We start from the raw sequence: 56669 nt of genomic DNA on the forward strand, positions 1-56669 counted from the left end.
TTCGGCTTCGGCTTCGGCTTCGGCTTCGGCTTCGGCTTCGGCTTCGGCTTCGGCTTCGGCTTCGGCTTCGGCTTCGGAAGGCGTTTCTTCTACGGGGTCAGCATCGTCAACAGGTGCCTCATCCGGGATCTGGACAATGTCCTCGACTGCGTCAGCCTTGGGGTCATCTTCCGGCTTTTGATCGGTTTTCTTCTTACCAGCCACCGCAATGTTCCCCTTTTCGAATCCAAAACAACCTGAACAACTAACCAGACTAAGTTAATCTGTGGCCTCGCCGCCCTCAACCCGCATCGCATGTTTCACAAGCTTTTTAACGGCTTTCCGCATTTTCTTCGGTGTCGGCTCTTTGGCAATCTTCAGGCGGGCATAATCCAAGGAATAAAGGGGTTCAGCCGTGGCCTCGCTGATTGCAGCCAGCCAAAGTGGAGCCGAACCCACCCAGATGTCGGCAAATTGTCGCGCTGTTCTGGGTGAAAATATGGGGGCAATCACCGGTTCATTGCCCTCAGCAACGGCGCCTGCCCGATCTGTGAGCGGTAACAGGTGCTGTTTATAGACAGGCTGTTCACGCACAGCCAGACCGGATTCGGTCAACCGTTCAGCAATGTTACCACGGCTGTGTTCCCCCCGAAGATGAAGCAGCGGGCTTTGGGGCCGGTGCTTTAGCAGGTTTGCAATCAGCTCTTCGGCGGTAGCACCCACCATCTGGGCATCCCAGCCAGCGCCTTTGGCCGTTCCGGTGGTAACAGGACCCACACAAAAGGCCGGCATCTTTCGAGATACATCTAAAGACATCGCCGCATTTACGGCGTTGGCCGAAGTAAAGATCAGCCCCTTTGCTTCATCCGCATGCACTTGCACCGCCAAAGGTTTTATTTCCAGGATCGGCGAATGGATAACCTCTACCCGGCTTCTGATGCGGGTTGGCAACTGCGCGACGAACCTTTCAGACGCAGCGCGCGGGCGGGTCATCAACAAATACAACAGTTGGCGCCTTCGGCCTTGGGATTGTTTGCATCCGCGCAGGGTGATACCCCGCTTGGCAACCAAGGTGTAACGGATCAGGCCAATGGTGCAAACACTTACTGTCCTCGGGTTGGAAAGCAGCTGTGATGACACGGCCGCCGCAGTCGTGCGCCAATCCGATGATACAGCCGCCAAGGTGCTGTCCTCGGTTGTCTATGGCCAGACCGAATTGCACAGCGCATTTGGTGGCGTGGTCCCTGAAATTGCCGCCCGCGCGCATGCGGAAAAGCTGGATATCTGTGTGATGCAGGCGTTAGAGGCCGCGGGTCTGGGCCTTGCCGACATGGACGCTATTGCCGTAACCGCCGGTCCCGGCCTGATTGGGGGGGTTATGTCAGGCGTCATGTGCGCCAAAGGGATCAGTGCCGCCACGGGCCTGCCATTGATCGGAGTCAACCATCTGGCCGGTCACGCGCTGACGCCACGCCTGACGGACGGGATCGCGTTTCCCTACCTGATGCTGCTGGTCTCGGGCGGGCACTGCCAATATCTGATTGCCCATGGGCCCGAGCAATTCACCCGTCTCGGCGGCACCATCGACGATGCCCCGGGAGAGGCCTTTGACAAGACAGCCCGCCTGCTGGGCCTACCGCAACCCGGTGGCCCCTCGGTCGAGGTCGAAGCCCGCACGGGCGATCCCAAGCGGTTCCGGTTTCCGCGGCCACTGCTGGACCGTCCGGGCTGCGATTTGTCCTTTTCCGGGCTCAAGACCGCGCTGATGCGAATGCGCGACCAGATCGTGGCTGAAAAAGGTGGCCTGACGCGACAGGACCGCGCGGATCTTTGCGCCGGGTTCCAACAGGCCATCGTGGACACTTTGGCCGAGAAAACCCGCCGCGCGATTGACCTGTACCTATCGGAAGCGCCTGCAGAGGCCGTGGTGTCTGTTGCGGGTGGCGTTGCCGCAAATACGGCCATTCGCACTGCGTTAGAGACTGTTTGTGCCGAAAAGGGCGCCAGATTTACCGCCCCTCCCTTAGCCTTATGCACCGACAATGCCGCCATGATCGCCTATGCCGGGATCGAGCGGTTTCGCACCGGTGCCCGCGATGATCTGACCCTGACCGCGCGTCCGCGTTGGCCTCTGGATCAAACCAGCCCGGCCATGTTGGGCAGCGGCAAAAAAGGAGCCAAAGCATGAGCGTGTCGGTTCTGGGATCCGGAGCGTTTGGAACAGCTCTGGCGATTTCGCTGGCCGGGAAAGGCCCCGTCACGCTATGGGCTCGGGATCCGGATCAGGCCCAGATGATGCAGAACCAGCGCGTAAACAGCGCGCGCCTGCCGAATGCACCTTTGCCCAAGGCGATTACGGTTACTTCGGACGCTGATCTGGCGTCAGAAAGCGAAATCATCCTCCTGTCCGTGCCGATGCAGAAATTGCGGAGCGCGTTGTGTACGCATTCCGCTACCCTCAGAGATAAAACGCTGGTCGCCTGCTGTAAGGGGATAGAGCTGACCTCGGGCCTTGGGCCGGTTTCCGTTATCCGTGAAACCATCCCAGAGGCGCGCGCTGCGTTGTTGACCGGGCCAAGCTTTGCGGACGACATCGCGCGCGGCCTTCCCACCGCATTGACCCTCGCTTGTGCGGATGATGCGATTGGCCGTGACCTGCAGCATGAATTGAGCACCACAAATCTGCGCCTCTATCGCACTGCGGATACTGTCGGTGCCGAGCTCGGCGGGGCCCTGAAAAACGTCATGGCCATCGGGTGCGGGGCCTGCATTGGCGAAGGCATGGGCGAAAGCGCCCGTGCCGCCCTTATGACGCGGGGCTTTGCCGAGATGCAGCGCTTTGCGCTGATGCGCGGGGCCCGCCCTGAAACATTGATGGGCCTGTCGGGTATGGGTGATCTGGTACTGACCTGCTGTTCCGAACTGTCCCGGAACTATCGATTTGGCCTGTCGCTTGGGCGTCAGGATGCTTTTGACACAAACACAACCGTCGAAGGTGTTGCCACGGCCAAGGCTTTGGCCAAAATTGCCAAAGCAGAAGATTTGGACATGCCCATTAGCACCATCGTGTCAGAAATAAGCACCGGAGAATGCAGCGTTGGTGAAGCCATGCGCTGGCTGCTGAACCGACCCCTGAAGGAGGAATAACATGCTGATCGCCCTTATCGCCAAGGATAAACCCGACGCGCTGCAAACCCGGCTGGATAACCGTTCCGCCCATCTTGCCTATATCGAGGAAACCGGTGTTGTTGCCCAGGCCGGGCCCCTTCTGGAAGGCGATGCGATGATCGGATCACTGATCATCCTCGAGGTCGAGGATATGACGGCGGCGCAAAACTGGGCCGACAATGATCCCTATGCCAAGGCAGGTCTGTTCCAGTCAGTTGATCTGATCGTCTGGAAAAAGGTGGTCGGCTGATGGCGTATTGGCTGTTCAAATCCGAACCCTCGACCTGGAGTTGGGACCAGCAAGTCGCCAAGGGCGCAGAGGGCGAAGAATGGGATGGGGTGCGCAACTATCAGGCACGCAATTTCATGCGGCAGATGGCCGTGGGCGACCGTGGTTTTTTCTATCATTCGCAAAAAGACAAGGCGATTGTCGGCATTGTTGAGGTTTGCGCCGAAGCCCATCCAGACAGCACCACCGAGGATGAGCGTTGGGAATGTGTGGATATCAAAGCCGTGCGCCCGTTCACCATCCCGGTCACGCTGGATCAGATCAAAGTGGATGAACGTCTGGATGAGATGGTTCTGGTCAAGAATTCCCGCCTGTCCGTACAACCGGTCAGCGATGCCGAGTGGCAGGTGATCTGCGATCTGGGGCAGACGAAGTCGGATTGATTAAAGGGAAGGTCCTGACAGATGCAGAACCTTCCCTACCCCGCGTGCTCCCGACTCACCACACGCGTATAGAATTTCGGTTCTGACCGTCCTGGTCACAAACTGACACTAGCCCATTTGGCCGGTTTGGCACAAACAACAAGTACCTAAAATTGGAAACGCCCGCCACAGATCGGGCGGGCGCTGATTGGTCGAAACCCGGATTTAGCTATAGACCGACTCTTTGCCGAAATGCTTGGTCAGCATATAGTAAACGACAGCACGATACTTGTTACGCTCGGACATGCCATAGGTTTCCAGCGCCTTGTTGATCGCTTCCATCAACTCGGGGCCGTCGGAAAGGCCCAGTTTCTTGACCAGGAAGTTGTTTTTGACGGTCTCAAGCTCACCTGACTGAGTGGCTGCCACGGTCGACGCGTCGGCGTCATAAATCGCCGGACCACATCCGATTGTGACCTTGGTCAAGAGGTCCATGTCGGGGTCCATCCCGCATTTGTTTTTCAGATCATCTGCGTATTTGGCGATCAGTTCGTCGCGTTTTCCCATGAATATTTCTCCCGTTGAGCAGCTTTGGCTGCGATTTTCAATGCGCCTATGAACAGGTGTCGGAAGGTTAGTCAGTTGTTCTGTTTACACAAAGGGAAAATTTCAGGTCATTCCCCGTAAGCGAAATTATGGCAGCACAGATAGACTCTGCGTACCACAATGCCTGATTCTGGCCTTCTGCAAGGGTCAGGTGGTTTGGATTTAGGGCGCAGCGGGAAAATGTTGAAACCAGCGCAGCGTGCCGACATGGCACCTACTAACCGACCGGTGGTTATCTGCAATATCCCCAACCCGGTCCCTGAAGATGGAAGTGGTCCGCATGCAGCCGGTTGTAGTTTGGCCCAAGTACCACCTGAAACCATTCGCATGCACCCCGGCCAATCCGGTGTAGAAAATCTGCTTCGGGTCCGGGTGTTGTCCAGTCCGACAGCAGGCTCAGGCTTCGCCCATCTGCCAACTCGACCCCGACAATATCGATGGCATCAGCGGTGGCATGACTGCTCCAACCGCTGTCCTTTCCCTGCGCGGTGCGCATTCGCCGGCAGTTATAGCTGCCCAGGTGGCGCAAGCTGCGCACCCTGCTGCCAAACATCTCGCGCGCGGCGGGTTGGACCACATGGTGTTCCCACATGGCCAATCGCAGAGCCGTGGCACAACGGGTCTCGACGCCATTGACGCTGGCCGTGGTTAAGCCCGAGAGAACCCCGCGCCCGGCTATTCCGCATTTCTCGTCGACAATCAGATCCTCGACCAGGGAAAAGCTTACCCCCGCCCCGGCCAATGCGGCCCTGCACTGCGTTTCATCGGCCAAAGCTCGTCGCATTTGCACAGGTGTGACCGGCGTGACCCGAGCCGTAATGGTCAGATCTCGCAAAGGGTTCCAGTGGTCCGGAACCGGTGATTGCGGGTGGGACAAAAGCCAGTAGCCACCCCCACCCATCAAAACCACCAAGGCGAGTGCTGAGAAAACGAAAGACGCCGCCAGATGCAATATCCGACGGCGTCCAGGAGGTTTGGTCATGCCTGACCCGCAATCAATAGCGGTAATGTTCAGGCTTATAGGGGCCTTCCGGATTCACACCGATATACGATGCCTGTTCGCTGTCCATCTGCGTCAGCTTCACGCCGATACGGTCCAGATGCAGGCGTGCAACCTTCTCGTCCAGATGTTTAGGCAGGATGTAGACCTTGTTTTCGTACTGATCGCCTTTGGTGAACAGCTCAATCTGGGCCAACACCTGATTGGTGAACGAAGCCGACATCACAAAAGACGGATGACCGGTGGCGTTGCCCAGATTCAGCAGGCGGCCTTCGGACAGCAGGATCAGACGATTGCCCGAGGGCATCTCGATCATGTCCACCTGTTCCTTGATGTTGGTCCACTTGTGGTTCTTCAGGCTAGCCACCTGAATTTCGTTGTCAAAGTGACCAATGTTGCCGACGATGGCCATGTCCTTCATCGCGCGCATATGCTCGATGCGGATCACATCCTTGTTGCCGGTCGTGGTGATGAAGATATCCGCGCTGTCAACTTCGTCTTCCAGCAGCGTAACCTCGAACCCGTCCATCGCGGCCTGCAGGGCGCAGATCGGATCAACTTCGGTCACTTTCACACGGGCACCGGCACCGCGCAGCGACGCGGCCGAGCCTTTGCCCACGTCACCATAGCCACAGACCACGGCAACTTTACCAGCCATCATAGTGTCGGTGGCGCGGCGGATACCGTCGACCAGCGATTCCTTACAGCCATATTTGTTGTCGAACTTCGACTTGGTGACACTGTCGTTGACGTTGATCGCAGGGAAAGGCAGTTGGCCTTCCCTGACCAGCTGGTACAGACGGTTCACGCCGGTCGTGGTTTCTTCGGACACGCCTTGGATCTGGTCGCGCATTTTGGTGAACCAACCGGGGGACGCGGCCATACGTTTGGCGATCTGCGCCTTGATGGCCTCTTCCTCTTCCGAGCCCGGTACGGGGATAATGTCTTCGCCCGCTTCGGCGCGGGCGCCCAGCAGGATATACAGCGTCGCATCGCCGCCATCGTCCAGGATCATGTTGGGGCCGTCGGTGAACAGGAAGGATTTGTCCAGATAATCCCAATGCTCTTCCAGCGTCTGGCCCTTGATGGCGAACACCGGAATTCCGGCTTCGGCAATCGCCGCCGCCGCGTGGTCCTGGGTTGAGAAGATGTTGCACGACGCCCAACGCACATCCGCGCCCAGCGCCACAAGTGTTTCGATCAGAACGGCTGTCTGGATGGTCATGTGCAGCGACCCGACAATACGCGCGCCCTTCAGGGGCTTTGCGTTACCGTATTCCGCGCGCAGGGCCATCAGGCCCGGCATCTCGGTCTCTGCAATATCCAGTTCTTTGCGGCCAAACCCGGCCAGCGAAATGTCTTTGACGATATAGTCCCCGGCCATCAGGTGCTCCATTCCGGTATAATTCAATCCGGGTTGCCCTAGCATCCCTTTCGGGACGTGGCAACGCAGATGGCCGGAAACGGGGTTTTAAGCCGCCAAAATCAACTTGGTATGCCCTCTACCTTGATTTTGGGGATCGCTTGGAAAAAGTCGGTCCCAACGGCGACAATGCAGCTGATGCCGTTCGGACGTGTCACCAAAACGGTATAGCTACCCGTTTCCTCTGAGGTCCAGACCTCCATCACCGATTGCGAGCCACGGGATTTTTGCAATCCGCCAAAGGCCAGTTCCTCGGAATAATTGTCCTGTAGCGTTGAAATCAGTTGATCACGCAACGCACAGCTTTGCTGGGCAAAGGCAGGCGGTGCAGTGGCGGCCATACCAAAGGCCAGAGCAATTCCTAACAAACGCTTGAACATAGCAAGCTCCTTTCGATACGAGTTACGTCCGAGAGGGGCACACCGGGAGGAGCATGCGCCCCCCTCGGTACAAATGTCGGTATCACCGCGCGCTTGTTCAAAGCACGATTGCTCAAGAAAAAGTTGGCAGCTGGTGATCTTGACAGGTACAGCTTACCACAAAAATGCGAATTTAATGTGTCCCACTTCACAAGGCATGGCAGAATGGCAACACAACCCCGCGCATGGCAAAGAATGCTGTCCGGGCGCAGGCTGGACCTGCTGGACCCAACACCGGTGGATATCGAGATTGAGGATATCGCGCATGGGCTGGCCTTTGTGGCCCGCTGGAACGGGCAGACACATGGCGATTTCGCCTATTCGGTGGCCGAGCATTCGCTGTTGGTCGAAGAGCTTTTTGGTCGTATTGCCCCCAAGGCACCGGTCAAATGGCGGCTGGCGGCCCTGCTACACGATGCGCCGGAATACGTGATCGGAGATATGATCTCTCCGGTCAAATCCGCTGTCGGTCCCGACTATGGCGCACTGGATGACCGGCTGGCTGCGGCGATCCACATCCGGTTTGGCCTGCCCGCTGCGGTGCCTAAAACGGTTAAACGGCAAATCAAAAAGGCCGACAAGATCAGCGCCTGGATGGAAGCCACCCAGATCGCGGGCTTTTCCGAGGCCGAGGCGACAAAATTCTTCGGCCGCCCGGACAGGGTTATTATGGAAGGGCTGCAGATCAAATTGCGGCCACCCGTTGAAGTAAGATGTGCCTATACGCATAGACATTCGGCATTGATGGCCGAGATTGGGCCCTGACCACTATCAGCCTTCTGATCGCGCCACCTTCTGAAAGACGTTACCGTCAATCTCATGGGCATGCCAACGCACTGGCGTCGCCTTCAGATTTGTTATTTCGGCCTTGCCCTCAGTCTTTTGTACTTCAATCTGCATAATCGTGCTGCTGGCAATGTCTCTATCGGCGAAACCCCACAGCAGACTTCCTAGGGAATAGGCGATTGGCACCGTCCGATCTCCGGTCTGCGTGCGATACAGCTGAATCGGCTGAGGGACATGGGGGTGGTGGCAGACGATAAGATCAGCTCCGAATTCGGCCAAGTCCTGTGCGGCCTCTTGCTGCGCTCGGCGCGGGAACAGCTCGAACTCATGACCCCAATGAATAATCGCAATAACCAGATCACAGCCAGCCGCTTTTGCGTTCGAAATCTGTGACTTTAGAAGGGTGGTGTCCGGCGCTTGATGCTTTGAAGTCAGCTTGGCGATATTGATGCTCTGCTTTTGACCTTCAGGAAGCGCGTGGCCGTTGGTACCAAAAGCGCAGGACGCAAATCCGAACTTTATCCCTTTTCGTTCGATCGTTTTGACGGCTGTGGCTTCTGTCAAACTCTCATTCACGCCGATTTGCATGATATTTCTGTCACTTAAGACGTTTAGAGTCGTCTCAAGCCCCTCAACACCCATGTCGAGAATGTGGTTGTTTGCAAGGTTCAAAACATCAATGAACCTCTCGTTATGGCTGGTCAAAGCATCGAACTGTTCTTCCGACGCACATTCGGTCGGCGGGCCGGCGTCCCCGATCACTTCGTCAATCAAAGGCTGTGTCGTTACAGGTGACTCGTAGTTGGCGACCAAAATATCATCCTGAAACAAAAGATCTTCGATCTCAGCATATACCTGGTCTTTTGCGACACTGGCCCTGTGGGTTCTTAGAATGTCCCCGGCAAAGCTCAGAGTGACCGAATTTGATGTGTCACTGATGCCAGCGGTTGAAAGTTGTACCGTCGTTTTAGTCATAAAGCCGGACTGATCCAGCTCCGCTTCAGGCTGCTGAATGGGGTTCTTACTTTTATAGACCCAGTACAGGTTGTCCAAAATGTTCATTTCGGAAAGCTCACCCGCAGCGCCCTTTCGTGGTCGCGCCCAAAACCCAAATCTCTCTGCTGCCCAGGTGACAACAGAGACAATGACTTTAAGGGCAGGGTTGGAAATACGGAGGCTTTCGTATGGCGTATTAGGGAGCGGCGACACTTCGATACATCTCAACTATTTGTTCGGAAAATATAATTATTGAACTTAACGACAACACAAACTGGTTAACAGACACTAAATTAAAGTCTTCAGGGGTGGCGGTCCATCAGCCGCGACAAAGCATATGTTTGGTGGCCGCATGTCGAGACTCAATTCGGTTTTTCGGCTTCATGAGTTCTGGTCTGTTATGCGCAAGCTAAACCCACGACCTCATCGCGGGCTACGCTTCGCCAAGATCCGTTGCAATGTCCGGCGGTGCATGTTCAGGCGTCGCGCGGTTTCACTGACGTTGCGATCACACAACTCATAGACCCGCTGGATATGCTCCCAGCGCACGCGATCCGCGCTCATTGGGTTTTCCGGCGGCGGGGGCAGCTCGTCGCCCTTTGCCAGCAATGCGTTGGTGATGTCGGTGGCGTCGGCGGGCTTCGACAAATAGTCGGTGGCACCGATCTTGACGGCAGCCACAGCGGTGGCAATCGCGCCGTACCCTGTCAGAACCACAACCCGGCTGTCGGGGCGCTTTTCGCGCAGCACTTCGACCACATCCAGGCCGTTGCCATCCTCCAACCGCAGGTCAACAACCGCATATGCAGGTGGACGTGCTGTGGAAATTGCGCGGCCAGCGGCGACAGAGCCCGCGGTTTCAACCTCGAACCCGCGTTTTTCCATGGCCTTGGCCAGACGTCTCAGAAACGGTTCGTCATCATCCACCAATAACAGCGATTTATCCGGGCCGATGTCGAGGTCAGAGCTGTCCGCCATATTCTATTCTTTCCGCTAATTCACGCCGTTGGCTTAAACATGAGTAATAGCAGCGCCATTGCAAAGGTCAAACAGACCGTTGCGTTCTAGATCTTGTCCAGAAAGCAGCCCACCTTGTCAGCCATCTGCTCGGCTGTGTCATTGCGATCGAAAAATTCGATAAACCCGTCCTGGGGTGTGACCAGATAAGTAAAGGTCGAGTGATCAACCAGATAGTACTCATCACTTTTGTCATGGGCCTTATAATAGGTCTTATAGGCCTTGCTGGCGGCCTTGACCTGATCGGGCGTGCCGGTCAGGGCGATGGTCTTACCACCAAGGTTAAAGGCGTAATCGGCCATAACTTCGGGTGTGTCGCGATCCGGGTCGATCGAGATAAACAGCGGCGTCACCGATTGCCCGCGTTCGGCCAGAATATCCACCGCTTCGGCATTGCGGGACATGTCAAAGGGGCAAACATCCGGACAGAAGGTATAGCCGAAGTAGACAAGCGTAGGTTCGGTTATCACCTGTTTGTCGGTCACAGTCTCGCCCTTGCCGTTGATCAGTTCGAAGGGCCCGCCAATGGTGGCCGTGCCCCCTGCGATCTGGCTGGACCGGCACTGCGCGAATTTGTCGTCCGAGCCTGCGCCGCGCGTCAGCAGCCACATGGCCCCCAGACCTACGGCCAAAACAACTGTTGCAAGGATAGCGTATAGACGGACCATGGCATCTTACCTGACGATAGAGGAGTTGTTGATCGTTCCGGCCGGGACACCTATCAAGATGAACAGCCGATGCAACAGGACATAATGGACCAATGGCAGATTCCAACATCACTTTTTGGCCTGGTCAGGAACGCAGCTGGATTCGCCTGCGGACGCTGATCCTGCTGCGCTGGGTGGCCATTTTTGGCCAGATCACCGCAATCACCGTGGCGCAACAGACCTATGATGTGCAGTTGGATGTGACGCTGTGCTATCTGGCCATCGGCATTTCGGTCATGGGCAACTTGACGGCTATTCTTGTCTTTCCACGCAACAAACGCCTGTCCGAGTTCGAAAACTTTCTGATGGTGTTGTTCGATTTGTTGCAGCTGACCATCCTGCTGTATCTTACCGGAGGTCTCAATAATCCGTTCGCCTTACTGTTGGTGGGCCCTGTGACGATCTCGGCCAATGTCATGAGCACCCGGTCAACGCTGATCATCGGTACGGTGGCCATCATTCTGACCACGCTGCTAGCCGAATTTCACCTTCCCCTGCACACGGATGGCGGTGTGGATCTTGAGATCCCCGATATCCTTCTGTTCGGAAACTGGGCTGCCATCGTTATCGCGATCGTTTTCCTGGGGGCCTATTCCCACCGCGTAAGCTCTGAGGTGCAGTCGATGTCTCAGGCGCTGTCGGCCACGCATATGGCCCTCGCACGTGAACAGAAACTGACCGATCTTGGTGGAGTTGTCGCCGCCGCCGCGCACGAACTTGGAACACCTCTGGCAACAATCAAACTGACCAGTGCCGAACTGATTGAAGAGCTGGACGACCGCCCGGATCTGAAAGAAGACGCCGCCTTGATCCGCGAACAGGCCAATCGTTGCCGCGACATTCTGCGCGACATGGGGCGGGCTGGTAAAGACGACCTCCACCTGAGACAGGCCCCCCTGTCCACTGTCATCCATGAGGCCGCCGAGCCACATATCAACCGCGGCAAGCAGGTTCACTTTGCCGAAGGCCCGGTGGGGGATGGCGATGTTCAACAGCCTTCGATCCTGCGTAAACCTGAGATCATCCACGGAATGCGCAACCTCATCCAGAATGCTGTGGATTTCGCGCGCAGCAACGTCTGGGTCGAAGCGGAATGGACAGCCGAAAGGATTACGATCAACATCATGGATGACGGCCGCGGGTATCCTTCGCAAATGATTGGCCGGATCGGGGATCCGTTCATGCGCCGACGGCGGGCAGAATCGGAAAAGCGGGCCCGGCCGGAATATGAAGGTATGGGCCTGGGCCTGTTCATCGCAAAAACCCTACTGGAACGCAGCGGTGCGCATTTGGATTTCGCCAATGGCTCTGATCCATATCAGACCTTGTCGGACAATCCCGAACGTATAGGGGCCATCGTCCGGGTATCCTGGCCGCGAAAACTTGTGGATGCACAGACCGGCGACACCCCCGTTCCTTCAGGTGTAAATCAGCATATCCAAGTCTGAGTTAAGACCCCGTTAACCATTTCCACCCATAGCTATACCCGTGAATTCACCGCGGGAGAGCACATGGTCGACTGGATCATATTGGCCGTCATCAGTGTGGTGTCTGCCAGTCTGGCGGTTCAATGGCTTTTGCCCCGTCGTCAGCAGACAAGTGACAATTTCGGCCTGTCCGAGCCGGCCTCGTTGTTCAATGTCGTGTTTCTGTTCGACGGTGACCGCCTGATCAGCCACACAGACATCGCTCTGGATGGGTTTGAGGCTGTGCGCGACTGGTCAGATCTGCGTCGGCTGCTGCAGCGGGATTTTCCGGGCTTTCCTGAAACCCCTGAACGCGTCAGGCACGAAGGGAATCTTGTCATCCCCGCCATTGATTGCTCGGTCGAGCGGGACGTTTTGTGCGAATGGATCGACGGGGTCGTGCGCGTACAGCTGCGGGAAAGCTCTGATTACCCCAGAACCGTATTGCGCGAGAATAGCGATCCGATCCGCCTGGCGATGGAGCTGGCGCCCTACCCGGTCTGGCATCTGGATTATCAAAACAAGATCCGCTGGTGCAACGCCGCCTATGTCTCGCTTGTCCGCAAAGTGCGCGGTGGCGATACCGACCTGACTGCACCTCTTTTTCCCGGGCCCGAAAATGGCGCGCGTATCAGCGCCAAGACCCGTGTATTCATTTCGTCCGAAGACAGTGCAAACAAGCTTTGGTTTGACCTGACGATGGTGGACCATCCGGAAGGCAGCCTTTGCTACGCTGTGGACATCAACGCCATCGTCGCCGCCGAGACAGCGCAGCGAAAATTCGTACAGACGATGACCAAAACCTTTGCACAGCTGTCCATCGGCTTGGCCATTTTTGACAGAAATCGCCAACTTGCACTGTTCAACCCCGCCTTGATTGACCTGACCACCCTGCCCCCGGATTTCCTGAGCTGCCGCCCCAACCTGTCCAGTTTCTTTGACCGCCTGCGCGATCAGCACATGATGCCGGAACCCAAGAACTATCGCAGCTGGCGTAATCAGATGAACGATCTGCTGGAGGCCGCAGAAGACGGAAATTACCAGGAAACATGGTCGCTGCCATCCGGCTCGGTCTATTCCGTCAGCGGCCGCCCGCACCCGGATGGTGCGGTGGCCTTTCTGTTCGAAGATATCACGGCCGAGATCACGTTGACCCGCCGCTTTCGGGCGGAAATGGATTTGATGCAATCCATCCTGGATAAGCTGGCCGACGCGGTTGCCGTTTTCGGTGATGACGGTACCTTGGCCTTCACCAATTATGCCTATCAGAAATTATGGGGTGAAGCCGATGGTGCCGGATTTGAACCCGACACGGTTCTGGACGTGACCCGCAACTGGCAGAAACATTGCACGGCCACTCCGATTTTGGGTGAAATCCGGGATTTCGTCGAAATGCGGGACAGCCGGGCTGAGTGGTCAGCCAGAATCCAAATGCGTAATGGAACCGATCTGAACTGCACCATCTGCCCATTGCAAAACGGGGCCACCATCATTCGCTTTGCCACGCACAATGCGTTGCCACAGCACGAGATACAGCAAATCAGCGCCTGAACCGGGTTGCAGCCAATCCAGCGTGGGGCCATTGTGGCGCCATGACGTTACCACCCCTCAGGATCACCCTGAATTCGCCCGAAGATACGACCAAATTTGCCAGTCGGCTGGGCGCAATTCTGCATCCGGGCGACATCCTGCTGCTGCAGGGTGAGATCGGAACCGGTAAGACCCATTTTGCGCGTAGTCTGATCCAGTCACTGATGACCCGATCCGAGGATGTGCCCTCGCCCACATTCACGCTGGTTCAGGTCTATGACACCCGTAAAGGTGAGATCTGGCACTGCGATCTATACCGGCTGAGCGCGGTGGAGGAAGTCGAAGAGCTTGGGCTGGCCGAGGCGATGGAACAAGCGATCTGCCTGATTGAGTGGCCCGAGAAACTGGGCCCGCTGACACCCGGTTCTGCCCTGACCATGACATTTGAAACAGACCCGGACATGCTGGATATGCGCCACATCACCCTCACATGGACCTACGAAAAATGGGCTCAAAAACTGGAGGTCAGCGAATGACAAACCGCGCCGTCCTTGCCGAAGCCCTGATTTCACACACGCCGTGGTCCAAGGCCCACCGAGAGCCTTTGGCGGGGGATGCCTCGAACCGCCGGTACGAGCGCCTGACCGACCCGGTCACGGGCAAGTCCGCTGTTCTGATGGATTCGCCCCCGGGCCAGGCGGAACCGGTCGAAGCCTTCGTACGGATGGCCCGGCATTTACAATCTATCGGGCTAAGCGCCCCACAGATCTACGCCGAAGACACGCAATATGGGTTTCTTCTTCTGGAAGACCTTGGCGATGACCTGTTCGCGCGGGTTCTGGTCAAACATCCCGATATGGAGCGGGAATTATACGAGGCGGCGACAGATGTTCTGATCACGTTGCACGAGGCCCCGACCCTGTCGCTGCAATCTTACGGCCCGGCACTGATGACCGAGCTGGCGGCCTTATCCTTCACCAAATACGCCCAAGGGGTTCTTGGCAATTATGACCAGGATGCGCAGGATCGGTTCGAACACCGATTTGCTGATATCCTGCATCAAGAAACATCCGGCACCAAAGTTGTTGTCCAAAGGGATTACCACGCAGAAAACCTGATCTGGCTCCCTGACCGCCAAGGGGTTGAGCGCGTTGGATTACTGGATTTTCAGACCGCCATGCTGGGCCATCCTGCCTATGATCTGGTGTCTTTGCTCCAGGATGTGCGCCGCAAAGTGACGCCGGGTACGGAAATGCGGATGGTCAGCCACTATATCTCGGCTACGGGCATCAACGATCATGATTTCCGCAGTGCCTATGCCGTGCTGGGGGCTCAGCGAAATCTGCGGATTCTTGGTGTGTTTACCCGGCTTGCGACCGAGTATGGCAAACCCCATTATGTCGATTTGATCCCGGCTGCGTGGGGCCATCTGATGCGGGATCTGGATCACCCGGCGCTAGTGAATGTTGCCGACCTGCTGCGCGCGGCTCTGCCCGCGCCAACACCCGAAAACCTGAACAGGCTCAGACAGAGATGACCCAGCCCCCCAATGCCGTCATGCTGTTCGCAGCCGGGTTCGGCACCCGCATGGGCACCCTGACCCTGAACCGCCCCAAGCCGCTGATCGAGGTAGCCGGGCGCCCGCTGATCGACCACGCGCTTGATTTGGTTGACGCGCTTGGACCGGTTCGCAAAGTGGCCAACCTGCACTATCTGCCGGGTCAGCTTGAGACGCATTTGGCACCGAAAGACGTACTTGTTTCACACGAACAGCCCGACATTCTGGATACTGGGGGCGGATTACGGGCAGCTTTGCCCTTATTAGGGTCTGATTCAGTGTTCACGTTGAATTCAGATGCCATATGGTCCGGCCCGAACCCGCTGACAATGCTGCGGGCCGCCTGGAATCCTGATTTGATGGACGCGTTGCTCATGTGCATCCCAACCGCGCAGGCGATCGGCCATGCCGGGGCCGGGGATTTTACCGCAGATGAGTCGGGCCGGATCACGCGTGGCCCCGGTTTGATCTATGGCGGCGCGCAGATCACGAAAACGGGCGGATTGGCCGAGATCCCAGACAAAGCGTTTTCGCTAAACCTGCTTTGGGATCGGATGCAGAAGAATGATGGGTTGTTTGCCTTGACCTATCCCGGCCGCTGGTGCGATGTTGGCCATCCCGAAGGGATCGCCCTGGCCGAAGGTCTGTTGGCGGATGTTTGACCCCTCAACCCTGCCCCGCGTCTTTGCCGTACCTCCGGGCGCGGATTTTCCACAGGCGCTGGTTCAAGGACTCAGAAATCGCTGTTCTGCCCTCCCACCCGAGGCTTTGGCCCGCGCAGAGCTGGTTGTGAACACGCGGCGCATGGCCCGCAGGGTGCGCGACCTGTTCGACCAAGGCCCGGCCTGTTTGTTGCCGCGTCTGTCACTGGTGACCGATCTGGGTGAAAGCGTGAATCTGGCGCAGATTCCGCCCGCCATTCCGCCTCTGCGACGGCGGCTGGAATTGACGCAGCTGGTCTCGAAGCTGCTGGATCAACAACCGGATCTGGCGGCGCGCTCGTCTTTGTTTGACCTATCAGACAGTCTGGCCGCATTGATAGATGAGATGCAGGGCGAAGGCGTTTCACCCGAAGCGATCCGGCGGCTGGATGTCGGCGACATGTCTGGGCATTGGGCCCGCGCGCAGGCGTTTATCGGGATTGCGGATCAGTTCATCGACACAGAAGACGACATCCTGGACACGCAGGCCCGGCAGCGCCGCGTGGTCGAGAACCTAATCGAACATTGGCGAGCGGATCCACCTCAGCACCCGGTCATTCTTGCCGGCTCGACGGGGTCACGGGGAACGACACTGATGCTGATGCAAGCCGTTGCCTGCCTGCCGCAGGGCGCATTGATCCTGCCGGGTTTTGACTTTGACCAGCCCGATCAGGTTTGGGCTCAGCTGGATGCGGCGTTAACCTCTGAGGATCACCCGCAATACCGGTTCCGGAAGCTGATGAACCAGCTTGGGCAGAACCCGGATCAAATCACAGCCTGGACCCAGGACAATCCACCCTCACCCGCCCGTAACAAACTGATATCGCTTGCGTTACGCCCTGCCCCGATCACGGATGCATGGATGTCCGAAGGTCCACAACTGACCGATCTGCATGGTGCAACCAAGGACCTGACCCTGGTCGAGGCGCAGTCCCCCCGGGCCGAGGCCCTGGCCATAGCACTCCGCATGCGAGAGGCGGCTGAAACCGGCCAGACCGCCGCTCTGATCACCCCCGACCGCATGCTGACTCGTCAGGTCAGCGCTGCGCTGGACCGGTGGAGCATCCTGCCCGATGACAGTGCTGGCCTGCCGCTGCAGCTGTCCCCACCCGGACGGTTCCTGCGCCATGTCGCGGCCCTGTTCGCGCGTCGATTGGACGGCGAAGCGCTGTTGACCCTGCTGAAACATCCGCTCTGCCATGACGGGGGCGAGCGTGGTTCTCATCTGTTGCACACGCGCGATCTGGAACTGGACCTGCGCCGCCACGGGCCGCCTTTCCCGGATGCCGCCAGCCTGACGGCATTTGCCATCCGCAAAGAGGTGCCCGAAGGCTGGGTCCAGTGGTTGGTGCAGCATTTCTGCGAACAGCAAATCGATGATGAGCTGCCGCTGGCGGATTGGGTCGATCGCCTCTGCGGGTTGGCTCAGGCCATTTCCGCCGGTCACACTGACGATCCCGGCACTTTGTGGGACAAGAACGCCGGTCAAAAGGCCCTGGCGGTTGTGACCGAGCTGCGAAATGAGGCTCAGCATGGCGGCACCATGACCGCCCATGACTTTGCCGATCTGCTGGGTGCTTTGCTGGCCGGAGAAGAAGTCCGCGACCGCGACGCGCCACACCCCCGGATCATGATCTGGGGCACACTCGAGGCCCGGGTGCAGGGCGCGGATTTGCTAATCCTTGGCGGTTTGAACGAGGGCAGCTGGCCCGAGGCGCCCGCGCCTGATCCCTGGCTGAACCGGCAGATGCGCGATAAGGCCGGGCTGTTGCTGCCAGAGCGGCGCATTGGCCTGTCGGCACATGACTTTCAGCAGGCTATCGGCGCGCCCGAGGTCTGGCTGACCCGGTCGACCCGGTCCGACGATGCCGAAACCGTTCCTTCCCGCTGGTTGAATCGGTTAACCAACCTCTTGAGTGGCCTGGCAGAACAGGGTGGCCAAGCCGCCCTTGCAGAAATGCGCGGCCGAGGGCGGCAATATCTGGGATGGTCCGAACAACTTGAATACGCTCCAGAAATCAAGGCGGCACCGCGCCCATCTCCGCGCCCTCCGGTCGGGTCGCGCCCGCGCCGCCTGAGCGTCACCGAGATCAAGCGCCTGATCCGTGATCCTTATGCGATCTACGCCAAACATGTGCTGCGGTTGAAACCTCTGGACCCTTTGGTTCAGGCCCCGGATGCGCTGCTGCGCGGGATTGTAATCCATGAGATTTTGGAGCAGTTCGTGAAGGACAGCGTGTTGGACACGGCCTTGCTGACACGCGAAAGCTTCCTGAAACGCGCCGAAAGCCTGCTGGTCCAGCATGTCCCATGGCCCACAGCGCGCAAATTATGGCTCGCGCGGCTGGAACGGATTGCGGATGATTTCCTGCGGGCCGAGAACACCCGGCGCAGCGATGGTGGGCCTGTGGCTTTTGAGGCCGCGATGAAACTGGCGCTCAGTCCGCTGGATTTCACCATAGTCGGGCGCGCCGACCGCATTGACCTGAACAGCCGCGGGGCGCTGCGGCTGGTCGACTATAAAACCGGTGCGCCTCCGACCGAAAGCCAGCAGGCCAAGTTTGACAAACAGTTGCTGATCGAAGCCGCAATGGCCGAGCAGGGCGGGATCGAAGGGTTTGACCCGCTGCCTGTGGCCGAAGCAATTTTTGTCGGCATGGGCGGCACCTATAAAGAGATACCCGCGCCTCTGACCAAAGAGCCGGTCGACAAGGTCCTGGCTGAGCTGAAACAGCTGATTTCCTCTTATTTAGAGCCTGATCAAGGCTTCACCTCGCGCCGCATGCTGCACAAGGATACCGATATCGGGGACTATGATCATCTGGCACGTTTCGGTGAGTGGGACCGAACCAGCAACAGCGCCCCCGAGGACCTGAAATGAGCGCCCGCAACGACGCCACCGAACGGCAGGTGCAGGCCGCACGACCCGATGCCTCGACCTGGCTGGCGGCAAATGCGGGATCTGGCAAAACGCGGGTTCTGACCGATCGGGTGGCGCGGCTGTTGCTGGACGGGGTGCAGCCGCAACACATCCTCTGCCTGACTTACACCAAGGCTGCAGCCAGCGAGATGCAAAACCGGTTGTTCAAACGCCTCGGTGAGTGGGCCATGCTGGGGGATGCACCGCTATTGGCGCAGTTGACCGATCTGGGCGTTCAGGGCGCGATTGACCCGGACCGCCTGGCGCAGGCCCGCACATTGTTTGCCCGTGCGATCGAAACGCCCGGCGGGCTGAAAATTCAGACCATCCACTCTTTCTGCGCCTCGCTACTGCGCCGTTTCCCACTTGAGGCCGGAGTGAGCCCTCAATTCACCGAGATGGAGGATCGGGCCGCCGCCTTGCTGCGCGAAGAAATCGTCGAGGATTTTGCCCAAGGGCCGATGGCCAATCTGATCGGCGATGTCGCCCGTTTTGTGACTGACACAGGGTTCGACAAGCTGACCGCCGCCATCACGCAAAAGCGCAATCTGTTTGCGCAGACCGTCGATTGGTCGCAGGTTTTGCAGCAATTCAATCTGCCCGCCGGTTTTGACGAACAGCTCTTGCTGGGTCAGGTGTTTTTGGGGGGCGAGGCCGAACTTGTCCGCAGCGTCCTGCCCGCACTGACCGAAAGCGGCGGGAACAACGCCAAGGCAGCCACCAGGCTTGCGGCCTTCACCCGCGCCGAAATCGGTGCGCTGCCGGTGCTTGAAGATGTATTTCTGACCGGAAAGGCGGCCAAGGACCCGTTTACCGCCAAGATTAACGCTTTCCCGACCAAACCCCTGCGCGAAGGTGTTCTGGCGGGTCAGATGCCACAGCTAGAGGCGTTGATGTTGCGCATCGAAGCCGCGCGTGAACAGCGGCTTGCACTGGTTGCGGCCCGTAAAACGCTGGTACTTCACCGGTTCGCAATGGCCTTTCTGCCGGAATATGAGCGGCGCAAACAACTGCGTGGCTGGCTGGACTTTGACGACCTGATCTTGCGCGCCCGAAACGTACTGAACGACCCGGCGGTAGCGTCTTGGGTATTGTACCGGCTGGACGGCGGGATTGACCATATCCTTGTCGATGAGGCGCAGGACACCAGCCCGGACCAATGGGACGTCGTCGAAAAACTGGCGCAGGAATTCACCAGCGGGGAGGGGGCCCGGTCCGGGATTGAGCGCACTATTTTCGTGGTGGGTGACAAGAAACAGTCGATCTATTCCTTTCAAGGCGCCGACCCTCAGGCCTTTGACCGGATGCAGGCCGAGTTTGGGCGGAAACTGGCAGAATCAGGCTCTAAACTGTGGGATTCCACGCTGGAGTACTCGTTCCGATCCTCCAGCGCCATTCTGACTCTGGTCGATATCCTGTTCGAAAACCATGCCGAGGCCGGGTTTCACAAAGAAAGCCAGCACCGCGCCTTCAAGTCCGATCTGCCAGGGCGCGTCGACCTATGGCCGGTGGTCGAAAAAGTCAAAGACGAGGAAGATACCGAATGGACCGACCCGGTGGACCGCCCTGGAGCGCGCCACCATACCGTTGTTCTGGCCGAGCAGGTTGCACAGTCGATCAGGGATATGATCGAACAGGGGGAAACCATCCCCGAAGATGGCGAGGTACCGGGCAGTTTCGTCCGGCGAAAGGTACAGCCGGGGGATTTTCTGATCCTCGTCCAGCGCCGCTCGGACCTGTTTGCTGAGATCATCCGCGCCTGCAAGGCTGCCGAACTGCCGATTGCAGGGGCTGACCGGTTGAAGGTCGGAGCCGAGCTTGCGGTCAAGGACCTGGCCGCTCTGCTGAGCTTTTTGGCCACGCCCGAGGACAGCCTGTCGCTGGCCACGGTACTGAAATCTCCTCTGTTTGGATGGTCAGAACAGCAGCTTTTTGATCTGGCGCATCGGCGGCAAGAACAATTCCTGTGGGCGGCGCTGCGCAATCGGGCCGATGAGTTTCCCGATACGCTGACAATTCTGAACGACCTACGCGGTCAGATCGACTTTCTGCGCCCCTATGACCTGATCGAGCGGATTCTGACCCGTCATCACGGGCGGCGCCTGCTGTTGGGGCGGCTGGGCCCCGAGGCCGAAGACGGTATCAACGCGCTGTTGTCCCAGGCGCTGGCCTATGAACGTACCGACATTCCCAGCCTGACCGGCTTTCTGGTCTGGATGCAGACCGACGATCTGGAAATCAAACGGCAGATGAGCGGTGTCGGCAACATGATCCGCGTGATGACCGTGCACGGATCGAAAGGGTTGGAAGCCCCCATCGTGATCCTGCCGGATACCGGCAGACGGCAAGCCCCGCGCGATGCCGAGATCATGGTGACGGATGCTAAGCCACTATGGAAAGTACCGGCAGACGCGTCCCCGGCGCTGATCGCGCAGGCGCGAGCCGAGGCGCGCGAACGGGAAGAGAATGAACGGTTGCGCCTATTATACGTGGCGCTGACCCGTGCAGAGAAGTGGCTAATCGTAGGTGCGGCAGGGGATGTCGGCAAGGACGGAACCAGTTGGTATCAACTGGTGCAGGCGGCTATGGCGCGGGCAGGGGCAACAGCTCTGCCCAACAGTGAGATCCTGCGCTTGTCGCACGGAGATTGGCATGATCCGGAATTTATCGAACACACAGGCGCCGTTCATGCCCACAGCGAATTGCCGCCGACCTTCCTGAATTCCGCCCCCGCGGTTGATGCGGCGCCGGAAACCCTCAGCCCGTCTGATCTGGGCGGGGCCAAAGCCTTGCCCGGGGACATGGGCCAGGATGAAGAGGCCGCCAAGCTGCGCGGCACCCGCCTGCACCTGCTGCTGGAGCATTTGCCGCGGGTCCTTCCTGAGAACTGGCCGCAGCTTTGCGCACGGGTTCTTCCCGATATGCGTGAGGCCGAGCGGCAAGGATTGCTGGCCGAGGCGCAAAATGTGTTAACGGCGGATCACCTGAAGGCAGTGTTCGCCCCCGATACCTTGGCCGAAGTCCCGGTAACGGCCGATCTGGGCGGGCGGCGTATCCATGGTGTCATTGACCGGCTGATCGTCACTGAAACGGACGTCCAAGTAATTGATTTTAAATCTAATATGACAGTTCCAGACAATGCAGCAACCTGCCCCGAAGGACTGCTGCGACAGATGGGTGCCTATGCTGATTCATTGTCGCAGATCTATCCAGACCGCGAAGTCAGAACTGCAATTCTGTGGACCCGAACAGCCCAGCTGATGTGGCTGTCACACGATCTGGTGAAAGCTGCGCTGACCCGTGCGCTGACGCCTTGACCTTGGCATACCCGACACCTAGTTTCAGTGACCAAGCATTCCCCATTCAGGAGACAGAATATGTCGACCGTAGCTGTTACCGACGATACTTTTGACGCCGAAGTCAAGAATTCCGACATCCCCGTAGTTGTCGATTTCTGGGCCGAATGGTGTGGCCCCTGTAAACAGATCGGACCCGCTCTGGAAGAGTTGGCGGCTGAATATGGCGACAAGGTCAAGATCGCCAAAGTCGATGTAGACAGCAACCCGAACTCTGCCGCCGCCATGGGCGTACGTGGCATCCCGGCGCTGTTCATCTTCAAGGATGGTCAGGTCGTTTCGAACCGCGCAGGCGCCGCACCGAAAGCCGCGCTGCAAAGCTGGATCGAAGAAGCGCTCTGATCCGGTTCGGGAAACAACGTTTGAAGGCGCCTTATTCGGGGCGCCTTTTTTCGTATCTGGGGCAAAGCGCTTCCGGCTGAATTGTCTGACTGGAAAAAGCTGCGCAGAAAAAGCCGCCCAGACCCGGGCGGCTTATCTTGAATTCACGAATTCTCGTGGATCAGAGGGTGGTGATATCCGCGCGGCACAGGCCGATATCGTCCAGCTGTTCATCACTGAGAGCCGACAGGGCATTGCGAGTTTTGCGGGATTCATTCCAATCGGCGGCTTTTTCAAAAGCGCCAAAAAACGCGTCCACTACATGCAGAATGGTAGCTGCTCCGAGCGGCGCATGGATATTTGCGGTAGTTGCCATTTGCGCATTCCTTATAAACAGAAACAGCCGACCCGTTGTCGGTTGTGAGCCTCATGTAGGATTTTCAACTGAGTCCCACAATTGCTGGTTTTACAGCCCCGATTTGCGTTTTTTGCATATCTTATAAGCAAGTTGTGAACTGTTGCGCTGCGGATGAGACCGGCCCATATAGAACAGCAGGCGAAAACGGAGGCCCCCATGGCAGACAGCGACTTTCCCGGTTGGCACGGCACAACCATTATTGGCGTCAAAAAAGGCGGGCAGGTGGTCATTGCCGGAGACGGGCAAGTCAGCTTGGGCCAGACCGTGATCAAAGGGACCGCGCGCAAGGTACGCCGCCTATCACCCGGCGGGTTCGAAGTTGTCGCTGGTTTCGCCGGATCAACCGCCGATGCCTTTACCCTGTTGGAGCGGCTGGAAACCAAGCTTGAGGCCACGCCCGGTCAACTGGCCCGCGCCTCGGTAGAGCTGGCCAAGGACTGGCGCACCGACAAATACCTGCAAAAGCTTGAGGCGATGTTGATCGTCACCGATGGCACCGATCTGCTGGTGATCACCGGGGCAGGGGATGTGCTGGAGCCGGAACACAACGTGGCTGCCATCGGATCGGGTGGCAATTTTGCCCTGGCGGCGGCGCGCGCGATGATGGATGGCGACAAACCGGCGGAACAAGTCGCCCGCGAAGCCATGGCCATCGCCGCCGATATCTGCGTCTATACCAATGGCAATCTCACGGTTGAGAAGATCGGCGGCTAATCCGGCTGCTTACCTTTTCGACGGCAGTTTTGGCCCCAGAATCGTTCCCGACCGGGCGCCAATATTCGGACCCGGCAGGTTTATCTGCCGAGAAGACCCTAGCCGACCCATGAATTGCCCAGACCGCGCGCCGAGATTTGGACCAACAGACTCAAGTGGGTAAAAACTGCGACCCATGAATTGCCCAGATCGCGCTCCAAGATTTGGGCCAACAGACTCAAGTGGATCAAACTTGCGCCCCATAAATTGGCCGGATTGGGAACCAGGCGGTTTCCTCGGCCCCAAAACTGTACTCGAACTTTCGTGTGCTGCCCGCTTGTTGACAACGTGACCGCCTAGATCAGAGGAATCTGCCAGAAACGGCGGCGGCGGCGCCACCTGCTGCGAAGGCAATGGGCCCGTGGCCAACAGCCCAATCAATAGTGCCGCGCCCGTAATCCTGAGGGATTGGATTACCTTCATCTTCCCTGCTCTCAATCGTGGACAATATCCGTCTAAGCCAATAGAGCCGAGATTTCCTTGGATTTCCAGCGCCGATGCATGCCGATCAGCCCCAGTATCGCCGCGACGATCACGATGTAATAGGGCAGGCGGATGTCGATACTCATCAACCCGCCGCCGATCAGGGACATGACGCCCCCGGCCAAACAGAAGACAGCCGTCGTCACCCCCATGACCCAGCCTTGATCGGTGTCGCTGACACTGGAGGAAAACAGGCCCAGCAGTGTCGGGTATGAGACGCCAAAGAAGAAATAGAAGAAAAAGACCGGGACATAGCTCAGCACACCGCTGGGGCTGAAGGCGAAACCTAGGCCGCTGATCACCATCACAACCAGTGAGACATAGATGATCTGGTGTTTGCTGAACCGTTCCTGCGCAGGTTTGACCAGGAAGGTGCTGGAAAAGGCCAGCGCAACCCCAATGACGACCATGGCCATGCTGCCGCCGATGACCCCGTATCCAAATGCGCTGGTCAGGAAGTTGTCGACAAACACATAGAAGGTCACATTGGCGATCATGAACAGGCCATAGACCGGCATGATTTTCAGAACCATCGGATGTTCGCGCACCGCTATCAGGCTGTCGGTGATATCGCGGGGGCGAAAGACAAAGGGCTCACGCTCGGTCCGGGTATCCTTGAAATACGCGGCGACAAGGAAAATGGCGATCAACACCAGAACAAAGGCGCCGTAGAATGGCGTTTTCAGCGTCGCCGCGCTGCCCAGCAGGGCCGAGTCCGACAGGACCGCGCCAATAATGGGACCGCCAACCAGGCCAAAGCTGACACCTGTCACGATATAGCCCATGTTGCGGTCGCGGTCAGCGGCATCGGTGCTGCCGTCAATCATTGCCGCCTGCGCGATAGGCTGGTTGCCAGCTGTGAACCCGGTGATCGACCGGCCGACAATCAACAGCAAAAGGCTGTTGAGATACAGCGCAGTGATGGTCAGCGCATAACCTATCAATGCCCCTCCCAGACACACTAACAGCGCGTTCTTGCGACCAATGGAATCTGAAACCTTAGAGACATAGACCACGCCCAGAAACCAGGACAGAAAGAAACAGCCAATCACCAAGCCGTAGTAGAAATGCCGGGTGCCCATGGCCGTGTTTTCAGGCAGGAACCCCGATTTCGTCTCCATGATCAATGAGTTGATGATCGGAAAGACCAACCCTTGCCCGATCAGGTCGACAAACACGACAAACAGCAGGGTGATCTTGGCAATCTTGGTCATTTCCGCGCTCCAGGCCCTCAACGCTTTGAAATCACTGTACCAGAGGCCGGGCGCTTTACCTATGGAAAGCATTTGCAAACCGGGTGGGGCGTTGCTAACCAACGCTGCCGCTGTTGTTTTCGCCGTTGCGGTGATTACCTAGACCGCAGCCAACTTATGCCGACCGAAAGGACTGCCCCCGTGACCGACCTGACCCCGCGCGAGATTGTCTCGGAACTGGATCGCTTTATCATCGGGCAGAAGGATGCCAAGCGCGCGGTCGCCGTGGCGCTGCGTAATCGCTGGCGGCGCAAGCAACTGGCTGATGACATCCGGGATGAGGTTTATCCCAAGAATATCCTGATGATCGGCCCCACCGGCGTTGGCAAGACTGAGATCAGCCGGCGTTTGGCCAAGTTGGCCCGCGCACCCTTCATCAAGGTCGAGGCCACCAAATTCACCGAGGTTGGATATGTTGGCCGCGATGTGGAACAGATCGTGCGTGATCTGGCCGATGCCGCGATCCTGCAGACCCGTGAATTCATGCGTGAGGACGTCAAAGCCAAGGCCCATCAGGCCGCCGAAGACCGGGTGATTACTGCCATTGCCGGGGAAGACGCACGTGAGGGCACCCGCGAGATGTTCCGCAAAAAGCTCAAATCCGGAGAGCTGGACGACACAGTGATCGAGCTGGAACTGACGGATACCTCAAGCCAGATGCCGATGTTCGATATCCCTGGCCAACCCGGCAGTCAGATGGGGATGATGAATTTGGGCGATATTTTCGGCAAGGCCTTTGGCGGGCGCACCGTCAAGAAACGCCTGACCGTCGCCGAAAGCTATGACATGCTGATCGGAGAAGAGGCCGACAAACTGTTGGATGACGAAACCGTAAACCGCGCGGCGCTGGAATCGGTTGAACAGAACGGCATCGTGTTTCTGGACGAGATCGACAAGGTTTGCGCCCGTTCGGACGCACGCGGCGGTGATGTCAGCCGAGAGGGGGTGCAGCGTGACCTGTTGCCTCTGATCGAAGGCACAACCGTCTCCACCAAGCATGGGCCGGTCAAAACCGACCACATTCTTTTCATTGCCTCAGGCGCGTTTCATATTGCCAAACCATCCGACCTGTTGCCGGAACTGCAGGGGCGCCTGCCGATCCGTGTCGAGCTGCGCGCACTGACCGAAGAGGATTTCGTCCGCATCCTGACCGAGACAGACAACGCGCTGACCCGCCAGTACACTGCCTTGATGGGCACCGAGGATGTCACGGTCAGCTTTACCGAGGACGGCATCGCAGCCCTGGCGAAAATCGCAGCGGATGTGAACCAAAGCGTCGAGAATATCGGTGCACGTCGGCTTTACACCGTGATGGAGCGCGTATTCGAGGAATTGTCTTTCACAGCCCCCGATCAGGCCGGTTTGGAAATCACCGTGAATGCACAGTTCGTTGACGACAATCTGGGTGAGCTGACAAAGTCTACGGACCTCAGCCGTTACGTTCTGTAATATCTCCAGCCGGTTTTTGCCGGTCCGTGTCATTGACCCCGCTGGACCTGGGATCAGAATAGAGTAGCGTGTGCGCAAATTCCTTAGGGGGCGACAGGTGCTGCGCTATATTATTTTTGTCCTGACTGCGGCAACGCTAGCCGCATGTGTCGACCGGACCGTATCTCAAACCGTGCCCTCGGCACTGGAGATTGGCACGCCCAAAACCATTTACGCAGCAACCACCCGCGCGCGCGAAGCGGACGGATCCTATGGGTACCGCCGCAGCGATCAGCTGCAGTTTCTCGAGATGACGGTCTCGATTCCACCCAATCACACACCCGGGACATTGGATTTTTCCTATGCCGACCCGGACCCGGAAAATCAGTTCGTGATGGCTGATGAAGACGAGCTTGCTGGACCCCAGGGCCTTGCCTCGCGACTAAGAGGTGTGGACGAGGTTTCGATCTTTATCCACGGCTATAACACGACCCAGTCGGAAACAGTGTTCCGCGCCGCGCAGTTGGAACATGATCTGGAAATACCGGGTGAAACCATGGTCTATTCCTGGCCAAGCCAGGCAACGGGTTATGGCTATGCCTATGACATCGACAGCATGCTGTTCGCCCGTGATGGTCTGGAACAAACTGTTCGCCAGCTGAAATCAATGGGGGTCGATCGGGTTATCCTTGTGGCGCATTCCATGGGCACCGCCCTGACGATGGAGATGATGCGGCAGGCCGAGCTGCGCGAACCGGGCTGGTCGCATCGGAATATCGAAGGGGTTGTTCTGATCGCACCGGATCTGGATGTCGATCTGTTCCGGTCGCAGATGGACAGCATCAAAACGCTGCCTGACCCGTTCATTGTGATGATCTCACGCAAAGACAGGCTGCTGAGTATATCCGCACGCCTGCGCGGTACCGCCAAAAGCGAACGTCTGGGAAATATCAGCTCGGCCGATGCGCTGTCCGAATATAAGATCAGTATTCTGGATACGACCGCCTTCAACAGCGATGCCGGGTCTTCTCATTTTGTGGCCGCAACCTCTCCGGCGCTTCTTGCGATCATCAATTCCGCGCGGCGAGTCAGCAGCACCTTTGGCAGGCAACGCGGAATTGACGTGATCGCCCCCGCCGAGGTCCGCAACCCGACCGGGGCGACCGAGATTGAGCTGACCGAGACCGGGCAGGCCAAGGTCAGCTCTCCGTAATGTCCTTTCACCTGGGGCATTATCTGAAAGCAAATGCCTCATGGCTTGGCGCCGGAGTTCTGCTGACTTTTCTGTCCTGTTTTGGGCAAACGTTCTTCATCTCGATCTTTTCCGGCGAAATTCGTGCGACGTTCGGGTTGAGCCATGGAGCCTGGGGTGGGATCTATTCGCTGGGTACGACCGCATCCGCCATCATCATGATCTGGGCGGGCGGGCTTACGGATATCTTCCGGGTGCGTGTGCTCGGCCCCGCTGTCCTGGCTGGGCTAGCCGTGGCGGCGCTAGCGATGGCGTTGAACCGCTGGCTGATCCTGCTACCGCTGGTGATCTTCCTGTTGCGCCTGTTCGGGCAAGGGATGAGCACCCATCTTGCCTTGGTCGCGATGGCGCGTTGGTTTACCACAACGCGCGGCAAGGCCTTGTCGATCGCCTCGGTCGGATTTGCGGTTGGCGAAGCGCTTTTGCCGGTAATCTTTGTCGCTGCGATGGTGTTTTTGGATTGGCGCCTGCTCTGGATCATCTCGGCAGGTATTTGTGTGGCCGGCATTCCGATTCTGCTGCGCTTGCTTCGGCAAGAGCGCACACCGCAAAGTCTGGCCAGCGAGTACTCAGCAGCAGGTATGCAGGGGCGGCACTGGACACGCACCGACGCTTTGCTGAACCCGTTGTTCTGGTTCATGGCCCCCGCCTTGCTGGGTCCTTCTGCCTTTATCACCGCATTCTTCTTTCATCAGGTCCATCTGGCCGAGGTCAAAGGCTGGCAACATATCGAGTTGGTGGCGCTGTTTCCCGTCTACACAGGTGTTTCCCTGATCTCGATGTTTGTCGCGGGATGGGCACTGGATAAATGGGGAACCGCCCGAATGATGCCCTTCTATCAGGTGCCAATAGCTATCGGCTTCATGTTGGCGGCTGCAAGCACCTCGATTGGGGGTGCGGTTGCTGCATTGGTCTTTCTGGGGCTTACCGTCGGCGCAAACAGCACCTTGCCCAGTGCGTTCTGGGCGGAATTCTATGGAACCCGTCATATTGGCGCGATCAAGGCCATGGCCACTGCGGTCATGGTCCTTGGGTCGGCGATTGGCCCCGGACTGACCGGCGTGTTGATTGATCAGGGGGTTCCGCTGGACACGCAGTTCCTGTGGATCGGCGTCTTCTTCCTGCTGGTTTGTCTGCTGACCTGGATTGGAATCAGCCGCGCCGCACGCACGCTTTAGCGACTGCGACGCAGATAGACGTAATAGGCCCCGTCGCCACCATGGCTGATATGCGCGGGCGTCACCTGCATCACAGCCTGTGCCAAGGGCGGCAGTGACAGCCATTGCGGTACCTGATTACGCAAGACGCCGCGCGGAGTGGGGATGGGGCCGGGCTCATCCCGGTCCTTGCCCTTTCCCGTCACCACCAGAACCAGACGCTTGCCCGAAGCCTGCGCCGTCAGCACAAAGCGCACCAGCGCCGGATAGGCCGTGTCCATCCGCAAGCCATGCAGGTCCAACTTGCCCTCGGGCCGGAGCTTGCCACGTTTCATCCGGGCAAAAGCCTTGCTGTCCATTTGCACCGGGTTGGCGCGTAACCCTTCGGTAACGGATGGTTTCAACACATGCCGCACACCCCTGCCAGCCGCGTTCTGCCCGACTTCAAACGCCTCGATCCGGGGCTTAAATGTCTTTGTCGGTTTCGGCTTGGGCAATGAGGTGGGGTGCACCGACTGCGGGAGTTCGGGATGCAGGCGATCTGCCTGTTTGGTCACCTTGCGCCACAGATCCATTTCGTCAGGGGTCAATTTGCGGCGCGACATCAGAACTCGTCCGGTAAAAGAGCATATGCGCGCTGAATCGGCAGCAGAACCACCATGCGACCCGGATCTTTCAGGCGCCCCGCTGCGGCCCCAGCGGCATCGCCGGTTCCAAAGAAAATATCAGCCCGTTGTGCGCCCTTGATGGCCGACCCGGTATCCTGAGCGATCATCAGCCTGCGCAAAGGGTCCTTGCCATCCTTTTCGACCCAGACTGGAGCACCCAGCGGTGTGTATACCGGATCGGCGGCAATGCTGCGCATGGTGGTGACCGAACGGTTCATCGCACCCAGAGGGCCAAATTCGGGTGCAACACGATTCACCTCGCGGAAGAACACATAAGACGGGTTGTGAAACAGCAATTCGGTACCCGCCTCGGGATTCTTGCGGACCCAGGATTTGATCATCTGCGCACTGACCTGATGCGCACCCAGGGCACCGCGCCGGATCAGTTCGGACCCGATCGAACGATAAGGATGCCCGTTGGCACCCCCATAACCGACCCGCAGCGCCTTCCCATCGGGCAACCGGATACGACCTGAACCCTGAATCTGCAGAAAGAACAGCTCGACTGGGTCGTCCACCCAGGCGATTTCAAGACCGCGGCCCTGCATGACATCACCGGTCAGCAGATCGCGACGGGATAACCATTTTTCGGCTCCGCGCGCCTCAGGAGGCATTTTATAGATCGGGTATTTATACCGCTCCGATCTGGTTTTGGACCCGTCCAGTTCGGGTTCAAAATAGCCTGTGAACAGGCCATCCTTCCCGTCTTCGACCAGAACGGGACGGAAGAACAGCTCAAAAAATGACCGGGCCGCATCGGGCTTATAGGTGCGTGCCACGCCGCACAATGCCTGCCAGTCCGGATCATCCAGATCACCGCACGTGTTCAGAAAAACCGAAAGGGCCGCCCCGTGATCATCGGCGGCCCAACCATTCAGGTCATCATAGGACAGTATGGATCGTGTCACCTCGGCACTGGCAGAGGTGGTCATGACAGCCACCAGGAAAAGCGACCGAAACGCTGCAATCATGCGTCCGTGGCAACAAGCAGCCAGTTCGGATCGTCCGAGCCCATAACGCGGGCAAAGGTCCAGCTGTCCTTTTGACGTTTAACCGTGTTTGGGTTGCCCTCGATGATATCGCCACCACGATCCCGCACGGCCGAAGTCAGCTCACCAACAAATTTCATGGTGATTTCGGCCTGGTTGGTATCCTTGTCAAAGCTCACATCTGCCAGTGTGGTTTCGCGCACACCGATAAATTCGGCCTCGATGGTCAGCCCCTGATCCTCGCGCGCGGCAACGACCGAAACAAAGGTTTCAAATACCTCTTCCGACAGGAAGGGCTGGATTTCATCCAGATTGCCCTTTTCGAACCCCATGACGATCATCTCATAAGCGCCGCGAGAGCCCTGAACAAATTCACCCACCGAAAAGCCCGGCTCGATCCGTTTCATAGCGGATAGGGTCTGCGCCTGTTCGCTGTCCTCGGGCACGTGATCGGTAATGTCGTGATCTGGCCCACCCTCAATCACCTCAAAATCACGGCGCGACTTATTGGCTTCGGACTGTTGTTGAAGCGGGGGTTTCTCAAAACCCTCACGTGTACCCAGTACGCTTTTCAGGCGCAGGATCAGGAAAACGGCAATTCCGGCCAGGACCAGCAACTGGATCATTGGTTCGTTCATTTCATCCTCTTGGTCAGACCGCGACTTTGTATACACGGCCTCTTGCCACTATGTAGGTGACAGTTCGGGACAAGTCTACCGCCCGACCTGCAGTAAAGGATAATGCAAATGTACCTGTTCCTGGCTTTTTTACTTGTTCCGATCATCGAAATCGGCCTGTTCATTCAGGTTGGTGGGCTAATCGGACTGTGGCCAACCCTTGCGATCGTGGTTCTAACGGCCGTTCTGGGTACCGCCTTGGTGCGGACACAAGGTCGCATGGCGTTGGAAAACCTGCAACGATCCTTTGCAGAGCTTGACGACCCGACCGAACCTTTGGCCCATGGCGCGATGATCTTGCTGTCTGGTGTCTTGCTGCTGACACCGGGGTTTTTCACCGATGCCGTTGGATTTGCGCTGTTAATCCCTGGCGTCCGGGTCTCTGTATTCCGTTATCTCCGCTCGAAGGTCACAATCACGCAGTTTCAGATGGGCGGCGGGACGCAGTTCAGGACCGAGCCCCAAGCATCGACCCAGGGCGATGTGATCGACGGTGAATACACCGAGGTTCGCCCCCGTCAGAACCCGTCAAAGCCATCGAAATGGGTCGAAGGGCCGCACCAGCATTGAGGTGCCTCGCCCAACTTGCTAAGCAGTGGCGAATTTCAGTTTCGGAGTAGACCCATGGCCGAAGACGGCGCCCAAGAAAACACCGCGGCCCAGACCGCACCCCAGATCCAGATGCGCGTTCTGGGACAATTCATTCGCGATATGTCCTTTGAAAACGTGATGGCGCAAAAAGGCGTGTCTGGCGATGTCCAGCCCGAGATCGCGGTTCAGGTCAATCTGGACGCCAAAAAGCGCCCGGCTGAGCATCAATACGAGGTGTCGATCAAGCTGAACCTCAAATCCAAAGCCAAGGGCATGGAAGACATCCTGTTCCTGTGCGAGCTGGATTATTGCGGCCTGTTCCATGTGGAAGGTGTCGCCGAAGACCAGCTGCATCCGTTCCTGATGATCGAATGCCCGCGCATGCTGTTCCCGTTCCTGCGCCGCATCGTCAGCGACATCACGCGCGATGGAGGATACCCGCCGGTTAACCTGGACAATATTGATTTTGTCAGCCTGTACCGGAATGAATTGATGCGTCGCCAGGCCGAGACGCAAAAGACTCAGGCCTAATCAGGCCTCCCCGCGCCGGAGTGACCTCAGGCGCGGGACCAAAGGGCGTTTTCGCCCAGTTTATCAATAAATTTCTCATGCGCCGCGCGCTCGTCTTGGGTGATCCGGGACGGCAAGGCATCTTTGCGCGGCGATGGCCGCCACTCTTCTGCTCCGCCAGCGGAAGACGACACAGAGGTCGAAAGCCCGAAATCTGGCTGACGTCCGCCGATCAGCTCAAGATAGACCTCAGCCAGAATTTCAGAGTCAAGCAACGCCCCGTGCAAGATCCGGTTCGAGTTGTCTATGTTGAACCGCCGGCACAATGCATCCAGCGAGGCGGGCGAGCCCGGAAACCGTTTGCGCGCAATCGCCAGCGTGTCCAGTGCCTGATCCATCGGGATCGGCGGCAGTCCCATCCAGCCCAGCTCGGCATTCAGAAACTTCATGTCGAATGACGCGTTGTGGATCACCAGTTTCGAATCCGCGACAAAATCCCGAAACCCCTGACCAACCTTGGCAAAAACCGGCTTGTCCTTAAGCGTGACCTGACCTTTTTCCACCGGGCGGGGTGGTTCCAGCAGGTCGGGGCCAATGCCGTGCACGCCAAACGCCTCTTCGGGCATGAACCGTTGAGGGTTGATATAGACGTGATAGGTTTCGCCCGTGGCGACGTGATTCCAAAGCTCAACCGCACCGATTTCCACAATCCGGTCGCCGCTTTCAGGATCAAAGCCTGTGGTTTCTGTATCGAGTACGATCTCACGCATCTGTCAGCCCTGCCCGTATCTGTCTGACCACATCCTGCACTTGCGCGCGGGCGTGGTCCAGACTGTCCGTGACGATCACAAAATCAGACCGCGCGCATTTTTCGTCATTCGGCATCTGCTTGGCTTTGATCTGCTCGAACTGCGCCTCGGTCATGGTACCGCGCGCCATCACGCGGCGTTTCTGCTCGTCAGCCGGGACCGAGACACAGGCGACTGCATCCATCGCCGCATCTCCATCGGTTTCAAATAGCAGGGGAATATCGAAAACCAGAATATCTGCGGTGGCTTGTTCCCGGAACGCCGCTCGATCCGCCGCCACCAGCGGGTGAACAATGGCCTCAATCGCTTTCAGCGCCGCTGGGTCTGCCGAAATGAACCGTTTCAATACTTCCCGGCTAACCGCGCCGTCGATAATGGCCTCAGGAAACGCCCTACGCATCGGCTTGATCGCTGTCCCGCCACGCGCGTATAGCCGATGCACGGCGGCATCTGCGTCCCACAACGCACAGCCTTCGTCGACGAACATGCTGGCAGTTGTGCTTTTTCCCATGCCTATAGAACCGGTCAGGCCAAGTGCAAAGCTCATCCCAGTACCGCAGCACGCAAATCAGAAGTGACTTCAGGGCGCACCCCAAACCAGCTTTCAAATCCAGGTACGGCCTGATGCAACAACATGCCAAGGCCATCTACGGGTGTGCATCCCGCCTGTTCTGCTGTTTCCAGCAAGCGTGTCTTAAGTGGCGCATAGACCAGATCGGTGACTATGGCACCGGGCTGTAACCCGTCCAGAGGCACCCGCAGCTCGGGCTGGCCGTGCATCCCAAGCGAACTTGTGTTGACCACAAGTTCCGCATCTTCAACCACGTTGCCCGCTTTCAACCAATCCACCACCGTTATGGTCGTACCAAACTCTTCCTTCAGGCGATCTGCACGTGTGCGCGTCCGATTGGTCAAGAAAATCTCGGGCACACCTGCATCGACCAACGCTTGAAGAACAGCACGCGCGGCGCCTCCGGCACCAAAGACAACCGCGGGACCATCCGCTGGAATCCAATCTGGGGCGCCGCTGCGCAGGTTCTGCATGAACCCGTACCCATCGGTGTTATCCGCATGGATCGAACCGTCGGGCTGAAACACAAGCGTATTAGCAGCCCCGATCTGCTTGGCCCGGTCCGAAGCCGTATCCGCCAGATCCAAGGCCACCTCTTTATGGGGCACTGTGATGTTGGCCCCGACAAATCCGGCTTTGGGCAAAGTTCGTAGAACAGCCTCAAGATCATCCGGTGCGACATCCATGGGGATATAGTGACCGGCCAGGCCATAAGTTTTCAGCCAATGGCCATGCAGTATTGGGGATTTCGAATGGGAAATCGGATGCCCGATCACACCCGCCAGCGGGATCTGCTTGCCACTCATTGATCAATCACCCCTTTGACCGCCAGAAAATTCAACAGCTCCAATAGGGGCATACCCAAAACGTTAAAATAGTCACCGTCAATGGTTGCGAACAGCCGCACGCCTTCTTCCTCAAGCTTATAGGCCCCGACTGCGTGGCGGATGCTGTCCCAGTTGCGCGCAACATAGTCGCGTAGATAGGCGTCCGAACTCATCCTCATCCGCAGGCGCACCTGACCTACATGTCGCCAGATCGGCTCGCCATTCTGATAGATGACGGCTGCGGATAACAGCATATGCCGCTTGCCCCGCATCGCTTTGAGCTGCGCCAGCGCATCCTCGGGCGATTGCGGTTTGGACAAAAGCTGACCTTCGAAATCCAGCACCTGATCACATCCCAGAACCATCGGCCCCGGCACCTTGTCGCTGACCTTGCGGGCTTTCATCTCTGCCAGAGTATCGGCAATATCACGTGGAGATGCCTCTTCGGCCAGCAAAGCCCGTTTGGCGGTCTCTTCGTCCACGCGTGCAGTTTGAACGGTAAACCGCACGCCCGCATTCTCTAGCAACTGCGCACGAATGGATGACCCCGAGGCCAATATGATGGGGACAGAAATGTGGAAAACCCCCTGAGCAAATGGTTGATCGTTCAAGGATGGTTTGTATGGTTTTCCTGTTGACACGCAAGCCCGGTGTTTTCGCGAAAAACTTCTATGAGTCGCCCGAACCCTGTCCAGTCTGGACAAGGATAACTTTGAACATCGGGACAAGCGGGATATCCCAGCTTATTCATCAAGTTATCCCCGGAAGTCTACGCATTACATATTCATAACATATTGTTTTATTGTAGTTTTTTATGAAATCAACAGAAACACCCAGTTCTCGGGTGAAACTATCCACCTGGGGAAAACAGATGGGTAAATAAGTAATCCACGGAATTTGATCTCCCTACAAAACCATCATCCTTTCTCTTTTCCTATTTTTTTTATAGGGAGAGATCCAAACCACGCCCGGAGCTGGAATGACTGATCTTCTTTTCACCATCTATCCTTGGGTGAAGTCCCTGCACATCATGGCCGTGATCTCTTGGATGGCCGGTTTGTTCTATCTGCCTAGATTGTACGTCTATCACGTAGAAAAAGCCCAAGGCGTTGACGGGGCGCAGGAGATCTTCTTTGAAATGGAAGAAAAGCTGCTGCGGGTGATCATGCGCCCGGCGATGTACGTGGCCTGGGCCTGCGGCCTGATCATGGTATTCACACCAGGCATAGTCGGCTGGGATTTTGCCTGGCCCTGGGTCAAAGGCGCAGCAGTGATTGCGATGACTTGGTTCCACTACTGGCTGATGGTACGTCGAAAGGACTTCTTAGAGGGCCGAAATACGCTCACTGGGCGGCAGTATCGCATGATGAACGAGGTGCCCACTATTTTGATGGTTATCATCGTTCTGGCGGTCGTTCTGAAGTTCTGAGCAGCTATTTGACTCTTTGTAGGTAAGTGCTTATTTATCGCGTAACACGCCCGTCCGGGCGGCGTATCTTCCGTATTGAAATTCCAGTCCGAGCCGCATCCATGCGGCCAAGGTTCTTATCATCATGTCTAATGAATCCCTCAATCTGGCCGATCTGAAAGCCAAAAGCCCCAAAGACCTTCTGGCGATGGCCGAAGAGCTTGAGATCGAAAACGCCTCGACCATGCGAAAAGGCGAGATGATGTTCCAGATTCTGCGCGAACGCGCAGATGAAGGCTGGACCGTGGGCGGCGATGGCGTACTTGAGGTTCTGCAAGATGGGTTCGGGTTCCTGCGTTCGCCCGAGGCGAACTATTTGCCCGGTCCTGATGATATCTATGTCTCGCCAGAAATGATCCGCCAGCATTCGTTGCGCACCGGTGATACGGTCGAAGGTGATATCAAGGCGCCGGACGAGAACGAACGGTATTTCGCACTGATCAAGGTCACCAAGATCAATTTCGAAGATCCCGAGAAAGCCAGGCATAAAGTTGCTTTCGACAACCTGACACCGCTTTATCCGGATGAGCGCCTGAAGATGGAAGTCGAAGATCCAACCATCAAGGACAAGTCCGCCCGTGTCATCGATCTGGTTTCGCCGATCGGTAAAGGTCAGCGGTCGTTGATTGTGGCACCGCCACGGACTGGTAAGACGGTGATCCTGCAGAATATTGCGAACTCGATCGAAAAGAACCACCCTGAGTGCTATCTGATCGTCCTACTGATCGACGAGCGGCCGGAAGAGGTGACCGACATGCAGCGTTCGGTGAAGGGCGAGGTCGTGTCGTCGACCTTTGATGAACCCGCCACCCGCCACGTTGCCGTATCTGAGATGGTTATCGAAAAAGCCAAGCGTTTGGTCGAACATAAACGAGATGTTGTTATTCTTCTCGACTCGATCACAAGACTTGGTAGGGCATTTAATACCGTGGTTCCATCCTCGGGTAAGGTTTTGACCGGCGGTGTAGATGCAAACGCTCTGCAACGACCTAAGCGGTTCTTTGGTGCGGCACGGAATATCGAAGAAGGCGGCTCGCTGACCATCATCGCCACTGCGCTGATTGATACCGGCAGCCGGATGGACGAAGTCATCTTCGAAGAATTCAAAGGCACCGGTAACTCGGAAATTGTTCTGGATCGTAAGATCGCAGATAAGCGCGTGTTCCCGGCTATCGACATCCTCAAATCCGGTACGCGGAAAGAGGATTTGCTGGTCGATAAGGGTGATCTGGCCAAGACCTTTGTTCTGCGCCGTATCCTGAACCCGATGGGCACTACCGATGCGATCGAGTTCCTGTTGTCCAAGTTGAAACAGACCAAGACAAATGGCGAGTTCTTCGATTCGATGAACACCTGACACAGGTCCTGGACGCAAGCGAGGCGGTCGAATGGATACGATATTCGCCTTGGCCAGCGCGCAAGGCAAGGCAGGGGTGGCGGTCATCCGTCTCTCGGGCCCCTTGGCGCATCCTGCCGCGGCTGCTCTTTCCGGTGCTGCTTTGTCCTCCCGCGGGATGCGGGTGCGCAGCCTGTATGGCAAAGACGGATCGCGCCTGGATGATGGGGTAGTTCTGACCTTCCAGGCCCCGGCCAGCTTTACTGGCGAAGACGTGGCAGAGCTACAGATTCACGGCAGTACAGCGGCGGTCAACGCTGTCATGCGCTGCCTTGCGGACATGGACGGTTTGCGCCTGGCCGATCCCGGGGAATTCACCCGCCGTGCCTTGGAAAACGGCAAAATGGATTTGACACAGGTCGAGGGCCTTGCCGATCTGATCGACGCTGAGACCGAAGCTCAACGCAAGCAAGCACAGATCATTCTGGCCGGAGAGCTTGGGAATTTGGCTGAACGCTGGCGGCGCGATTTGATCCGCGCCGCATCGCTGCTTGAGGCAGTGATTGATTTTGCCGACGAAGAGGTGCCAACCGATGTTACCCCTGAAGTGCGCCAGTTGATCACAGATGTCGTTGCAGATCTACAACGTGAAGCTGAAGGGGTTCGTATTGCAGAACGCATTCGAACCGGGTTCGAGGTTGCGATTGTTGGCTTGCCAAATGCCGGAAAGTCGACATTGCTGAATGCTCTGGCCGGTCGCGATGCAGCGATCACGTCGGAATATGCCGGCACAACGCGCGATGTGATTGAAGTTCGAATGGACCTTGAGGGACTTCCCGTTACTTTGTTGGATACAGCGGGCTTGCGGGAAACCGACGATCACGTCGAAAGCCTGGGAATTGAGCGGGCCAAAAAGCGCGCCGAGGCCGCCGATCTGCGCGTATTTCTGACTGATGATCCAAAAGAGCTGGGCGTTCAGATGTTGGAAGGAGATATTCAGGTTCTTCCGAAGTCCGATCTGAGAAACAGTTCTGATGAAGGAATCTCAGGGAAAACCGGGCAGGGTGTGGATCGGTTGATTTCCAACATATCGCGTGTATTGGGTGATCGTACTACTACCCATGGTATCGCCACGCGTGAAAGGCATCGTATAGCGCTGATCACAGCGCGCGACGCACTTAGTGCTGCAATCGTTGTTCTGGAATCAGGTCCCGACCTGTATGATATTGCAGCCGAGGAACTGAGGACCGCGATCCGCGCTTTGGAAGCTCTGGTTGGCAGAATTGGTGTAGAAGACTTGTTGGATGAAATATTCTCAAGCTTCTGCCTGGGAAAGTAAGGAGTGTTTCACGTGAAACATTCGGATTTTGACGTCGTCGTTATCGGAGCGGGCCACGCCGGAACAGAGGCGGCCCATGCGGCCGCCCGGATGGGTGCGACTACCGCCCTTGTGACTCTGTCGGCCACTGATATCGGCGTAATGTCCTGTAACCCCGCTATTGGGGGCCTCGGCAAAGGGCATCTTGTCCGCGAAATTGACGCGTTGGACGGGGTGATGGGGCGCGTCGCAGACCAGGCGGGAATTCAGTTTCGTTTGCTGAATCGCCGTAAAGGCCCCGCAGTTCAGGGGCCCAGAACGCAGGCAGACCGGGCTTTGTACCGAGCTGCGATGCAGCGAGAAACCACGGCACAGGCGAACCTCAGCGTCTTAGTCGGCGAGGTGACAGATTTCCTGGTGAATGGACCTGCTGTTACCGGAATTCGATTGGCGGATGAGTCTGAAATATGGGCCGGCGCTGTGATCCTGACGTCTGGGACATTTTTGAGAGGCGTTATTCACATTGGTGACGTATCGCGCCCTGGCGGGCGTATGGGGGACCGTCCCTCGGTAAAGCTGGCCGAGCGTTTGGATAGCCTTAACCTGCCGCTAGGACGCTTGAAAACGGGGACACCGCCCCGGCTGGATGGTCGGACGATTGATTGGTCAGGTCTCGAAAGTCAGGACGGCGATGATGAACCTACGCTGTTCTCATTCCTCTCGATGGGGGTGGTGGCGCCGCAGATTTCTTGCGGGATTACGCATACCAATGCCAGAACACATGAGATCATTGAAAAGAACCTTTCCAGATCGGCGATGTATGGGGGGCATATTGACGGTATAGGCCCCAGATATTGCCCTTCGATCGAAGATAAGATTGTGCGGTTTGCTGATAAGGAATCTCATCAAATTTTCCTCGAGCCAGAAGGTGTGAATGATCACACAATCTATCCGAATGGAATTTCTACCTCACTGCCACAGGATGTTCAGGTCGATTATGTCAGATCCATTAAGGGGCTGGAAAAGGCAGAGATCCTCCAACCTGGCTACGCCATCGAATATGACTACGTAGATCCTCGCGCTCTGACATCATCACTGTCGTTGCCTGAGGCGCCAGGACTATATCTTGCGGGTCAGATTAACGGCACCACAGGATATGAGGAAGCTGCAGCTCAGGGAATGGTGGCTGGCCTCAATGCTGCCCTTCAGGTCTTGGGTCGGGATCCAATCCATTTCACGCGTTCCGACAGTTATATTGGCGTCATGGTCGATGACCTGACTACTCGCGGAGTGGCGGAACCTTATCGGATGTTTACCTCACGGGCAGAGTTTAGATTGTCTTTGCGCGCCGATAATGCCGACCAACGACTGACACCTATTGGCCTACGCCTAGGTTGCGTAAGCGAGACACGCCGCAAGCACTTCTCTGAAAAGATGGAGAAGTTGGGGTCTGCGAAAAAGAAGCTCACAGATCATACCTATACTCCGAAAGAAGTGCGAGAAGCTGGTATCGAGGTCAATCAGGATGGCAATCGCCGCGATGGTATGGCGATTTTGGCCTTTCCTGATGTGAGCTTTGAGGATCTTGTTCCCTTGATTCCTGAGTTGCAGGACGTTGATTCAGGCATTCGGCAGCAAGTGGAACGCGATGCGCTGTATGCGAATTATATCGAGCGGCAGAGACGTGATGTCGAAGCGATGAAACGCGATGAAGCCTATGAGATTCCGCGTGATTTTGACTTCTTCGCATTGGATGGGCTGTCGTCAGAGATGAAGCAGAAGTTGTCCAACGCCCGTCCCGAGAATGTAGCGCAGGCAAGCCGGATAGAGGGTGTGACACCGGCTGCGCTGACTCTGGTGTTGGCCAAGCTTCGCCGCGATCAGAGGGTGCGCAAAGCATGAAGGAAGAGCTGTTTGACGGTCTGAATGTTTCACGTGAAACATTTGATCGACTGGCAACATATGTTGCCCTTGTCGAGCGCTGGAACCCGAAAATCAACCTCGTATCGCGCAAAAGCTTGTCCGAAATCTGGACACGGCACATTTTGGATTCCGTTCAGGTTTTTCGATGTGCCGAGAACTTTTCGCATTGGGTTGATATTGGAAGTGGTGGCGGGTTTCCCGGTATGGTTTGTGCAATTATGGCGATCGAAGAAGCGCCAGACGCAAAATTCACCTTTGTTGAAAGCGATCAGCGAAAATCTGCGTTTTTACGCAATGTATCCCGGGAATGTGGCGCAAACTGTAAAGTGGTGGCGAAACGCATTGAAGCGGTGGACCCCCTGAATGCAGATGTTTTGTCTGCCCGCGCCTTGGCAGATCTCGGGGTATTATTATCTTTTTGTGACAGACATTTAGGCGATTCTGGCGTCGCTTTGTTGCCGAAAGGTGTAAGCTGGAAAAAAGAGGTACAGGATGCGCAGGAAGAATGGAATTTCACCTGTGATCCGATTACAAGTTTAACAGAGCCCCAAGCCGTCATCCTCAAGGTCAAAGGAGTATCACGTGGTTGATCTATCTCGTCCCTCAGGCCCCCGGATCATAGCGGTAGCCAACCAGAAGGGCGGGGTTGGGAAGACGACAACAGCCATAAACTTGGCAGCAGGCCTGGCCGAGGCCGGATGCAGGGTTTTAGTGGTTGATCTGGATCCACAGGGGAATGCTTCAACCGGTTTAGGTGTCGAGGATCGAGATTGGACAACTTATGACCTGATTCTGGATGATGCACCTTTGGATGCGGTCGTTCAGGACTCGGAGATTGAAGGCATTCTCGTTGTCCCCGCTACGGTAGATCTCAGTTCCGCCGATATCGAATTGATTTCGAACGAAAAACGCAGCTATTTACTGCATGACGCGTTACGCCAGACTGCTATTGATAAGTACGATCTGGATTTCGTCCTGATTGACTGTCCGCCATCGCTGAATCTTCTGACGGTAAACGCGATGGTCGCAGCGCATTCCGTACTGGTGCCATTGCAAAGCGAGTTCTTCGCATTAGAGGGTTTGTCCCAGCTCATGCTAACCATTCGCGAGGTGCGACAGACTGCGAATCCAGACCTCAGAATCGAAGGTGTTGTGCTGACTATGTATGACAACCGCAACAACTTGTCCCGTCAGGTCGAAAAAGACGCACGTGACAATCTGGGTGAGATGGTATTTAAAACCAAAATACCCAGAAATGTGCGGGTCAGTGAGGCTCCGTCATACGCGTTGCCGGTTTTGCAATATGACTCGGGGTCTCTGGGCGCGATGGCCTATCGGCATTTGGCCCGGGAAGTCATGCATAAGAACAATAAAACCGCAGTCTGAGCGGTACTAGGAGGACCCTGTGACAGCCAGAAAATCAAAACCAAGAGGGTTGGGTCGCGGGCTTTCGGCATTGATGGCGGATGTCACACAAGAGCCCCAGGGACGCGTGCCAACTGATTCACGGCGGCCGGACCTGACGATTCCGATCGAAAAGCTTCACGCAAACCCAAATCAGCCGCGCCGCACCTTTGCCCGGGAACATCTGGATGAGCTTGCCGCTTCGGTCAAAGAGAAGGGGATCATTCAGCCGTTGATCGTCCGCGAGATTGCCGAAGGCGATTATGAAATCGTCGCGGGTGAACGCCGCTGGCGCGCGGCGCAAATGGCGCAGTTGCATGATATCCCCGTTATCGTTCGCGATTTTGATGACACTGAGGTTCTGGAAGTCGCCATTATCGAAAACATTCAGCGCGCGGATTTGAATGCGGTGGAAGAGGCGGCCGGCTATAAGCAGCTGATGGACCGCTTTGGTCATACGCAAGAAAAGCTGGCTGAAGCATTGGGCAAAAGCCGCAGTCATATTGCCAATTTGCTGCGCCTGTTGTCCCTGCCAATGGATGTACAAACCCTTGTAATAGAAGGAAAATTATCGGCTGGCCATGCGCGAACGCTGATCACGGCCGAGAATGCCTCGGACCTTGCAAAGCAAATTGTCAAAGATGGGCTGTCGGTGCGAGCAACGGAAGCGCTGGTGAAGAAGCAACAGCAGGGGGATGCGGCCCGACCGGCACCAAGGTCTCGGGATCTGAATGCGGGTAAAGATGCGGATACCCGGGCGCTGGAAAAGGATCTTTCCGCGATTCTAGCGATGAAAGTGGCGATCAATCACAAAGCGGGCTCGGAAACGGGGCAGGTGGTCCTGACCTATGAGAACCTGGATCAACTGGATGATCTTTGTTCCAAGCTCAGCCGCTAGGGCGGGTCCAGATAAAGAACATCACGCCGCCTAGTACAATCGCCTGGATGATCAGGACATGAGACGGCGCAGACATCATGACCGATAGTCCAAATACGGCGGTGACCGACAGGGTGGCCGCCTTTTTTGCGGCCGGACGAATCGCGCCTGAACTCTGCCAATCGACGATCATTGGGCCAAACAGTCGGTGCGTTATCAGCCAGCTATGCAGCCGTGAAGACGAGCGGGCAAAGAAGAAGGCGGCGAGTAGCAGAAATGGAACCGTTGGTAGTAGGGGAAGCACCACCCCAACAGCGGCCAGCCCGACGCATAACAATCCAAGCCCTGCCCACAGATATTGCATGGTCTATCCCAAAAGTTCGCGGATCACCGCGTTCAAGACGGCCCGCCCGTCGGTTGTGGCCATCAGTTTACCATCCAGCATTTGAACCATGCCGATATCCTGAAGATGGCCCAATGGGTCTTGTGGTAAGGGGTGGCCTGATATTTCCGTATATCTATCTATATCTAGCCCGTCGGTAATCCTAAGGCCCATTATAAGGTATTCACTTGCCTGGTCTTCACGCGACAATGCGGCGCGTTCTTTCTCTCCGCTACCACAGGAAGCCGCGTCCAACCACCGCTGCGGATTCAGATAGGTTTCAGTCGCGTATTTCTGGCCATTCTGGGTGATCCGCCCATGGGCGCCGGGGCCAATGCCGACATAGTCACCATAGCGCCAATAGATCAGATTGTGCTGTGATTCCGCGCCGGGGCGGGCGTGGTTCGATACCTCATAGGCGGGCAGACCATGAGCCTCGCAGATTTCTTGCGTGGCCAGATACATATCGGCGGCGCTATCATCCAAGGGTAGGCCGCGTAGCTTGCCCACGGCATAGCGATCACCAAAGGCGGTTCCGTCTTCTATGGTCAGTTGGTACAGCGACAGGTGATCGACCGCCATCGACAGGGCTTCGGTCAACTCTGCGCGCCAGGCATCAAGGGTTTGATGTTGCCGCGCATAGATCAGGTCAAAGCTGACCCGTTCAAAACAATGACGGGCTATGTCATAAGCAGCCCGCGCTTCGGCCACGCTGTGAATGCGGCCCAGCCGGCGCAAATCGTCATCATTCAGCGCCTGTACCCCCATCGAGATACGGTTGACGCCTGCTTCTTGGTAGGCAGCGAACCGTCCCGCCTCGACCGAGCCGGGATTGGCTTCAAGTGTGATTTCCATGTCATTGGCGGCGTGCCAAAGGGCGCGGGCGGTATCAATCACTGCGGCGACGGTTTCGGGATCCATCAGAGACGGGGTGCCGCCGCCAAAGAATATGGTGTTCAGGACACGGTTGGGGGTTTCGGAAGCACTACGGCGCAACTCGACCAGATATGCATCAAGCCATTGCTTTTGATCAATATTTCTTGAAACATGGCTGTTGAAATCGCAATAGGGGCATTTGGCCTCGCAAAAGGGCCAATGCACATACAGGCCAAAGCCCCCATTGCGCCAATCATCCGCCAAAACAGCCTTTCACGAACATCTCAACCGCGCGACCGCGATGGCTGATCTTGTTCTTTTCCCAGCGATCCATCTCGGCAAAGGTAATGCCATGACCCTCGGGCACAAACATTGGATCATAACCAAAGCCGTCCGCACCGCGAATGGGCCAGACCAAGTGACCGGGGGCGATGCCTTCGAACACCTCATCATGCCCGTCGGGCCAGGCCAAAACCAGCGTGCAACGAAATTGTGCGGTGCGGGGATGGGCGGCGTTCTTCGCCTCAAGCTCCCCATGTGCGCGTGTCATCGCCACTAGGAAATCGCGGCCATTGCCGGTTTCTGCCCAATCGGCGGTGTAGACGCCCGGCGCCCCGTCAAGCGCGTCGATGGTGATCCCGGAATCGTCCGACAGGGCAGGAAGGCCGGTGGCTTTGGCGGCGGCATGGGCCTTGATCCGGGCATTGCCGACGAATGTATCCTCGGTCTCTTCCGGTTCAGGCAGGTCCATGTCCGCAGCGCCGATAACACTGACGCCAAAGGGTTCAAGCAGATGTGCCATCTCCTCAAGCTTGCCTTTGTTATGCGTGGCCACTAGCAACCTGTCGCCGTCGAACTTGCGGGTCATGCGGTGGCGGCCTTTTGCGCAGCAGCCAGTTCACTAACGCCCTGTTCGGCCAGATCCATTAGTTGATCCATCTGAACGCGGCTAAAGACAGAGCCTTCGGCGCTCATTTGAACTTCGATCAATTTGCCGGACCCGGTCATGATAAAGTTGCCGTCCACGCCGGCTTCGCTGTCTTCGGGGTAATCCAGATCCAGCACCGGTTGACCGGCGTAAATACCGCAGGATACGGCTGCAACCGGGTCAACCAGCGGGTCCGAGATCACGTCACCCGTTTTCATCAGCTTGTTGACCGCAAGACGCAGCGCAACCCAACCGCCTGTGATCGAGGCACATCGGGTGCCACCATCAGCCTGGATCACATCGCAGTCGACGGTGATCTGGCGTTCACCCAAGGCAACCCGATCGACACCTGCACGCAGGGCACGGCCGATCAAACGCTGGATTTCCACGGTACGACCACCCTGCTTACCGCTGGCAGCCTCGCGCCGCATCCGTGTATTGGTCGCACGGGGCAGCATGCCGTATTCAGCGGTAACCCAGCCCAGGCCCGAACCCTTGATGAACGGTGGCACGCGATCTTCGATCGTGGCAGTGCACAACACATGGGTATCGCCCATCTTAATCAGGCAGGAACCTTCGGCATGTTTGGTAAATCCCGTTTCGATTGAAACGGCGCGCATTTCGTTTAGATCACGTCCTGAGGGTCGCATGGGAATTCCTTTGTTTGCTGGTTTGGGGATACCGCCCCGCAGCGTCAGGATGCAACCCTGATTGACCTTTCGCCTACCTGCTATTTAATGGCCATCCAGCAGAGGATTGCCGATGAGTGACGCAAGCAAAATTCTGAACGAGATGAATGACCGGTCGCGCGAGGTGTTTCGGCTGATTGTCGAAAGCTATCTGGATAGCGGTGAGCCTGTCGGCAGCCGTACCCTAACGCGCACTTTGTCGGAAAAAGTCAGTGCGGCGACGGTTCGCAATGTGATGCAGGATCTTGAGTTTCTGGGCCTGCTCGACAGCCCTCATGTCAGTGCGGGGCGGATTCCGACGCAACACGGGTTACGGATGTTCGTGGACGGATTGCTGGAGGTCGGTGATCTGGGCGCGGATGACCGGCAGAAGCTGGACGACACACTGGGCGCTAACTCGGGGGATGTCGGCGGGATGCTTGATCGTGTCGGCGCGGCCTTGTCACACGTGACACAAGGGGCCTCGCTGGTTTTGACGCCGAAACACGAAGCGGAAATCAAACATATCGAATTTGTGTCGCTTGGGCATGACAGGGCCCTGGTGGTTTTGGTCTTTTCCGACGGTCAGGTGGAAAACCGGCTGTTCAAGCCGCCACCCGGGCAAACGCCCAGCTCGATGCGGGAAGCGGCGAATTTTCTGAACGCGCTGATCGAAGGCCGCACCATCAGCGAGGTTCGCCGTCAGATGCTGACCCAGATCGATTTGCGGAAACAGGAAATTGACGTGCTGGCCCGTGAAATGGTCGACAGCGGCATGGCCGCATGGGACGGGGATGATGGCGACTCGGCTCGTTTGATCGTCCGAGGGCGGGCGAATCTGCTGGGTGAACGTGGCGAAGCAGATGAGTTGGAGCGCATTCGCACCCTGTTTGACGACCTCGAACGCAAGCGCGACATCGCCGAATTTCTGGAATTGACCGAAGAAGGCGAAGGTGTGCGCATTTTTATCGGGTCTGAGAACAAACTTTTCTCACTTTCGGGTTCCTCTTTGGTGGTGTCTCCATATATGAACGCTGATCGTAAGATAATCGGTGCGGTTGGGGTCATCGGGCCCACACGTCTGAATTATGGACGGATCGTGCCGATCGTGGATTATACGGCGCAACTGGTCGGCAAACTGATATCCGACCGGAGCTAGAGGGTAAGAGATGGCAGAGCCCAAGAACGAAGATTTTCTGGACGATATCGCAACGGCCGAGGCCGAAGAGCTGGCTGATGAATTTGCTGAGATCAGCGAAGAAGCGCTGGAGCTGGATGAGCTGCGCGCCGAGCGCGACGACTACAAAGACAAATTCATGCGTGCATTGGCCGATGCGGAAAACGCGCGCAAGCGCGGCGACAAGGCACGGCGCGATGCTGAACAATATGGCGGCTCGAAACTGGCTCGTGACATGCTGCCGGTCTATGACAATATGAAACGCGCGCTTGAGGCCGCAACCGACGAGCAGAAAGAGGTCGCAGGCGCTTTGCTGGAAGGTGTTGAACTGACCATGCGCGCGCTGAAGGACGTGTTTCAGAAACACGGGATTCAGGTGATCACGCCAGAAGTTGGCGATCGGTTTGACCCCAATGTGCATGAGGCGATGTTCGAGGCCCCCGTGCCCGGAACACGCGCTGGTGACATCATCCAGGTATCTGCAGAAGGCTTTATGCTGTACGACCGGCTCTTGCGCCCCGCGCAGGTGGGTGTGTCGTCCACGCCGGCAAGCTAAGCACCTAAGATATCAATCAATTATTGAGGCGGTCAGGATCTGGCCGCCTCTTTCAATTTATAGATCAGGTCCAATGCCTCGCGCGGGCTTAGCTCATCCGGCAAGATCTCACCCAACATATCCGCAACGGGTGAAGCTTTTGGGGGAGGCGGTGGCGGCGGGGCAGCCGAGAACAGCGGTAGATCGTCGATCAAAGCCTTTTGCTTGCCGCCTTCGCGTTCGGTTTTCTCCAGCTGGTCCAGCACAACGCGGGCACGTTCGACAACGGATGCCGGCAGGCCAGCCAGTTGCGCCACCTGGACACCATAAGATCGATCCGCGGCGCCTTTGTGAACCTCGTGCAAAAAGATCACCTCGCCCTCCCATTCCTTGACCGCAACGGTGGCATTGTCGACACCTACCAGATTTCCGGCCAGCGCGGTCAGCTCGTGATAATGCGTTGCAAACAGCGCGCGACATCTATTGGCGGCGTGCAGATGTTCGAGCGTGGCCCAGGCGATGGAAAGCCCGTCATAGGTGGCCGTCCCGCGTCCGATTTCATCCAGGATGACCAGCGCATGATCGTCGGCCTGATTGAGGATGGCGGCGGTTTCGACCATTTCAACCATAAAGGTCGACCGCCCCCTGGCCAGATCGTCAGATGCCCCGACACGGCTGAACAGCTGGCTGACCACGCCGATATGGGCTTGTTCGGCGGGAACATAGCTGCCCATTTGGGCAAGCAGGGCGATCAGCGCATTCTGCCGCAAGAAGGTTGATTTACCCGCCATGTTGGGGCCGGTCAGCAACCAGATTGCAGCACCATCTTCCGCGCTGAGATCACAATCATTAGCGATAAACGCGTCACCGCTTTGTTGGCGCAGCGCATGTTCAACAACCGGATGCCGCCCGCCCTGAATATCAAAGGCACGAGAGGCATCGACCTGCGGGCTACACCAGTTCTCGCCCCGTGCCAGATCGGCCAGCGCAGTGGTTAAGTCCAGTTCTGCCAGCCCGCGCGCGGCTTGGTTCAGCTGCGCAGCACGGGTAAGAATCTCATCAGAAAGCCTTTGATAGAGCCGCTTTTCGATTTCCAAAGCATGGTTGCCCGCATTCAAGATACGGGTCTCGATCTCGGAGAGTTCGACAGTGGTGAACCGCACCTGATTGGCCGTGGTTTGCCGGTGGATATAGGTTTCGGAGAACGGCGGGTTCAACATCTTTTCGGCATGGGTTGCCGTGGTTTCAATGAAATAGCCCAGCACGTTGTTATGCTTGATCTTCAGTGAGGTGATGCCGGTGTGCTCGGAGTATTTCTGCTGAAACCCGGCGATGACGGATCGACCTTCGTCGCGCAGGGTGCGCGCCTCATCCAGTTCCGCGTCATAGCCGGGGGCAATGAAGCCGCCATCGCGCGCCATCAGGGGCGGTTCGGCCACAAGCGCCTCATCCAGCAGGGTCAGCAGATCATCAAACCCCGTCAGGTTTTGCACTGCAGTGGCCAGCAATACCGGCAGATCTCCGGCATTGCACAGTTCGGCGATGGTTGCGGCCTGCGCCAGCCCGTTGCGGATGGCGGCCAAATCGCGAGGGCCGCCACGATCTAGCGACAGGCGCGACAAGGCGCGGTCCAAATCGGGGGTTTTGCGCAAGGCATCGCGCAGATCTTGGGCGATCAGGCTGTCATCGGCTGTAAAACTTACCGCATCCAACCGCCCGTGGATCACATCCAGATTGCGCGAGGGGCTGGACAGGCGCTGTTCCAACAGCCGCGCGCCGCCCGGCGTCACCGTACGGTCAACCACCGACAAAAGCGATCCGGCGCGCCCGCCAGACAGCGACCGGGTCAGCTCCAGATTGCGGCGTGTTGCGGCGTCGATTTGCACCACGCGGTCCTCGGATTCTTTCAGCGGCGTTTGTAGCAGTGGTAATTTGCCTTTTTGCGTGATCTCCAAATAGTCAATCAATGCGCCCATAGCGGACACTTCGGCCCGGCCAAAATTTCCAAACGCGTCCAGCGCGCCCACGTGAAACAAATCGCAGATGCGCTTTTCAGCCGCCGTGCTGTCGAAACTGGCACGGCCAATGGGCGTCAGTGAGATGCCCAGATCGCGGGCAGGTTCGTGCAGGACCTGTTCGGCCCCGTCCGCCACGATCAGTTCCGACGGGGCCAGCCGGGCCAGTTCAGGGCTTAGGCGTACAGAGGTCAAAGGCATCACGTGAAACGCCCCGGTTGAGATATCGGCCCAGGCAAGCGCCGCTTCATCCCTCACCTCGGCATAACAGGCCAGAAAGTTGTGGCGGCGTGCCTCTAGCAGCGCGTCCTCGGTCAGTGTTCCGGGTGTCACCAGTCGGACAACACCGCGCTTTACCACTGATTTAGAGCCTCTCTTCTTGGCCTCCGCCGGGCTTTCCATCTGTTCGCAAACGGCCACGCGAAAGCCTTTTCGGATCAGCGTCAGCAGGTACCCTTCGGCGGCATGGACCGGCACACCGCACATCGGGATGTCGGCGTCGTTGTGCTTGCCGCGTTTGGTCAGGGCGATGTCCAGCGCCTCGGCGGCGTTGACGGCATCCTCGAAAAACATCTCGTAGAAATCGCCCATCCGGTAAAACAGAAGGGCGTCGGCATGGGCCTCTTTGATTTCGAGATATTGCGCCATCATCGGCGTGACTGTGGACAAGGCTGATCCCTTTTGACGGCGTTCGGTCGCGACCTTACAAATCCGCCATCTGGTGCGAAAGGCAAAAGTATTCTCGTTGAGGCGCGCGCGTGCCTGCGCTATGAGGCAGAAGCCCCGTAGTTGCAGAGAAACGACGTATCAAATGCCCAAAGCGAAGATCACCAACGAAGAGGCGCTGGCCTTTCACCTGGACCCAACTCCTGGCAAGTGGGAGGTACAAGCCACCGTTCCCATGACCACGCAGCGCGACCTGTCGCTGGCCTACAGCCCCGGCGTGGCTGTTCCATGTGAAGCAATCGCGGAAAATCCAGAAACGGCCTATGACTATACCAACAAGGGAAATCTGGTCGCCGTGATTTCGAATGGGACGGCGGTTTTGGGTCTTGGTAATCTGGGCGCGCTGGGCTCAAAACCGGTGATGGAGGGCAAGTCAGTCCTGTTCAAGCGTTTCGCTGACGTAAACTCGATCGATATCGAGTTGGACACCGAAGACCCGGATGAGTTCTGCCGCGCCGTGCGTCTGATGGGCCCGACCTTTGGCGGCATCAATCTGGAAGACATCAAGGCGCCCGAGTGTTTCATCATCGAACAGCGCCTGAAGGAAGAAATGGATATCCCCGTCTTCCACGATGATCAGCATGGCACGGCGGTGATCTGTGCAGCGGGCCTGCTGAATGCGCTGCGTATCTCGGGCAAGAAGATTGAAGATGTGAAGATTGTTCTGAACGGTGCTGGGGCTGCTGGGATAGCGTGTATCGAACTGCTCAAGTCCATGGGCGCGCGGCATGAAAACTGCATCGTGTGTGACACTAAAGGCGTGATTTATCAGGGCCGGACCGAGGGCATGAACCAGTGGAAATCGGCCCATGCGATCACCACGGATCTGCGTACGCTGGAAGACGCCATGAAAGGCGCAGACGTCTTTCTGGGCGTGTCGGTCAAAGGGGCTGTGACGCAAGATATGGTCGCCAGCATGGCCGATAACCCGGTGATTTTTGCGATGGCAAACCCCGACCCCGAGATCACACCGGAAGAGGCGCATGAGGTGCGCGTAGATGCCATCGTCGCCACAGGGCGCAGCGATTATCCGAACCAGGTCAACAACGTGTTGGGCTTTCCCTACCTGTTCCGCGGTGCGCTGGATATCCACGCCCGCGCCATCAATGACGAGATGAAAATTGCCTGTGCCCACGCCTTGGCCAACCTTGCGCGCGAGGATGTCCCGGATGAGGTCGCGATGGCCTATGGTAAGTCGCTGACCTTTGGGCGCGATTATATTATCCCGACACCTTTCGATCCGCGCCTGATTCACCGCATTCCGCCCGCCGTTGCGCGGGCCGGGATGGATACCGGCGCGGCGCGGCGCCCGATTATCGACATGGACGCGTATGAACTGAGCCTGAAATCCCGCATGGATCCGACCGCCAGCATTCTGCGCGGCCTGAACGCGCGGGCCCGTCAGGCGCAAAGCCGAATGATCTTTGCCGAGGGCGACGATCCGCGTGTGCTGCGGGCTGCGGTGATGTATCAACGCTCGGGCTTTGGTAAAGCGCTGGTCGTAGGCCGCCCAGATGACGTCAAGCAAAAGCTGGAAGAGGCCGGGCTGGGCGATGCTGTGCGTGAGCTGGAGGTCGTGAATGCCGCCAACACTGCGCATCTCGATACCTATTCTGATTTTTTGTACGATCGCCTGCAGCGTAAAGGCTTTGATCGAAAGGATATTCATCGACTTGCCGCGCGCGACCGGCACGTGTTTTCATCGCTGATGCTGGCGCATGGGCATGGCGACGGTTTGGTCTCGGGCGCGACGCGTAAATCGGCGCATGTGCTGGATCGGATCAACCATGTGTTCGATGCAGATGCGGCCCGTGGCGCGGCCGGTGTGACGGCGTTGTTGCACAAGGGGCGGATCGTGCTGATCGGCGACACTCTAGTCCATGAATGGCCGGACGAAAACGATCTGGCCAATATCGCTGAGCGTTCAGCAGCCGTTGCCCGCCATATGGGGCTGGAGCCGCGCGTTGCCTTTGTCAGCTTTTCGACGTTTGGCTACCCGGTGTCGGAGCGGGCCGAAAAGATGCACCGCGCTCCTGCCGTTCTGGATCAGCGTGGCGTAGATTTCGAATACGAAGGTGAAATGACGGTGGACGTGGCGCTGAATGTCGACCAGCAGGCAAACTATCCGTTCCAGCGACTGACCGGACCGGCGAATATCCTGATTGTCCCAGCACGGCATTCGGCCTCGATCTCGACCAAGTTGATGCAGGAAATGGGTGGGGCCACGGTGATCGGCCCGATCTTGTCGGGCATCGACAAGCCGATTCAGATCTGTTCGACCATATCGACGGCCAATGACATTCTGAACATGGCCATTCTGGCCTCCTGCGATATTGGTTAAGCCATGACAATTTGGAATCTAGGCTCGATCAACGCAGACATGATTTATGATGTGCCACACCTGCCTGGCGCGGGTGAGACGCTTTCGGCCAACCGTTTGGATCGGTTTCTGGGCGGTAAGGGCGCGAATATGTCCGTCGCCGGCGCGCGGGCCGGTGCGCGGGTGGCGCATATTGGGGCCATAGGGCCCGACGGGCGCTGGGCGCGTGACAGGCTGACCGAATATGGCGTCGATACCCGGTGGATTGCCGAAGTTTCAGATCCTACCGGGCACGCTATTATCGCCGTAGACGCCGAGGGTGAAAACAACATCATCCTGTTTCAAGGCGCAAATCATGCAATTACGTCAGATCAACTGGGCCAGGCGCTGTCATCGGCGGATCAGGGTGATCTGATTGTGACGCAAAACGAAACCAACTTGCAGGTCGAAGCCGCAAAAATGGGCCGCGAAATGGGGCTGACTGTCTGTTACGCGGCGGCCCCTTTTCAAGCCGATGCAGTGCGGGCGGTTCTTCCGTATCTGGATTTCCTGATCCTAAATGAGGTCGAGGCCGAGCAGCTGCGGCAGGCAACCGGGCAGGGCCTGTCCGAGTTGGGGATAGAGCATGTCATTGTGACCCTCGGATCAAAGGGCGCGCGATATCATCATAAGGGGACGACCTCGGATTTTTTGGCTCACAAGGTTCAGGCGGTGGACACAACTGGTGCGGGCGATACGTTCACAGGTTACGTTCTGGCAGGAATGGATCGTGGCATGCCGATGGAGCAGGCAATATTGCAGGCAAACCGGGCTGCCGCGTTGATGGTGACACGGCACGGTACGGCGGATGTCATTCCTGATCTGAAAGAAGTGCGCGAAGCGCGCTTTGATTAAGACCCGGCAAAGGGCGCGTCACTGCCCCACAGCTGTTTGACGCGGGCGTCGCGACCGCAGGCTTTGCGATAGGCCTTATAGGCGTTGTGCTGGCGTTTGGGACCAAACCGCGTAAAGACCAGTTTTTCGCCCTTATAGTAATCCTGATGATAGGCTTCGGCCGGGTAAAACCGGTCCTGTTGCAGGATCGGGGTAACAATCGTTTGACGCAGGACGTGCTGTGCTTTGGATTTTGCAGCCTCGGCCAACGCCTTTTCGCCTGTATTAGAGACGAAAACCGCTGTGCGGTAACTCTCTCCACGGTCGCAAAACTGACCGCCCGCATCCGTAGGGTCGACCGAGCGGAAAAACAGGTTCAGCAGGGTTTCACGGGAAACACGGTCCGGATCAAAGGTAATCTGAACCGCCTCGTAATGGCCTGTGCCGCCTTTGGACACCTCGCCATAGGTTGGGTCGGCGGTCGCGCCCCCGGTATAGCCCGAGACCGCCTGAACCACGCCCGGCACGGATTCGAAATCGGATTCAACGCACCAGAAACACCCCCCGGCCACGGTCAGCGTCTCGGTTCCGGCAGCCGGTGCAGGCGCGGCGCGCAGCATTGCGACGATGAGGATCAGCGCAAACAGAAGCCAAGGTTTGACAGCGTCAATGTATGTGGTTCGGATCATGGTGGGTCTCCTTCCATGATCAGACTGCCTTGGGAAACCCCCGGGCGCAACGCGCTGACATCTGTTCTCACGCGCTGGTGAGACGAGTTTATCGCCTTAGCCCAGCAACTGCCCCAGCTTCATCGCCACACCCATATTGCCCGTGATCTTGAGCTTGCCCATAGCAATACCGGTCATCGGGTTCAGCTTGCCGGTCAACAGCTTGGTCAGGTTCTCTTGCGAGATACGGATGGTGCAATCCGTGTCCTGATCCTGCGTCGTCGCCTGATTGTCGGCCAGAACGATCACACCGGCATCGCCGCAATCGAATTTCAACGACCCATCAAAGTTGCGCCCGACAAGGTTTTTCTGAATGCCTTCGACAATAGTGCTGAGTTCCATATGACCCCTCCTGATCCCAGAACAGGGTTAGGGGGCTTCAAAATCACAGGCAAGGGCCGCGATCTAATGACCTTGGGTAAGGGATTTCAGATTGTCTTTTCGGTCATCGAAACCGGGATGTGTGCTGAACCAGCCGTCATCTTGGTCGCCAAATCGGGCAGCCATCAGATCAAAGAACTCTTCCGGCCCGCCGGGATCGAACCCCGCCTTCGCGGCCAGATCGACGCCAAAACGATCCGCCGATAATTCATGTTCGCGGGAAAAGGACAGGGACAGGATCAGATTTCCCTCAAGCAGGATCTCATCAAGGATCGGCCCGGTATCACCTGCCAGCAAGCCAATCAGCACATACCCTCCGGCCGAGCGATAGACCTGGTGCAGCCCGTGCTGTTCCGCGACATGCCCCATCTCATGCCCGATCACCCCGGCCACGGCATCGGTAGAGGCGAGGTTAATCAGATCATCCGTAATCACGATGGTGCCATTTGGCAGGGCAAAGGCGTTTGGACCCATACCCGGCATGTGGCGAAACTCTAGCTGGTAGTCGTGATCCTGCGCGTCCGCGCCCATAGCGGCCAGAATACGGTCAAAGCTGTCTTGCACCTCGGCCTTTTTGCTGTCGGAGAGGGCGCTGGGTTCGGCTATGAAGCGATCCACAAACTGCATCACCCCGGCGTCAATCGCTGCAACCAGCGGCGGCGGAGTCATCCAGACCGCCAGCGCAACCAGCAGCGTAAGCCCAAACTTCCACACCGCCCAGGCGCCGGCCAGACAGGCCATCGTGACGACGATCAGGCGAGGGTGAAACCGTTCAAACCCATGCAGAACTGATCCACTGTTGCCCCCGACCAGATGTTCCAGCGCCGCGTGCTGATCTGTCAGGAACAATGTACCATCGGCAAAGATAACCCGGCGTTCGGTCTGGCCGATGCGCGGTTCGATCTGCAATTCATCAGGGTTGCAGCGGGTCAGGATCTGGCCCTTGTCATCGATCAGCCAAGTGGTGTTGGTGCCGATCGCCAGCCGGCACGGCAGTTCACGCGAACTTAACGCAGGATAGGCGCGCCCGGTGACGGACGCGCCTTGATCATTGGTCGGATCGGCCACAGGCCTAGACCGCAATGCCGATATCGAACCCTTCGATATCGCCATAAGCATCGCCAATGGCGCTTACATTTGTGGTGACCTCATCGACAAACTCATCCAGCGGGCCACCGGGGATGAAGATGGTGTGGTTTGCCAGATACCGCACCCGACGCACATGTGCCCAGGGCAGCATCAGGCCCAATGTCATGACAACAACGATCAGGTTAGAAACGGTGATCCACAGAAGGTGCAGGGCAGAAATGTTGGAGTGAAAACGGTGGTTTTCACCCAAAACCGAGTGGTTATAGACCGTGTTGCGCACCATGGCGTGATAGATGATCGTCGCCGGGATGATGGCCAACAGAAGGAACCCATAAAGCGAGGCAACGGAAATCAAGGCAGCGATGTATTCCGGGTCACTTTCCAGCGTCTGAAGCGCGCTGAGGCTCGAAAGGCCAAAGCCAAAAAGGGTCACCGACAGGACCAAGGCAATGAAGACCCAGGCTGCGGCCGCAAGGAAGGCTTTGTAGAACGGTGCGATTGGGCTGTCGAAATTCAGCGGCGTTTTCCCGAAGCTGTGCCCATTCACGTGAAACCGTTGGATCGAGCGGGTGACAAAGGGCCATGTGGTATAAAGCGTCAGCGCCGAAACAATGGGATAGAGGAAGTAATTGGCCGCCGCCGATCCGGTGGTTCC

56 protein-coding genes and 1 pseudogene (1 of these 57 running past the window's edge) are annotated in these 56669 nt (G+C 57.4%); 30 read left to right on the top strand and 27 right to left on the bottom strand.

Annotated features, from left to right (window positions below; translation table 11 throughout):
- A pseudogene (locus AC2FIC_RS18035) lies at positions 1-204 on the bottom strand (hypothetical protein); the annotation flags it as partial.
- A 54-nt stretch (positions 205-258) separates the two neighbouring features.
- Positions 259-972 carry a uroporphyrinogen-III synthase gene (locus AC2FIC_RS18040; RefSeq protein WP_496692580.1) on the bottom strand — a complete coding sequence of 238 codons (714 nt, stop codon included), beginning with the start codon at positions 970-972 and terminating at the stop codon, positions 259-261.
- A gap of 97 nt (positions 973-1069) precedes the next feature.
- Here AC2FIC_RS18040 and tsaD point away from each other — a divergent pair, with 97 nt between their 5' ends.
- From tsaD to AC2FIC_RS18060, 4 genes are read left to right on the top strand one after another with little or no spacing between them, the layout of a single operon-like run.
- On the top strand, positions 1070-2167 hold the full coding sequence (tsaD, locus tag AC2FIC_RS18045) for a tRNA (adenosine(37)-N6)-threonylcarbamoyltransferase complex transferase subunit TsaD (protein ID WP_496692581.1): 1098 nt from the start codon (positions 1070-1072) through the stop codon (positions 2165-2167).
- Positions 2164-3126 carry an NAD(P)H-dependent glycerol-3-phosphate dehydrogenase gene (locus tag AC2FIC_RS18050; RefSeq protein WP_496692582.1) on the top strand — a complete coding sequence of 321 codons (963 nt, stop codon included), beginning with the start codon at positions 2164-2166 and terminating at the stop codon, positions 3124-3126. The genes tsaD and AC2FIC_RS18050 overlap by 4 nt, the downstream gene beginning before the upstream one ends.
- A gap of 1 nt (position 3127) precedes the next feature.
- Positions 3128-3397, top strand: coding sequence for a YciI family protein (locus AC2FIC_RS18055; RefSeq protein ID WP_282027485.1), 270 nt, complete (start codon positions 3128-3130; stop codon positions 3395-3397).
- Positions 3397-3819 carry an EVE domain-containing protein gene (locus AC2FIC_RS18060; RefSeq protein WP_281995804.1) on the top strand — a complete coding sequence of 141 codons (423 nt, stop codon included), beginning with the start codon at positions 3397-3399 and terminating at the stop codon, positions 3817-3819. The genes AC2FIC_RS18055 and AC2FIC_RS18060 overlap by 1 nt, the downstream gene beginning before the upstream one ends.
- A gap of 204 nt (positions 3820-4023) precedes the next feature.
- On the opposite strand, the gene AC2FIC_RS18065 is transcribed toward AC2FIC_RS18060, so the two are convergent.
- The 4 genes from AC2FIC_RS18065 to AC2FIC_RS18080 form a co-directional block, all read right to left on the bottom strand.
- Positions 4024-4365 carry a DUF2853 family protein gene (locus AC2FIC_RS18065; protein WP_496692583.1) on the bottom strand — a complete coding sequence of 114 codons (342 nt, stop codon included), beginning with the start codon at positions 4363-4365 and terminating at the stop codon, positions 4024-4026.
- A gap of 271 nt (positions 4366-4636) precedes the next feature.
- A complete protein-coding gene (locus tag AC2FIC_RS18070) occupies positions 4637-5386 on the bottom strand; it encodes an extensin-like domain-containing protein (RefSeq protein ID WP_496692584.1) in 750 nt (249 codons plus the stop codon).
- 13 nt (positions 5387-5399) lie between these two features.
- Positions 5400-6788, bottom strand: coding sequence for an adenosylhomocysteinase (gene ahcY, locus AC2FIC_RS18075; RefSeq protein ID WP_282022174.1), 1389 nt, complete (start codon positions 6786-6788; stop codon positions 5400-5402).
- A gap of 101 nt (positions 6789-6889) precedes the next feature.
- Positions 6890-7207, bottom strand: coding sequence for a hypothetical protein (locus AC2FIC_RS18080; protein WP_281995806.1), 318 nt, complete (start codon positions 7205-7207; stop codon positions 6890-6892).
- Positions 7208-7411: 204 nt separating this feature from the next.
- Between AC2FIC_RS18080 and AC2FIC_RS18085 the strand changes: the two genes are divergently transcribed.
- Positions 7412-8011 carry an HD domain-containing protein gene (locus AC2FIC_RS18085; protein ID WP_271950659.1) on the top strand — a complete coding sequence of 200 codons (600 nt, stop codon included), beginning with the start codon at positions 7412-7414 and terminating at the stop codon, positions 8009-8011.
- A gap of 6 nt (positions 8012-8017) precedes the next feature.
- Here the strand turns inward: AC2FIC_RS18085 and AC2FIC_RS18090 are convergent, their stop codons facing one another.
- From AC2FIC_RS18090 to AC2FIC_RS18100, 3 genes are all read right to left on the bottom strand, one after another.
- Positions 8018-9094, bottom strand: a complete 1077-nt coding sequence (locus tag AC2FIC_RS18090; protein ID WP_496870200.1) for a CapA family protein — start codon at positions 9092-9094, stop codon at positions 8018-8020.
- A gap of 357 nt (positions 9095-9451) precedes the next feature.
- Positions 9452-10006, bottom strand: coding sequence for an ActR/PrrA/RegA family redox response regulator transcription factor (locus tag AC2FIC_RS18095; RefSeq protein WP_142637470.1), 555 nt, complete (start codon positions 10004-10006; stop codon positions 9452-9454).
- Positions 10007-10092: 86 nt separating this feature from the next.
- Entirely contained in the window at positions 10093-10713 is a 621-nt protein-coding gene (locus tag AC2FIC_RS18100) for an SCO family protein (protein WP_281973374.1), read from the bottom strand.
- Positions 10714-10805: 92 nt separating this feature from the next.
- Here AC2FIC_RS18100 and regB point away from each other — a divergent pair, with 92 nt between their 5' ends.
- From regB to trxA, 8 genes are all read left to right on the top strand, one after another.
- On the top strand, positions 10806-12200 hold the full coding sequence (gene regB / locus AC2FIC_RS18105) for a sensor histidine kinase RegB (RefSeq protein WP_142637465.1): 1395 nt from the start codon (positions 10806-10808) through the stop codon (positions 12198-12200).
- 63 nt (positions 12201-12263) lie between these two features.
- Positions 12264-13769 (top strand): PAS-domain containing protein, encoded by a 1506-nt coding sequence (locus AC2FIC_RS18110; RefSeq protein ID WP_142637463.1) that lies wholly within the window; start codon positions 12264-12266, stop codon positions 13767-13769.
- A 41-nt stretch (positions 13770-13810) separates the two neighbouring features.
- Entirely contained in the window at positions 13811-14284 is a 474-nt protein-coding gene (tsaE, locus tag AC2FIC_RS18115; protein WP_496692587.1) for a tRNA (adenosine(37)-N6)-threonylcarbamoyltransferase complex ATPase subunit type 1 TsaE, read from the top strand.
- Complete coding sequence (locus tag AC2FIC_RS18120; RefSeq protein ID WP_496692588.1) at positions 14281-15285, top strand: aminoglycoside phosphotransferase family protein; 1005 nt, start codon at positions 14281-14283, stop codon at positions 15283-15285. The genes tsaE and AC2FIC_RS18120 overlap by 4 nt, the downstream gene beginning before the upstream one ends.
- Positions 15282-15968, top strand: coding sequence for a nucleotidyltransferase family protein (locus tag AC2FIC_RS18125; RefSeq protein ID WP_496692589.1), 687 nt, complete (start codon positions 15282-15284; stop codon positions 15966-15968). The genes AC2FIC_RS18120 and AC2FIC_RS18125 overlap by 4 nt, the downstream gene beginning before the upstream one ends.
- The gene (addB, locus tag AC2FIC_RS18130; RefSeq protein ID WP_496692590.1) at positions 15961-18888 is read left to right on the top strand and encodes a double-strand break repair protein AddB; all 2928 of its coding nucleotides are present in this window, start codon (positions 15961-15963) and stop codon (positions 18886-18888) included. Before AC2FIC_RS18125 ends, addB begins: the two co-directional genes overlap by 8 nt.
- Positions 18885-22244, top strand: a complete 3360-nt coding sequence (gene addA, locus AC2FIC_RS18135; protein ID WP_496692591.1) for a double-strand break repair helicase AddA — start codon at positions 18885-18887, stop codon at positions 22242-22244. Before addB ends, addA begins: the two co-directional genes overlap by 4 nt.
- Positions 22245-22304: 60 nt before the next feature.
- A complete protein-coding gene (gene trxA, locus AC2FIC_RS18140; RefSeq protein ID WP_271950641.1) occupies positions 22305-22625 on the top strand; it encodes a thioredoxin in 321 nt (106 codons plus the stop codon).
- 160 nt (positions 22626-22785) lie between these two features.
- On the opposite strand, the gene AC2FIC_RS18145 is transcribed toward trxA, so the two are convergent.
- Positions 22786-22980: a DUF1127 domain-containing protein gene (locus AC2FIC_RS18145; RefSeq protein WP_142637449.1), complete on the bottom strand. Its 195-nt coding sequence runs from the start codon at positions 22978-22980 to the stop codon at positions 22786-22788.
- Positions 22981-23178: 198 nt separating this feature from the next.
- Here AC2FIC_RS18145 and hslV point away from each other — a divergent pair, with 198 nt between their 5' ends.
- Positions 23179-23736 (top strand): ATP-dependent protease subunit HslV, encoded by a 558-nt coding sequence (gene hslV, locus AC2FIC_RS18150; RefSeq protein ID WP_496692592.1) that lies wholly within the window; start codon positions 23179-23181, stop codon positions 23734-23736.
- Between the two features lie 494 nt (positions 23737-24230).
- On the opposite strand, the gene AC2FIC_RS18155 is transcribed toward hslV, so the two are convergent.
- Positions 24231-25472 (bottom strand): MFS transporter, encoded by a 1242-nt coding sequence (locus AC2FIC_RS18155; protein ID WP_496692593.1) that lies wholly within the window; start codon positions 25470-25472, stop codon positions 24231-24233.
- A gap of 180 nt (positions 25473-25652) precedes the next feature.
- On the opposite strand from AC2FIC_RS18155, the gene hslU reads away from it, so the two are divergent.
- The 3 genes from hslU (at position 25653) to AC2FIC_RS18170 (ending at position 29369) form a co-directional block, all read left to right on the top strand.
- The gene (gene hslU / locus AC2FIC_RS18160) at positions 25653-26960 is read left to right on the top strand and encodes an ATP-dependent protease ATPase subunit HslU (protein ID WP_142637444.1); all 1308 of its coding nucleotides are present in this window, start codon (positions 25653-25655) and stop codon (positions 26958-26960) included.
- A gap of 97 nt (positions 26961-27057) precedes the next feature.
- On the top strand, positions 27058-28152 hold the full coding sequence (locus AC2FIC_RS18165; protein WP_496702921.1) for an alpha/beta hydrolase: 1095 nt from the start codon (positions 27058-27060) through the stop codon (positions 28150-28152).
- Positions 28152-29369, top strand: coding sequence for an MFS transporter (locus tag AC2FIC_RS18170; RefSeq protein ID WP_271950632.1), 1218 nt, complete (start codon positions 28152-28154; stop codon positions 29367-29369). The genes AC2FIC_RS18165 and AC2FIC_RS18170 overlap by 1 nt, the downstream gene beginning before the upstream one ends.
- Here AC2FIC_RS18170 and AC2FIC_RS18175 read toward each other — a convergent pair.
- Genes AC2FIC_RS18175 through AC2FIC_RS18185 form a run of 3 tightly spaced genes read right to left on the bottom strand, consistent with a single transcriptional unit; the run spans position 29366 to position 31643 of the window.
- Entirely contained in the window at positions 29366-29953 is a 588-nt protein-coding gene (locus tag AC2FIC_RS18175) for a Smr/MutS family protein (protein WP_271950630.1), read from the bottom strand. The two genes, AC2FIC_RS18170 and AC2FIC_RS18175, sit on opposite strands and share 4 nt — an antisense overlap.
- The gene (mltA, locus tag AC2FIC_RS18180; RefSeq protein WP_496692595.1) at positions 29953-30987 is read right to left on the bottom strand and encodes a murein transglycosylase A; all 1035 of its coding nucleotides are present in this window, start codon (positions 30985-30987) and stop codon (positions 29953-29955) included. The genes AC2FIC_RS18175 and mltA overlap by 1 nt, the downstream gene beginning before the upstream one ends.
- Entirely contained in the window at positions 30984-31643 is a 660-nt protein-coding gene (locus AC2FIC_RS18185; RefSeq protein ID WP_142637434.1) for a Tim44/TimA family putative adaptor protein, read from the bottom strand. The genes mltA and AC2FIC_RS18185 overlap by 4 nt, the downstream gene beginning before the upstream one ends.
- 108 nt (positions 31644-31751) lie before the next feature.
- Here AC2FIC_RS18185 and AC2FIC_RS18190 point away from each other — a divergent pair, with 108 nt between their 5' ends.
- The gene (locus AC2FIC_RS18190; RefSeq protein WP_496690198.1) at positions 31752-32252 is read left to right on the top strand and encodes an FxsA family protein; all 501 of its coding nucleotides are present in this window, start codon (positions 31752-31754) and stop codon (positions 32250-32252) included.
- Positions 32253-32306: 54 nt separating this feature from the next.
- Positions 32307-32804 carry a protein-export chaperone SecB gene (secB, locus tag AC2FIC_RS18195; protein WP_142637430.1) on the top strand — a complete coding sequence of 166 codons (498 nt, stop codon included), beginning with the start codon at positions 32307-32309 and terminating at the stop codon, positions 32802-32804.
- Between the two features lie 26 nt (positions 32805-32830).
- Here secB and dnaQ read toward each other — a convergent pair whose 3' ends face one another.
- Genes dnaQ through AC2FIC_RS18215 form a run of 4 tightly spaced genes read right to left on the bottom strand, consistent with a single transcriptional unit; the run spans position 32831 to position 35565 of the window.
- Positions 32831-33553, bottom strand: a complete 723-nt coding sequence (gene dnaQ / locus AC2FIC_RS18200) for a DNA polymerase III subunit epsilon (RefSeq protein ID WP_142637428.1) — start codon at positions 33551-33553, stop codon at positions 32831-32833.
- Positions 33546-34139, bottom strand: a complete 594-nt coding sequence (coaE, locus tag AC2FIC_RS18205; protein WP_496692596.1) for a dephospho-CoA kinase — start codon at positions 34137-34139, stop codon at positions 33546-33548. Before coaE ends, dnaQ begins: the two co-directional genes overlap by 8 nt.
- A complete protein-coding gene (locus AC2FIC_RS18210; protein WP_496692597.1) occupies positions 34136-34969 on the bottom strand; it encodes a shikimate dehydrogenase in 834 nt (277 codons plus the stop codon). Before AC2FIC_RS18210 ends, coaE begins: the two co-directional genes overlap by 4 nt.
- The gene (locus AC2FIC_RS18215) at positions 34966-35565 is read right to left on the bottom strand and encodes a Maf family protein (protein ID WP_142637605.1); all 600 of its coding nucleotides are present in this window, start codon (positions 35563-35565) and stop codon (positions 34966-34968) included. Before AC2FIC_RS18215 ends, AC2FIC_RS18210 begins: the two co-directional genes overlap by 4 nt.
- Positions 35566-35969: 404 nt before the next feature.
- On the opposite strand from AC2FIC_RS18215, the gene AC2FIC_RS18220 reads away from it, so the two are divergent.
- The 7 genes from AC2FIC_RS18220 (at position 35970) to AC2FIC_RS18250 (ending at position 43337) form a co-directional block, all read left to right on the top strand.
- The gene (locus AC2FIC_RS18220; protein ID WP_142637422.1) at positions 35970-36419 is read left to right on the top strand and encodes a CopD family protein; all 450 of its coding nucleotides are present in this window, start codon (positions 35970-35972) and stop codon (positions 36417-36419) included.
- 124 nt (positions 36420-36543) lie between these two features.
- The gene (gene rho, locus AC2FIC_RS18225; RefSeq protein WP_142637421.1) at positions 36544-37815 is read left to right on the top strand and encodes a transcription termination factor Rho; all 1272 of its coding nucleotides are present in this window, start codon (positions 36544-36546) and stop codon (positions 37813-37815) included.
- 31 nt (positions 37816-37846) lie between these two features.
- Positions 37847-39133 carry a tRNA uridine-5-carboxymethylaminomethyl(34) synthesis GTPase MnmE gene (gene mnmE, locus AC2FIC_RS18230; protein WP_496692598.1) on the top strand — a complete coding sequence of 429 codons (1287 nt, stop codon included), beginning with the start codon at positions 37847-37849 and terminating at the stop codon, positions 39131-39133.
- A 3-nt stretch (positions 39134-39136) separates the two neighbouring features.
- Positions 39137-41014 (top strand): tRNA uridine-5-carboxymethylaminomethyl(34) synthesis enzyme MnmG, encoded by a 1878-nt coding sequence (gene mnmG, locus AC2FIC_RS18235; protein ID WP_496692599.1) that lies wholly within the window; start codon positions 39137-39139, stop codon positions 41012-41014.
- Positions 41011-41625 (top strand): 16S rRNA (guanine(527)-N(7))-methyltransferase RsmG, encoded by a 615-nt coding sequence (gene rsmG, locus AC2FIC_RS18240; RefSeq protein WP_142637416.1) that lies wholly within the window; start codon positions 41011-41013, stop codon positions 41623-41625. Before mnmG ends, rsmG begins: the two co-directional genes overlap by 4 nt.
- Positions 41618-42421, top strand: a complete 804-nt coding sequence (locus tag AC2FIC_RS18245) for a ParA family protein (protein ID WP_142637414.1) — start codon at positions 41618-41620, stop codon at positions 42419-42421. The genes rsmG and AC2FIC_RS18245 overlap by 8 nt, the downstream gene beginning before the upstream one ends.
- A gap of 19 nt (positions 42422-42440) precedes the next feature.
- Positions 42441-43337, top strand: a complete 897-nt coding sequence (locus AC2FIC_RS18250) for a ParB/RepB/Spo0J family partition protein (RefSeq protein ID WP_142637412.1) — start codon at positions 42441-42443, stop codon at positions 43335-43337.
- Here the strand turns inward: AC2FIC_RS18250 and AC2FIC_RS18255 are convergent.
- From AC2FIC_RS18255 to rph, 4 genes are read right to left on the bottom strand one after another with little or no spacing between them, the layout of a single operon-like run.
- Entirely contained in the window at positions 43327-43680 is a 354-nt protein-coding gene (locus tag AC2FIC_RS18255; protein WP_142637410.1) for a YbaN family protein, read from the bottom strand. The genes AC2FIC_RS18250 and AC2FIC_RS18255 overlap by 11 nt on opposite strands.
- A gap of 3 nt (positions 43681-43683) precedes the next feature.
- Positions 43684-44838 carry a radical SAM family heme chaperone HemW gene (gene hemW / locus AC2FIC_RS18260; protein WP_496692600.1) on the bottom strand — a complete coding sequence of 385 codons (1155 nt, stop codon included), beginning with the start codon at positions 44836-44838 and terminating at the stop codon, positions 43684-43686.
- A complete protein-coding gene (gene rdgB / locus AC2FIC_RS18265; RefSeq protein WP_496692601.1) occupies positions 44828-45442 on the bottom strand; it encodes an RdgB/HAM1 family non-canonical purine NTP pyrophosphatase in 615 nt (204 codons plus the stop codon). The genes hemW and rdgB overlap by 11 nt, the downstream gene beginning before the upstream one ends.
- Positions 45439-46152 carry a ribonuclease PH gene (gene rph, locus AC2FIC_RS18270; RefSeq protein WP_496692602.1) on the bottom strand — a complete coding sequence of 238 codons (714 nt, stop codon included), beginning with the start codon at positions 46150-46152 and terminating at the stop codon, positions 45439-45441. Before rph ends, rdgB begins: the two co-directional genes overlap by 4 nt.
- A 112-nt stretch (positions 46153-46264) precedes the next feature.
- Between rph and hrcA the strand changes: the two genes are divergently transcribed.
- Positions 46265-47329, top strand: coding sequence for a heat-inducible transcriptional repressor HrcA (hrcA, locus tag AC2FIC_RS18275; protein WP_496692603.1), 1065 nt, complete (start codon positions 46265-46267; stop codon positions 47327-47329).
- A 10-nt stretch (positions 47330-47339) separates the two neighbouring features.
- Positions 47340-47903: a nucleotide exchange factor GrpE gene (locus AC2FIC_RS18280; protein ID WP_142637400.1), complete on the top strand. Its 564-nt coding sequence runs from the start codon at positions 47340-47342 to the stop codon at positions 47901-47903.
- 32 nt (positions 47904-47935) lie between these two features.
- On the opposite strand, the gene mutS is transcribed toward AC2FIC_RS18280, so the two are convergent.
- Positions 47936-50548 (bottom strand): DNA mismatch repair protein MutS, encoded by a 2613-nt coding sequence (gene mutS / locus AC2FIC_RS18285; RefSeq protein ID WP_496692661.1) that lies wholly within the window; start codon positions 50546-50548, stop codon positions 47936-47938.
- A gap of 160 nt (positions 50549-50708) precedes the next feature.
- Between mutS and AC2FIC_RS18290 the strand changes: the two genes are divergently transcribed.
- Positions 50709-52964 (top strand): NADP-dependent malic enzyme, encoded by a 2256-nt coding sequence (locus tag AC2FIC_RS18290; RefSeq protein WP_142637398.1) that lies wholly within the window; start codon positions 50709-50711, stop codon positions 52962-52964.
- Positions 52965-52967: 3 nt separating this feature from the next.
- The gene (locus AC2FIC_RS18295; RefSeq protein ID WP_496690211.1) at positions 52968-53837 is read left to right on the top strand and encodes a ribokinase; all 870 of its coding nucleotides are present in this window, start codon (positions 52968-52970) and stop codon (positions 53835-53837) included.
- On the opposite strand, the gene msrA is transcribed toward AC2FIC_RS18295, so the two are convergent.
- The 4 genes from msrA to AC2FIC_RS18315 all read right to left on the bottom strand — a co-directional run.
- Positions 53834-54505, bottom strand: a complete 672-nt coding sequence (msrA, locus tag AC2FIC_RS18300; protein WP_496692604.1) for a peptide-methionine (S)-S-oxide reductase MsrA — start codon at positions 54503-54505, stop codon at positions 53834-53836. The two genes, AC2FIC_RS18295 and msrA, sit on opposite strands and share 4 nt — an antisense overlap.
- Positions 54506-54601: 96 nt before the next feature.
- Positions 54602-54886 carry an SCP2 sterol-binding domain-containing protein gene (locus tag AC2FIC_RS18305; protein ID WP_496692605.1) on the bottom strand — a complete coding sequence of 95 codons (285 nt, stop codon included), beginning with the start codon at positions 54884-54886 and terminating at the stop codon, positions 54602-54604.
- A gap of 63 nt (positions 54887-54949) precedes the next feature.
- Complete coding sequence (locus tag AC2FIC_RS18310) at positions 54950-55993, bottom strand: M48 family metallopeptidase (RefSeq protein WP_496870201.1); 1044 nt, start codon at positions 55991-55993, stop codon at positions 54950-54952.
- A 4-nt stretch (positions 55994-55997) separates the two neighbouring features.
- Positions 55998-56669 carry the 3' portion of a YjgN family protein gene (locus AC2FIC_RS18315; protein ID WP_496870202.1) on the bottom strand. 396 nt of this gene lie beyond the right edge of the window, so only the last 672 of its 1068 coding nucleotides appear in the window; its start codon lies beyond the right edge, outside the window — the gene reads right to left on this strand; its stop codon occupies positions 55998-56000.

This window comes from Ruegeria sp. CDSC079, from assembly GCF_059610505.1.

Coding starts and splice junctions, on each gene's coding strand:
- AC2FIC_RS18040 (WP_496692580.1), bottom strand. CDS start 972: ATGACCCGCCCGCGCGCTGCGTCTGAAAGGTTCGTCGCGCAGTTGCCA.
- tsaD (WP_496692581.1), top strand. CDS start 1,070: ATGGTGCAAACACTTACTGTCCTCGGGTTGGAAAGCAGCTGTGATGAC.
- AC2FIC_RS18050 (WP_496692582.1), top strand. CDS start 2,164: ATGAGCGTGTCGGTTCTGGGATCCGGAGCGTTTGGAACAGCTCTGGCG.
- AC2FIC_RS18055 (WP_282027485.1), top strand. CDS start 3,128: ATGCTGATCGCCCTTATCGCCAAGGATAAACCCGACGCGCTGCAAACC.
- AC2FIC_RS18060 (WP_281995804.1), top strand. CDS start 3,397: ATGGCGTATTGGCTGTTCAAATCCGAACCCTCGACCTGGAGTTGGGAC.
- AC2FIC_RS18065 (WP_496692583.1), bottom strand. CDS start 4,365: ATGGGAAAACGCGACGAACTGATCGCCAAATACGCAGATGATCTGAAA.
- AC2FIC_RS18070 (WP_496692584.1), bottom strand. CDS start 5,386: ATGACCAAACCTCCTGGACGCCGTCGGATATTGCATCTGGCGGCGTCT.
- ahcY (WP_282022174.1), bottom strand. CDS start 6,788: ATGGCCGGGGACTATATCGTCAAAGACATTTCGCTGGCCGGGTTTGGC.
- AC2FIC_RS18080 (WP_281995806.1), bottom strand. CDS start 7,207: ATGTTCAAGCGTTTGTTAGGAATTGCTCTGGCCTTTGGTATGGCCGCC.
- AC2FIC_RS18085 (WP_271950659.1), top strand. CDS start 7,412: ATGGCAACACAACCCCGCGCATGGCAAAGAATGCTGTCCGGGCGCAGG.
- AC2FIC_RS18090 (WP_496870200.1), bottom strand. CDS start 9,094: ATGAACATTTTGGACAACCTGTACTGGGTCTATAAAAGTAAGAACCCC.
- AC2FIC_RS18095 (WP_142637470.1), bottom strand. CDS start 10,006: ATGGCGGACAGCTCTGACCTCGACATCGGCCCGGATAAATCGCTGTTA.
- AC2FIC_RS18100 (WP_281973374.1), bottom strand. CDS start 10,713: ATGGTCCGTCTATACGCTATCCTTGCAACAGTTGTTTTGGCCGTAGGT.
- regB (WP_142637465.1), top strand. CDS start 10,806: ATGGCAGATTCCAACATCACTTTTTGGCCTGGTCAGGAACGCAGCTGG.
- AC2FIC_RS18110 (WP_142637463.1), top strand. CDS start 12,264: ATGGTCGACTGGATCATATTGGCCGTCATCAGTGTGGTGTCTGCCAGT.
- tsaE (WP_496692587.1), top strand. CDS start 13,811: ATGACGTTACCACCCCTCAGGATCACCCTGAATTCGCCCGAAGATACG.
- AC2FIC_RS18120 (WP_496692588.1), top strand. CDS start 14,281: ATGACAAACCGCGCCGTCCTTGCCGAAGCCCTGATTTCACACACGCCG.
- AC2FIC_RS18125 (WP_496692589.1), top strand. CDS start 15,282: ATGACCCAGCCCCCCAATGCCGTCATGCTGTTCGCAGCCGGGTTCGGC.
- addB (WP_496692590.1), top strand. CDS start 15,961: ATGTTTGACCCCTCAACCCTGCCCCGCGTCTTTGCCGTACCTCCGGGC.
- addA (WP_496692591.1), top strand. CDS start 18,885: ATGAGCGCCCGCAACGACGCCACCGAACGGCAGGTGCAGGCCGCACGA.
- trxA (WP_271950641.1), top strand. CDS start 22,305: ATGTCGACCGTAGCTGTTACCGACGATACTTTTGACGCCGAAGTCAAG.
- AC2FIC_RS18145 (WP_142637449.1), bottom strand. CDS start 22,980: ATGGCAACTACCGCAAATATCCATGCGCCGCTCGGAGCAGCTACCATT.
- hslV (WP_496692592.1), top strand. CDS start 23,179: ATGGCAGACAGCGACTTTCCCGGTTGGCACGGCACAACCATTATTGGC.
- AC2FIC_RS18155 (WP_496692593.1), bottom strand. CDS start 25,472: ATGACCAAGATTGCCAAGATCACCCTGCTGTTTGTCGTGTTTGTCGAC.
- AC2FIC_RS18170 (WP_271950632.1), top strand. CDS start 28,152: ATGTCCTTTCACCTGGGGCATTATCTGAAAGCAAATGCCTCATGGCTT.
- AC2FIC_RS18175 (WP_271950630.1), bottom strand. CDS start 29,953: ATGTCGCGCCGCAAATTGACCCCTGACGAAATGGATCTGTGGCGCAAG.
- mltA (WP_496692595.1), bottom strand. CDS start 30,987: ATGATTGCAGCGTTTCGGTCGCTTTTCCTGGTGGCTGTCATGACCACC.
- AC2FIC_RS18185 (WP_142637434.1), bottom strand. CDS start 31,643: ATGAACGAACCAATGATCCAGTTGCTGGTCCTGGCCGGAATTGCCGTT.
- AC2FIC_RS18190 (WP_496690198.1), top strand. CDS start 31,752: ATGTACCTGTTCCTGGCTTTTTTACTTGTTCCGATCATCGAAATCGGC.
- secB (WP_142637430.1), top strand. CDS start 32,307: ATGGCCGAAGACGGCGCCCAAGAAAACACCGCGGCCCAGACCGCACCC.
- dnaQ (WP_142637428.1), bottom strand. CDS start 33,553: ATGCGTGAGATCGTACTCGATACAGAAACCACAGGCTTTGATCCTGAA.
- coaE (WP_496692596.1), bottom strand. CDS start 34,139: ATGAGCTTTGCACTTGGCCTGACCGGTTCTATAGGCATGGGAAAAAGC.
- AC2FIC_RS18210 (WP_496692597.1), bottom strand. CDS start 34,969: ATGAGTGGCAAGCAGATCCCGCTGGCGGGTGTGATCGGGCATCCGATT.
- AC2FIC_RS18220 (WP_142637422.1), top strand. CDS start 35,970: ATGACTGATCTTCTTTTCACCATCTATCCTTGGGTGAAGTCCCTGCAC.
- rho (WP_142637421.1), top strand. CDS start 36,544: ATGTCTAATGAATCCCTCAATCTGGCCGATCTGAAAGCCAAAAGCCCC.
- mnmE (WP_496692598.1), top strand. CDS start 37,847: ATGGATACGATATTCGCCTTGGCCAGCGCGCAAGGCAAGGCAGGGGTG.
- rsmG (WP_142637416.1), top strand. CDS start 41,011: ATGAAGGAAGAGCTGTTTGACGGTCTGAATGTTTCACGTGAAACATTT.
- AC2FIC_RS18255 (WP_142637410.1), bottom strand. CDS start 43,680: ATGCAATATCTGTGGGCAGGGCTTGGATTGTTATGCGTCGGGCTGGCC.
- rdgB (WP_496692601.1), bottom strand. CDS start 45,442: ATGACCCGCAAGTTCGACGGCGACAGGTTGCTAGTGGCCACGCATAAC.
- rph (WP_496692602.1), bottom strand. CDS start 46,152: ATGCGACCCTCAGGACGTGATCTAAACGAAATGCGCGCCGTTTCAATC.
- hrcA (WP_496692603.1), top strand. CDS start 46,265: ATGAGTGACGCAAGCAAAATTCTGAACGAGATGAATGACCGGTCGCGC.
- AC2FIC_RS18280 (WP_142637400.1), top strand. CDS start 47,340: ATGGCAGAGCCCAAGAACGAAGATTTTCTGGACGATATCGCAACGGCC.
- mutS (WP_496692661.1), bottom strand. CDS start 50,548: ATGATGGCGCAATATCTCGAAATCAAAGAGGCCCATGCCGACGCCCTT.
- AC2FIC_RS18290 (WP_142637398.1), top strand. CDS start 50,709: ATGCCCAAAGCGAAGATCACCAACGAAGAGGCGCTGGCCTTTCACCTG.
- AC2FIC_RS18295 (WP_496690211.1), top strand. CDS start 52,968: ATGACAATTTGGAATCTAGGCTCGATCAACGCAGACATGATTTATGAT.
- msrA (WP_496692604.1), bottom strand. CDS start 54,505: ATGATCCGAACCACATACATTGACGCTGTCAAACCTTGGCTTCTGTTT.
- AC2FIC_RS18305 (WP_496692605.1), bottom strand. CDS start 54,886: ATGGAACTCAGCACTATTGTCGAAGGCATTCAGAAAAACCTTGTCGGG.